The 57,671-nt window shown below is 68.2% G+C and carries 48 protein-coding genes (2 of these 48 cut by a window edge); 22 read left to right on the forward strand and 26 right to left on the reverse strand.

Annotated features, from left to right (window positions below; all coding sequences use genetic code 11):
- The 7 genes from C5E05_RS15420 to C5E05_RS15450 form a co-directional block, all read left to right on the forward strand.
- Positions 1-1,217 carry the 3' portion of an ABC transporter substrate-binding protein gene (locus C5E05_RS15420; protein WP_104240331.1) on the forward strand. 433 nt of this gene lie to the left of the window's left edge, so 1,217 of the gene's 1,650 nt are visible here — the last part of the coding sequence; its start codon lies beyond the left edge, outside the window; the stop codon is at positions 1,215-1,217.
- Between the two features lie 127 nt (positions 1,218-1,344).
- A complete protein-coding gene (locus C5E05_RS15425) occupies positions 1,345-2,322 on the forward strand; it encodes an ABC transporter permease (RefSeq protein ID WP_104240330.1) in 978 nt (325 codons plus the stop codon).
- A 9-nt stretch (positions 2,323-2,331) separates the two neighbouring features.
- Positions 2,332-3,351, forward strand: coding sequence for an ABC transporter permease (locus tag C5E05_RS15430; protein ID WP_104240329.1), 1,020 nt, complete (start codon positions 2,332-2,334; stop codon positions 3,349-3,351).
- On the forward strand, positions 3,348-4,253 hold the full coding sequence (locus tag C5E05_RS15435; RefSeq protein ID WP_104342432.1) for an ABC transporter ATP-binding protein: 906 nt from the start codon (positions 3,348-3,350) through the stop codon (positions 4,251-4,253). Before C5E05_RS15430 ends, C5E05_RS15435 begins: the two co-directional genes overlap by 4 nt.
- Entirely contained in the window at positions 4,250-5,188 is a 939-nt protein-coding gene (locus tag C5E05_RS15440) for an ABC transporter ATP-binding protein (RefSeq protein ID WP_104298237.1), read from the forward strand. The genes C5E05_RS15435 and C5E05_RS15440 overlap by 4 nt, the downstream gene beginning before the upstream one ends.
- Positions 5,185-6,687, forward strand: coding sequence for a glycoside hydrolase family 32 protein (locus tag C5E05_RS15445; protein ID WP_104305880.1), 1,503 nt, complete (start codon positions 5,185-5,187; stop codon positions 6,685-6,687). The genes C5E05_RS15440 and C5E05_RS15445 overlap by 4 nt, the downstream gene beginning before the upstream one ends.
- A 32-nt stretch (positions 6,688-6,719) precedes the next feature.
- Positions 6,720-8,165, forward strand: coding sequence for a glycoside hydrolase family 32 protein (locus C5E05_RS15450; protein ID WP_104305879.1), 1,446 nt, complete (start codon positions 6,720-6,722; stop codon positions 8,163-8,165).
- 19 nt (positions 8,166-8,184) lie between these two features.
- On the opposite strand, the gene C5E05_RS15455 is transcribed toward C5E05_RS15450, so the two are convergent.
- From C5E05_RS15455 to C5E05_RS15475, 5 genes are all read right to left on the reverse strand, one after another.
- On the reverse strand, positions 8,185-9,171 hold the full coding sequence (locus C5E05_RS15455; protein ID WP_258064896.1) for a PfkB family carbohydrate kinase: 987 nt from the start codon (positions 9,169-9,171) through the stop codon (positions 8,185-8,187).
- Positions 9,172-9,176: 5 nt separating this feature from the next.
- Positions 9,177-9,506, reverse strand: coding sequence for a putative quinol monooxygenase (locus C5E05_RS15460; RefSeq protein ID WP_104298233.1), 330 nt, complete (start codon positions 9,504-9,506; stop codon positions 9,177-9,179).
- The gene (locus C5E05_RS15465; RefSeq protein ID WP_258064897.1) at positions 9,499-10,299 is read right to left on the reverse strand and encodes an ATP-binding cassette domain-containing protein; all 801 of its coding nucleotides are present in this window, start codon (positions 10,297-10,299) and stop codon (positions 9,499-9,501) included. The genes C5E05_RS15460 and C5E05_RS15465 overlap by 8 nt, the downstream gene beginning before the upstream one ends.
- Entirely contained in the window at positions 10,296-11,330 is a 1,035-nt protein-coding gene (locus C5E05_RS15470) for an ABC transporter permease (protein WP_104240321.1), read from the reverse strand. The genes C5E05_RS15465 and C5E05_RS15470 overlap by 4 nt, the downstream gene beginning before the upstream one ends.
- Before the next feature lie 66 nt (positions 11,331-11,396).
- Positions 11,397-12,506 (reverse strand): substrate-binding domain-containing protein, encoded by a 1,110-nt coding sequence (locus C5E05_RS15475; protein ID WP_104298231.1) that lies wholly within the window; start codon positions 12,504-12,506, stop codon positions 11,397-11,399.
- 101 nt (positions 12,507-12,607) lie between these two features.
- Here C5E05_RS15475 and C5E05_RS15480 point away from each other — a divergent pair, with 101 nt between their 5' ends.
- Together C5E05_RS15480 and C5E05_RS15485 are read left to right on the forward strand one after the other, a co-directional pair.
- Positions 12,608-13,660, forward strand: coding sequence for a LacI family DNA-binding transcriptional regulator (locus C5E05_RS15480; protein ID WP_308471904.1), 1,053 nt, complete (start codon positions 12,608-12,610; stop codon positions 13,658-13,660).
- A 149-nt stretch (positions 13,661-13,809) separates the two neighbouring features.
- Entirely contained in the window at positions 13,810-16,725 is a 2,916-nt protein-coding gene (locus C5E05_RS15485) for a glycoside hydrolase family 32 protein (protein WP_104342434.1), read from the forward strand.
- A gap of 159 nt (positions 16,726-16,884) precedes the next feature.
- Here the strand turns inward: C5E05_RS15485 and C5E05_RS15490 are convergent, their stop codons facing one another.
- The 4 genes from C5E05_RS15490 to C5E05_RS15505 form a co-directional block, all read right to left on the reverse strand.
- Positions 16,885-18,687 carry a beta-galactosidase family protein gene (locus tag C5E05_RS15490; protein ID WP_104342435.1) on the reverse strand — a complete coding sequence of 601 codons (1,803 nt, stop codon included), beginning with the start codon at positions 18,685-18,687 and terminating at the stop codon, positions 16,885-16,887.
- Between the two features lie 67 nt (positions 18,688-18,754).
- On the reverse strand, positions 18,755-19,702 hold the full coding sequence (locus C5E05_RS15495) for a sugar kinase (RefSeq protein WP_104342436.1): 948 nt from the start codon (positions 19,700-19,702) through the stop codon (positions 18,755-18,757).
- A complete protein-coding gene (locus C5E05_RS15500; RefSeq protein ID WP_219819556.1) occupies positions 19,699-20,340 on the reverse strand; it encodes a bifunctional 4-hydroxy-2-oxoglutarate aldolase/2-dehydro-3-deoxy-phosphogluconate aldolase in 642 nt (213 codons plus the stop codon). Before C5E05_RS15500 ends, C5E05_RS15495 begins: the two co-directional genes overlap by 4 nt.
- Positions 20,337-21,086, reverse strand: a complete 750-nt coding sequence (locus C5E05_RS15505; RefSeq protein WP_104298226.1) for an SDR family oxidoreductase — start codon at positions 21,084-21,086, stop codon at positions 20,337-20,339. Before C5E05_RS15505 ends, C5E05_RS15500 begins: the two co-directional genes overlap by 4 nt.
- 96 nt (positions 21,087-21,182) lie before the next feature.
- Here C5E05_RS15505 and kduI point away from each other — a divergent pair, with 96 nt between their 5' ends.
- Together kduI and C5E05_RS15515 are read left to right on the forward strand one after the other, a co-directional pair.
- The gene (gene kduI, locus C5E05_RS15510) at positions 21,183-22,016 is read left to right on the forward strand and encodes a 5-dehydro-4-deoxy-D-glucuronate isomerase (protein ID WP_104342438.1); all 834 of its coding nucleotides are present in this window, start codon (positions 21,183-21,185) and stop codon (positions 22,014-22,016) included.
- 26 nt (positions 22,017-22,042) lie between these two features.
- On the forward strand, positions 22,043-22,816 hold the full coding sequence (locus C5E05_RS15515) for an IclR family transcriptional regulator (protein WP_104240312.1): 774 nt from the start codon (positions 22,043-22,045) through the stop codon (positions 22,814-22,816).
- A 363-nt stretch (positions 22,817-23,179) separates the two neighbouring features.
- Here the strand turns inward: C5E05_RS15515 and dctA are convergent, their stop codons facing one another.
- Positions 23,180-24,739 (reverse strand): C4-dicarboxylate transporter DctA, encoded by a 1,560-nt coding sequence (gene dctA, locus C5E05_RS15520; protein WP_104342439.1) that lies wholly within the window; start codon positions 24,737-24,739, stop codon positions 23,180-23,182.
- Positions 24,740-24,890: 151 nt separating this feature from the next.
- Here dctA and C5E05_RS15525 point away from each other — a divergent pair, with 151 nt between their 5' ends.
- The gene (locus tag C5E05_RS15525; RefSeq protein ID WP_146081144.1) at positions 24,891-25,853 is read left to right on the forward strand and encodes a TAXI family TRAP transporter solute-binding subunit; all 963 of its coding nucleotides are present in this window, start codon (positions 24,891-24,893) and stop codon (positions 25,851-25,853) included.
- Between the two features lie 26 nt (positions 25,854-25,879).
- Here the strand turns inward: C5E05_RS15525 and C5E05_RS15530 are convergent, their stop codons facing one another.
- From C5E05_RS15530 to C5E05_RS15565, 8 genes are all read right to left on the reverse strand, one after another.
- Entirely contained in the window at positions 25,880-27,259 is a 1,380-nt protein-coding gene (locus C5E05_RS15530) for a HAMP domain-containing sensor histidine kinase (protein WP_104342441.1), read from the reverse strand.
- A complete protein-coding gene (locus C5E05_RS15535; protein WP_104240302.1) occupies positions 27,259-27,978 on the reverse strand; it encodes a response regulator transcription factor in 720 nt (239 codons plus the stop codon). The genes C5E05_RS15530 and C5E05_RS15535 overlap by 1 nt, the downstream gene beginning before the upstream one ends.
- Before the next feature lie 10 nt (positions 27,979-27,988).
- Positions 27,989-28,522, reverse strand: coding sequence for a DUF3995 domain-containing protein (locus C5E05_RS15540; RefSeq protein WP_104342442.1), 534 nt, complete (start codon positions 28,520-28,522; stop codon positions 27,989-27,991).
- 8 nt (positions 28,523-28,530) lie between these two features.
- Positions 28,531-28,917: a VOC family protein gene (locus tag C5E05_RS15545; protein WP_104305867.1), complete on the reverse strand. Its 387-nt coding sequence runs from the start codon at positions 28,915-28,917 to the stop codon at positions 28,531-28,533.
- A 187-nt stretch (positions 28,918-29,104) separates the two neighbouring features.
- The gene (locus C5E05_RS15550) at positions 29,105-30,589 is read right to left on the reverse strand and encodes a phosphatase PAP2 family protein (protein WP_104342443.1); all 1,485 of its coding nucleotides are present in this window, start codon (positions 30,587-30,589) and stop codon (positions 29,105-29,107) included.
- A 173-nt stretch (positions 30,590-30,762) separates the two neighbouring features.
- The gene (locus tag C5E05_RS15555; RefSeq protein ID WP_104330367.1) at positions 30,763-31,680 is read right to left on the reverse strand and encodes a UTP--glucose-1-phosphate uridylyltransferase; all 918 of its coding nucleotides are present in this window, start codon (positions 31,678-31,680) and stop codon (positions 30,763-30,765) included.
- Positions 31,681-31,761: 81 nt separating this feature from the next.
- Positions 31,762-33,675 (reverse strand): hypothetical protein, encoded by a 1,914-nt coding sequence (locus C5E05_RS15560; RefSeq protein ID WP_104342444.1) that lies wholly within the window; start codon positions 33,673-33,675, stop codon positions 31,762-31,764.
- A gap of 74 nt (positions 33,676-33,749) precedes the next feature.
- Entirely contained in the window at positions 33,750-35,801 is a 2,052-nt protein-coding gene (locus C5E05_RS15565; protein ID WP_104342445.1) for an acyltransferase family protein, read from the reverse strand.
- A 330-nt stretch (positions 35,802-36,131) separates the two neighbouring features.
- Between C5E05_RS15565 and C5E05_RS15570 the strand changes: the two genes are divergently transcribed.
- The 7 genes from C5E05_RS15570 (at position 36,132) to C5E05_RS15595 (ending at position 44,758) form a co-directional block, all read left to right on the forward strand.
- Positions 36,132-38,153, forward strand: coding sequence for an acyltransferase family protein (locus C5E05_RS15570; protein ID WP_104342473.1), 2,022 nt, complete (start codon positions 36,132-36,134; stop codon positions 38,151-38,153).
- A gap of 2 nt (positions 38,154-38,155) precedes the next feature.
- Complete coding sequence (locus tag C5E05_RS15575; protein ID WP_146081145.1) at positions 38,156-39,637, forward strand: lipopolysaccharide biosynthesis protein; 1,482 nt, start codon at positions 38,156-38,158, stop codon at positions 39,635-39,637.
- Between the two features lie 35 nt (positions 39,638-39,672).
- A complete protein-coding gene (locus tag C5E05_RS15580) occupies positions 39,673-40,605 on the forward strand; it encodes a hypothetical protein (protein ID WP_104342447.1) in 933 nt (310 codons plus the stop codon).
- On the forward strand, positions 40,596-41,417 hold the full coding sequence (locus C5E05_RS15585; RefSeq protein ID WP_104342448.1) for a polysaccharide pyruvyl transferase family protein: 822 nt from the start codon (positions 40,596-40,598) through the stop codon (positions 41,415-41,417). The genes C5E05_RS15580 and C5E05_RS15585 overlap by 10 nt, the downstream gene beginning before the upstream one ends.
- A gap of 79 nt (positions 41,418-41,496) precedes the next feature.
- Entirely contained in the window at positions 41,497-42,795 is a 1,299-nt protein-coding gene (locus C5E05_RS20250) for an O-antigen ligase (RefSeq protein ID WP_181059675.1), read from the forward strand.
- Positions 42,796-42,830: 35 nt separating this feature from the next.
- Positions 42,831-43,661, forward strand: a complete 831-nt coding sequence (locus tag C5E05_RS20255; RefSeq protein ID WP_181059677.1) for a polysaccharide pyruvyl transferase family protein — start codon at positions 42,831-42,833, stop codon at positions 43,659-43,661.
- An 11-nt stretch (positions 43,662-43,672) separates the two neighbouring features.
- Complete coding sequence (locus tag C5E05_RS15595) at positions 43,673-44,758, forward strand: hypothetical protein (protein ID WP_146081146.1); 1,086 nt, start codon at positions 43,673-43,675, stop codon at positions 44,756-44,758.
- Between the two features lie 10 nt (positions 44,759-44,768).
- On the opposite strand, the gene C5E05_RS15600 is transcribed toward C5E05_RS15595, so the two are convergent.
- Positions 44,769-45,830 carry a glycosyltransferase family 4 protein gene (locus C5E05_RS15600; protein WP_104342450.1) on the reverse strand — a complete coding sequence of 354 codons (1,062 nt, stop codon included), beginning with the start codon at positions 45,828-45,830 and terminating at the stop codon, positions 44,769-44,771.
- 5 nt (positions 45,831-45,835) lie between these two features.
- Entirely contained in the window at positions 45,836-46,918 is a 1,083-nt protein-coding gene (locus C5E05_RS15605) for a glycosyltransferase family 4 protein (RefSeq protein WP_104342451.1), read from the reverse strand.
- Positions 46,919-47,234: 316 nt separating this feature from the next.
- Between C5E05_RS15605 and C5E05_RS15610 the strand changes: the two genes are divergently transcribed.
- Positions 47,235-48,368: a glycosyltransferase gene (locus C5E05_RS15610; protein ID WP_104240289.1), complete on the forward strand. Its 1,134-nt coding sequence runs from the start codon at positions 47,235-47,237 to the stop codon at positions 48,366-48,368.
- Here C5E05_RS15610 and C5E05_RS15615 read toward each other — a convergent pair.
- The 6 genes from C5E05_RS15615 to C5E05_RS20260 form a co-directional block, all read right to left on the reverse strand.
- Positions 48,348-49,025: a PASTA domain-containing protein gene (locus C5E05_RS15615; protein WP_104342452.1), complete on the reverse strand. Its 678-nt coding sequence runs from the start codon at positions 49,023-49,025 to the stop codon at positions 48,348-48,350. The two genes, C5E05_RS15610 and C5E05_RS15615, sit on opposite strands and share 21 nt — an antisense overlap.
- Positions 49,026-49,055: 30 nt before the next feature.
- Positions 49,056-49,604: a YdcF family protein gene (locus tag C5E05_RS15620; protein WP_104342453.1), complete on the reverse strand. Its 549-nt coding sequence runs from the start codon at positions 49,602-49,604 to the stop codon at positions 49,056-49,058.
- A gap of 102 nt (positions 49,605-49,706) precedes the next feature.
- Positions 49,707-51,401 (reverse strand): hypothetical protein, encoded by a 1,695-nt coding sequence (locus C5E05_RS15625; protein WP_146081149.1) that lies wholly within the window; start codon positions 51,399-51,401, stop codon positions 49,707-49,709.
- Between the two features lie 930 nt (positions 51,402-52,331).
- Positions 52,332-53,633, reverse strand: coding sequence for a UDP-glucose/GDP-mannose dehydrogenase family protein (locus tag C5E05_RS15630; RefSeq protein ID WP_104298280.1), 1,302 nt, complete (start codon positions 53,631-53,633; stop codon positions 52,332-52,334).
- Positions 53,634-53,756: 123 nt separating this feature from the next.
- Complete coding sequence (locus tag C5E05_RS15635) at positions 53,757-55,220, reverse strand: polysaccharide biosynthesis tyrosine autokinase (protein WP_104240285.1); 1,464 nt, start codon at positions 55,218-55,220, stop codon at positions 53,757-53,759.
- Positions 55,221-55,432: 212 nt separating this feature from the next.
- Positions 55,433-56,038 (reverse strand): SGNH/GDSL hydrolase family protein, encoded by a 606-nt coding sequence (locus tag C5E05_RS20260; RefSeq protein ID WP_181057711.1) that lies wholly within the window; start codon positions 56,036-56,038, stop codon positions 55,433-55,435.
- Between the two features lie 355 nt (positions 56,039-56,393).
- Here C5E05_RS20260 and C5E05_RS15645 point away from each other — a divergent pair, with 355 nt between their 5' ends.
- Positions 56,394-57,479 (forward strand): acyltransferase, encoded by a 1,086-nt coding sequence (locus C5E05_RS15645; RefSeq protein ID WP_104342455.1) that lies wholly within the window; start codon positions 56,394-56,396, stop codon positions 57,477-57,479.
- A 29-nt stretch (positions 57,480-57,508) separates the two neighbouring features.
- Positions 57,509-57,671: the start of an acyltransferase gene (locus C5E05_RS15650; protein ID WP_104342456.1), read on the forward strand. The gene runs 1,013 nt beyond the window's last position; 163 of the gene's 1,176 nt are visible here — the first part of the coding sequence; the start codon lies at positions 57,509-57,511; the stop codon falls past the right edge of the window.

The following is a 57,671-nucleotide window of genomic DNA, read 5'->3' on the forward strand; positions in this document are numbered from 1 at the left end:
ACACAGTCGAGTTCACGCTCTCGAAGCCGTACAGCCCGGCGCTCTACGAGCTGGGCCAGCTGACGCTCGTCCCCGAGCACATCTGGGCGGCCGAGGAAGATCCCGGCAACTTCGAGAACCCTCTGCCCGTCGGCACCGGCCCCTACACGGAGGTCACGAACTTCCAGGCGCAGTCGTTCGACCTCCTGCCGAACCCGAACTACTGGCAGGAGGGCGCCCAGAACATCCCCGGCATCCGGATGCTGGCGTTCGCCGGAAACGACGGGGCCAACCTGGCGGCCATCAACGGCGATGTCGATTGGGCCCCGCAGTACATTCCGAACATCCAGACCGCGTTCGTCGACCGCGACCCCGAGAAGCGGCACTACTGGTTCCCGCCGACGGGATCGATGATCAACTGGCAGCTCAACACGACGCTCCCGATGTTCTCCGACGTCCGCGTCAGGCAGGCGCTGTCCATGGCACTCGACCGCGAGCAGATCGTCGACGTCGGCATGTCCGGCTACACGAAGGCGGCGGACTGCACCGGGCTCTCTGGCGCGTATGACACCTGGCGCGACGAGGCGGTCGCGAGCTCCTGCGGCTGGGCCTCGCTCGACCTCGCAGCGGCGGCAGACCTCCTCGACGCGGCTGGATACCCGGAGGGCGCAGACGGGACGCGGACCACCCCGGACGGCCAGCCGTTCTCCTTCACCATCTCGGTCGGCTCGACGTCGAGCGACTGGCTCTCGGTCGCGAACATCATCGCGCAGAACCTGGGCGAGCTCGGCATCCAGGCGACCGTCGATTCGCCAGACTGGGCCTCGGTCGTCGCCGGATACGAGACCGGCGACTTCGAGACCGGCATCGTCTGGAGCGCCGCCGCGCCGACTCCGTACCAGTACTACCGCAACACGATGTCGACGGAGACCGTCGTTCCCGTCGGCGAGCAGACCTTCGACAACTACCACCGCTTCGGCAGTGCGGACGCCGATGCGCTGCTCGCCGAGCTGGCCAGCGCGTCCGAGCCGGAGCAGCAGGCAGCCGCGACCTCGGGCCTGCAGCAGCTCTTCGCGGAGCAGACCCCGGTCGTCCCCCTATTCTCGGGCCCTGAATGGGGTGCGTACACGACCGAGCGCTTCGTCGGCTGGCCGACGGAGGAGGACCCGTACGCGACCCTCGCGACCCGTTCCTCCACCACCGTGCTCGTGCTCACGAAGCTGACACCCGCCGAGTAGCAGCCGCCTCCTCCCGCCGCCGCCGGCCGGGCCATACCCCGGTCGGCGGCCCAGCCGCCGCCTGCCCTGAAGGGGCCGCGCCGCCATCCCATCAACTCCACCCGCTCCATCCATCGAGGAGGATGTCGTGAGCTTCATTCTGCGCAGGCTCGGGTTCTACCTGCTGGCCTTCTGGGTCTCCATAACCCTCAATTTTCTCCTCCCGCGTCTCATGCCGGGAGACCCCGTGACGCGCATGCTCTCGCGTTCTCAGCAGCGGCTCGACCCTGAGCAGGTCGATTCCCTTCGCGAGATGCTCGGCGTCAACGGCGGCCCATGGTGGCAGGAGTACCCCGAGTACCTGGTGCGCATCCTCACCGGCGACTTCGGCGTCTCCATCTCGAGGTTCCCGACCCCCGTGACGGAGGTCATCGCCCAGCAGCTGCCGTGGACGCTGCTCCTCGGCGCCGTGTCCCTGTTCATCGCCGTGATCATCGGCAACCTCCTCGGCATCCTGGCCGCGTGGCGTCGGGGCGGCGTGCTCGACTCGATCGTCCCGCCCCTACTGGTCTTCATCGGCTCGTTCCCCTACTTCTGGCTCGCGATGGGCGCGCTCTACGTCTTCGGAGTCATGCTCGGGTGGGCCCCGCTGCGGCACGCGTTCAGCGTCGGCCTCACGCCTTCGTGGGATCCGGTGTTCATCAGCGACGTCGCGGCGCACCTCGTCCTGCCTGCGCTCTCGATCGTGCTCGTGTCGATCGGCGGGTGGATGCTCGGCATGCGCAACACGATGATCGCCACGAACTCGGAGGACTACATCCTCATGGCGGAGGCGAAGGGGCTCAGCTCCTCACGTGTCATGCTCCGGTACGGGGCCAGGAACGCGCTGCTCCCGAGCGTCACCTCCATCGGGATGAGCCTCGGCTTCATCGTCGGCGGCGCCCTGCTCACCGAGGTCGTCTTCGCCTACCCGGGCGTCGGCTACCAGCTGCTCGCTGCCGTCCAGGGCCTCGACTACCCGCTCATGCAGGGCCTGTTCCTCACGATCACCGCCGCGGTGCTCCTCGCGAACTTCCTCGTCGACCTCATCTACGTCCGACTCGACCCGCGCGTTCGCGTGCGCTGAGAGGTACCCATGTCGATCCAAAGCCCCGAGTCGCTCGCGCACGCCTCAGCCGTCCGCGACGCGAGCCAACCGCCGAGCACCAGCTCGATCGCCACCCGTGAGCCGGATGCGCAGAACCGCTCGCGCGGACGTCAGCTGACGCGCCTGCTCCGCGCCCTGCTGCGTAACAAGAAGGCGCTGTCCGGGCTCATCATCCTGCTGGTGTTCGTGGTGCTCGCGCTCACCGCACCCGTGATCTTCCCAGGTGACCCGTCCCGGATCGGGTCGGGCGGAGCAACGCCACCCAGCGCGGATCACCTGCTGGGCACGACCGCGAAGGGGCAGGATGTGCTCGCGCTCACCGTCTGGGGAGCTCGCTCGAGCCTGCTCGTCGGGTTCGTCGCGGGTGTGCTCTCGACGCTCGTCGGCATCGTCGTCGGGCTCACGAGCGCCTTCTTCGGCAAGCGCGTGGACGATGCGCTCTCGCTGGTGACGAACGTCTTCCTCCTGATTCCCGGCCTCCCGCTGCTGGTGCTGCTCGCCGCGTTCCTCCCGCCGGGACTCGGCACGGTCATCGCTGTGCTGGTCATCACGGGCTGGGCTGGCAGCGCTCGGGTGCTCCGCGCTCAGGGCCTCTCGATCCGCGGCAAGGACTACATCGGCGCCGCCATCACCTCCGGAGAGCGACCGCTGTCGATCATCCTGCGGGAGATGCTGCCCAACGTGGCATCGATCGTGATGACCACGCTCCTCGCCTGCATCATCGGGGCGATCGGAGCGCAGGCCGGCCTCGAATTCCTCGGGCTCGGCGACCCGAACACCCTCTCGTGGGGCACCAACCTGTTCTGGGCGTCCAGCGACGGCGCGCTCATGATCGGCCAGTGGTGGATCTTCGTCCCCTCCGGTCTCGCGATCGCGCTCGTCGCTTTCGCCCTCGCCCTCTGCAACTACGCGGTCGACGAGGTCACCAACCCACGGCTCCGGAGGCCGCGCACCGCGCGGACCGCAACGGCACCCACGACCGTCGACCGCAAGGAGCAGGCACGATGAGCGTCCTCGAAGTCCGCGACCTCACGGTCGACTACGTCAGCGACGAGCGGTCCGTCCGCGGCGCCGACCGCGTGTCCTTCTCGATCGCGCAGGGTGAGATCCTCGGCCTCGCCGGGGAGTCCGGCTGCGGGAAGTCGACGTGCGCGAACGCCATCATGCGGCTGCTGAAGGAGCCGGCCCGGATCACGGGCGGCAGCATCCTCTTCGACGGCCAGGATGTGCTGAGCATGGACGCCGGGCGCCTTCGCGATTGGCGCTGGCGGGAGGTGGCCATGGTCTTCCAATCGGCGATGAGCTCGCTCAACCCGGTGATGCGCATCGGCGACCAGCTCGTCGACACGCTGCGGGCTCACGAGCGCATCTCGAAGCGCGACGCATGGCGCCGCGCAGGGGAGCTCCTCGAGATGGTCAGGGTGGGCGCGGACCGTCTCCGCTCGTACCCGCACCAGCTCTCCGGTGGCCAGCGACAGCGGGTGGTCATCGCGATGGCCTGCTCGCTCCGCCCCCGCCTGCTGATCCTCGATGAGCCCACGACGGCCCTCGATGTCGTGGTGCAGCAGGACATCCTGCAGCAGATCCGGGACCTCCAGCAGGAGCTCGACTTCGCCGTGCTGTTCATCACCCACGACATGTCGCTCATGCTCGAGCTGTCCGATCGCATCGGCATCATGGTCGCCGGCCGCATCGTGGAGGTCGCGCCCGCCGCGGTCATCCGGGACGGCGCGCGTCATCCGTACACCCGGGCGCTGCTCGGGGCGTTCCCACCGATCAGCGGCCCGAGGACGAAGCTCTCCGGCCTGGCTGAGGGTGTGCGCTTCACCGATGTCCCCGACCTCGTCGAGGTCGCCCCTAGCCACCTCGTCGCTCCGAGCGGCGCACTGATCGAGGAGGAGACGCGATGAGCGTCGTCACCGAGCACGAACCCGTCCTGCGCGTGCGGGGCCTCTCCAAGCGGTTCCCCGGTGCCGGCCTCTTCGGCCGCCGCGGCGCGGTGGATGCCCTGTCCGACGTCGACCTGTCGATCGGCCGCGGTGAGATCGTCGCGCTCGTCGGCGAGTCCGGGTCGGGCAAGTCGACGCTGGCGCGGTGCGTCGCGCGCCTCGAGCAGCCGACGTCGGGAACCGTCGAGCTCGACGGAGTGGATGTCCTGCGCTCCGAGCGCCGCTCAGCCTCCCGCGCCTACCGGAACCGCGTGCAGATGGTGTTCCAGGACCCCTTCGGATCGCTCAACCCGGCCCACCGCGTCGGGGCGGTCCTCGAGCGGACCTTCCAGCTGCACGGCATGGGCCAGGGCGACGTGCACGAACGCTGCGCCCAGCTCGTCGAGTCGGTGGGCCTGGATCGCCAGGTCCTGAGCGCATTCCCGCACGAGCTCTCGGGCGGCCAACGGCAGCGCATCGCCATCGCACGCGTGCTGGCCGTTGAGCCCGATGTCATCCTCGCCGACGAACCGACGTCGATGCTCGACGTCTCCGTGCGCATCGGCGTGCTGAACCTGCTCGCCGGGCTCAGGGACGAACGCGGCATCGCCATGCTCTACGTCACGCACGACCTCGCCTCGGCGAGGTACCTCGCCGATCGGATCCTGGTCATGCACCGCGGACGGATCGTCGAGGGCGGCGAGTCGACCACGCTGCTCGCCAACCCCAGCCACCCCTACACGCGCCTGCTCGTCGGCGCCGTCCCCGACCCCAATCGGAGCTCCGCGCCGGATGTCGGCGTTCGCGCCCGCCTGCGGGAGGAGATCGCCGCGTGGACCTCCGCGCCAGCGCTCTCGCGCCGCATCGTCGACGCCGACAACGACCACTGGGTGCTCGCACCCGAGGAGAACGAATGACCGACACCACCGTCCGCGCCGACGAGCAGCTCGTAAGGGCTCAATCGGACCGGCTTCGCCCCGCCTTCCACTTCACCTCGCCGGCCGGCTGGCTCAACGACCCGAACGGGGTCGCGCAGATCGACGGCCTCCACCACCTCTTCTACCAGCACAACCCGGAAGCTCCGGTGCACAACCGCATCCACTGGGGTCACGCCGTCAGCGACGATCTCGTGCACTGGCGCGATCGTCCGATCGCGCTCCGCCCCGGAGAGGGCGCCGACGGCGACGGCTGCTGGTCCGGCGTGCTCGTCGACGACGCTGGCACGCCGACACTCGTCTACTCTGGCCGCCAGGGGCTCCGCGAGCTGCCGTGCCTCGCCGTCGGCTCGGCCGATCTCGAGGAGTGGTCGCCGCTGCCTGAGCCGGTCATCTCGACCCCTCCCGAAGGTGACCTCACGGCGTACCGCGACCACTGCGTGTGGCGCGAGGGCGACGTGTGGCGCCAGCTCATCGGCTCGGGGGTGCGCGGGGACGGTGGGTGCGCATTCCTCTACGAGTCCACTGACCTCCGCGAGTGGCGGCTCATCGGCCCGCTCGCGTCGCTCCCCGCTGGCCAGATCGCCCTCGACGACCCGGACTGGACGGGAACGATGTGGGAGTGCGTCGACTTCTTCCGGCTGCTCCCCGGCGACTCAGCTGGAACCGCGGCGACGGCAGCGCCGGACGCCGCGAGCGGCGACCCGCACGCGCTCATCTTCTCCGCATGGCACGAGGGCGCGACCCTGCATCCGCTGATCGCCCTCGGGAGCTATCGGGGTGACCGGTTCCAGATCGACCGTGTCCAGCGGCTCGATCTCGGGAGGCGCCACGCCTACGCCCCGCAGACGTACCGCGACGAGGCGGGCCGACGCATCCTCTGGTCGTGGATGCAGGAGGGGCGCACCGACGAGGCCATGATCGCCTCGGGCTGGTCGGGGGCCATGGCCCTCCCCCGGACCCTGTGGCTCGACCGTGACGGCGTCGTCCGACAGGAGCCGGTTCCGGAGTTCGCCGCCCTGCGAACGCACGAGCTCGCCGGCGACTGGTCTGGCGACACCCTCGACATCGAGGTGGATGCGCTCGTCGGGGACGGTCAGCGGCTCGCCGTGACCGTTCTCGCCACCCCGGACGGCGAGGAGGCGTGTGTCGTCGAGCTCGCTCGCCGGGACGGAGCGCTGCACCTGAGCCTCGACCGATCCCGGTCCTCCGCCGACACGACCGCGGACCGTTCGCGCCTCGCCGGCACGGTGCCGGAGCCGGGCACCGCCGACGACCGCGAGCGCCCCTCGCGTCTCCGCATCGTCGTCGATCGGTCCTCGATCGAGGTGTTCTGCGATGGCATCGCCTTGACGGCTCGTGTCTACCCCACCCGCACCGATGCGCTCGGCGCGAGAGTCGAGGGGAACGCGGCGGTCACGCGCGCGACCGCGTGGCACATGGCAGGCGCCGAGGAGCACAACCGGATCCAGCTGCACTGAACACGGCACCGACCCACCCCCGAGGGAACCTGATGACGAGCACCGCACCGACCACCTTCCGTCCCGCGTTCCACATGAGCGTGCCCCGCGGGTGGAAGAACGATCCGCAGCGCCCCATCCGCGTGGGCGACGAGTACCTCTCCTACTACCTGGCGAACGACGACTACGTCGAGGGCGGGATCGGAACTTCGTGGCGGCTCGCGACCACGCGGGACCACGTTCGCTTCAGCGATCAGGGAACGGCGATCCCCAAGTTCGCGAACGGGAACGGGGACTGCTGGTCGGGCTCCGTCGTCGTCGATGCGCACAACACGGCCGGGTACGGACGTGACGCGGTTGTCGGGCTGGTCACGCAGGCGCCGGCTGGCGTGCAGGCGGTGTACCTCTGGGTCTCGACGGATGGCGGGCGCACCTTCACTCCTGGCCCGCCCGACCCCGTCCTCGCGAACCCCGGGGTCGTCGACTTCCGCGACCCGAAGGTCGTGTGGGATGACGACCGTGCGCGCTGGTGCATGCTCCACGCGGAGGGCGACACGATCGGCTTCTACGTGTCGGCTGACCTGCACGGTTGGCGGCGGGTCGGCGAGCATCGCATCGAGGGCATCGGCCTCCTCGAATGCCCCGACCTGTTCCGGATGCGCGCGAGCGACGGCACGCGGCACTGGGTCCTCGGCACGAGTGCGAACGGCAAGGCTAGGGGCCTGCCCGCGACGTACGCCTACTGGGTCGGCGAGTTCGATGGCTCGGCCTTCACCTGCGACGAGCGGGAGGCCCTGTGGCTCGACCACGGGTTCGACTTCTACGGCGCCGTCACCTACGACGCGCATGACGCGGGCGGAGACGTCGACGAGTCGCTGCGCCGCGCCATCGGCTGGGCGAACTTCTGGGACTACCCGCACAATGCGCCATCGATGGTGACCGACGGGTACAACGGCGACGACATGATCGTGCGGGAGCTTCGCCTGCACCGACGCGGCAGCGGTTACGCGCTGAGCGCTCAGCCACCGGCCGCGCTCCTGGAGCACGCCACTCGCCGCCATTCGCTGGGGACCGTCGCCGTCGCCGGGTTCTCGGACCTCGAGGTGCGGGCGGTGGCGTACGAGCTGCGCTGCGAACTGCGCTGGGACCCGAGCTCGCCACCCACCGGTGCCGGGCTGGAGCTCCGTCGCGCGAGCGGGGGTGCTCGGCGCATCGGGGTAGGGCTGTCGTTCGCGGATGCCTCGATCTCCGTGGACCGCGGTGAGACGTGGAGCCCGAGCGGCGGCGCGACGACGACGAGCATCGACGCGTCGACGGGATCGCTCCACCTTCGGATCCTCGTCGACCGGTCCAGCATCGAGGTCTTCGTCGGCGAGGGGTTCGAGGTGCACTCGCATCGTGTGTTCCCGCTGCCAGCCGACGACGGCATCCGGCTGCTCGCCGCGGGCGGCCAGATGACCTTCGCGGACCTCGAGATCATCGAGCTCGAGGTCCGCTGAGGCGCATTCGCCCGTGTGCTCAGTCCAGCGCGGCCGAGACGGGCACGCGTGGCCGGGGCTCTTCAGCCAGCTCGGCGGATGAGGGCGGGTCCGCGCCGGGACGGGAGACGGTGATCGCCGCCGCCCTGGCCGCTCGTTCCAGCAGGCTGCTCAGGTCTGCGCGATCGATGCGGCGGAGGGCCCCGCGGGCCGCGCCGTCCCTGAAGCCGAGCCGGAGCATGCCCTCGATGATCGCCGACATAAACGTGTCACCGGCGCCCACCGTGTCGGCCACCGCCACCGAGGCCGCGGCGACGTCCGTCGTTCCGGCCTCGGTCACTGCGGTTGCACCGTTGCCCCCTGCGGTCACGACGACGACCGAGGGGCCCATCGCGCGCCAGGCGCTGGCGACGTCGACGAGGCGTTCCCCGGGGTAGAGCCAGGCGAGGTCCTCGTCGCTGGCCTTCACGACATCCGCGAGCGCCACGATCTCCTCGACGCGCCCACGGACCTCGCGGTGATCGCCGAGGAGTGCAGGCCTGATGTTCGGGTCGTAGGTGACGAGCGCGCCTCCGCGCAGTCGCCGGATCGCCTGGAGCACCTCGCGTGCGCCCGGCTCGAGCAGCGCCGCGATGGACCCGGTGTGCACGATGCCGGCAGTCACGGCGTCATCGACTCGGACGTCCCAGTCGAGCTGGAAGTCGTAGCTCGCCGACCCCGACTCGTCGAGGAATGCGGTCGCCGTCGACGTGGTGCCTGTGCTCGATCCCCCTCCGGTCAGGATCTCGACGCCGGACGCCTGCAGCCACGCGCGGACGCTCTCGCCGCGCCGGTCGTCGCCGATCCGCGTCAGCAGGCGGGGGCGACAGCCGAGTCGTCCGAGCGCGAGCGCCACGTTCGCGGGGCTTCCCCCTGGGCTCTCGTCGATGCTCCCGTCCACCCGGTGGACGACATCGACGAGCGCCTCGCCGATGACGAGGACGCTGGCGGTTGACAGGCCGGGCGCCATGCCTGCGGTGCCTCGCATCCCGATCAACGCCCCGTCGAGCGCAGGAAGCTCAGCTCGCTCTGCGCCTCTTCGATGAGCGGGGTGAGCCGGTCGTTGAAGGCCTGCCCAGCAGGATGCGCCAGGTGGGCCTGGAACGCGGCGTCGTCCGCGTAGATCTCGAAGACCAGGAATCGGGCAGGCGCCTCCTGCCTGCGGTAGACCTGGAACTCCAGATTGCCTGGCTCGGCTCGCACGACCTCGGCGTAGGCGAGGATCAGCTCCAGGACTGCGGCCTCGGTGCCGGGCCTGGCCGTGAACTCCGCGTAGAGCGTCGTCTGCTCAGCGCCCGATGCGCCGTCCTCGCCCTCACGCATCAGCGGCCCCCGTCATGATCGCGACGGCGTCGGTCATGCTGTGCGACTGCGGCGTTATGGTCGCCGCTCGCTTCCCGAGGCGCTGGATGTGGATCCGGTCGGCGACCTGGAAGACGTGCGGCATGTTGTGCGAGATCAGGATGACGGGAACGCCCTGCTCGCGGAGCCGCTCGATGAGCTCGAGCACCTGCTTCGACTCCCGGACGCCAAGCGCCGCCGTCGGCTCGTCGAGCACGACGACCTTCGATCCGAACGCCGCCGCCCGGGCGACCGCGACCGCCTGCCGCTGACCGCCCGACAGGTTCTCGACGGCGACCGTGACGTCCTGCAGCGTCGAGATGCCGAGGCGCTGGACCTGCTCGCGGGCCTCCTTGCGCATCCCCGAGGTGTCGAGGGCACGGAACACCGTGCCCGCGATGCCAGGCTTGCGCCGTTCACGCCCGAGGAAGAGGTTGGATGCCACGTCGAGCGCAGGCGACACCGCGAGGTTCTGGTACACGGTCTCGATGCCAGCGTCGCGTGCATCCTGCGGTCGCTTGAAGTGAACCGGCTCGCCGTCCAGCAGCAGCTCCCCCTGGTCCGGCACGTAGGCGCCGGTGAGGCACTTGATGAGCGTCGACTTCCCGGCGCCGTTGTCGCCGATGATCGCGAGCACCTCTCCGGCGTGCAGCTGAAGGCTCACCCCATCCAGCCCCACGACCTTGCCGAAGGTCTTGACCAGCCGCTTCGCCTCGAGGACCGGGACCCCCTTCGGTGCTGTCATGGGCTCGACCGCGTCTGCTACGAGGCTCATTTGCGTACCTTCCTGATCCACTGGTCGACGGAGACCGCGACGATGACGAGAATTCCGATGGCGAGGGTCTGATAGAGACCGTCGACGCCTGCAAGGAAGAGGCCGTTTCGGAAGACGCCCACGATGATCGCCCCGAGCAGCGTTCCCCAGATGATTCCCCGCCCGCCGAAGAGCGAGGTTCCGCCGATGACGACGGCGGTGATCGAGTCCAGGTTGAGGTCGGCGCCGGCGTTGGGGCTGGCGGCACCCGATCGGCCGATCTGGATCCACGCGGCGACCGCGAGGACGGCACCGGCGACGACGTAGACGCTCATGAGCACCTTCGTCGTGGAGATGCCAGCCAGTCGCGCAGCCTCGGCATCGTCGCCGACCGCGTAGACGTGCCTCCCCCACGCGGTCCGCCCGAGCACGTACGCGACGAGCACGTAGAGCGCGAACATGATGATGACGCCGACGGTGAGCATGACGTCGCCGACCGGGAAGGCCGTGGCCGTCCACGTGAGAAGCTCTGGCATCTCCGCCTTGCGGATCGTCTGCCCGCCGCTGTACAGCAGCGTCAGCGCGACGAAGACGTTCAGCGTGCCGAGCGTCGCGATGAAGGGCGGCAGCTTGACCCTCGTGACCAGGAACCCGTTGAGGGTGCCGGCGGCCAGCGCGGCGAGTAGGCCAGCGAGCAGCGCCAGCGGGGCGGGGAACCCGTTCTGGACCGCGGTCTGCGCGGTGACCATCGAGGCCAGGATCATGGCAGCCCCGACCGACAGGTCGATGCCTGCGGTCAGGATGATGAGCGTCTGGGCGATCGCGACCGTGCCCACGACCGAGACCTGGTCGAGGATGAGCGACAGGTTTCCCGGGGCGAAGAACCTGGGGTTGATCGTGCCGAAGACGATGATGGCGATCACGAGCACGACGGCCGGGCTGATGGCCGGATAGCGGTGGAGGACGCCGCGGACCCGATCGAGCGGGGTCCGCCGGTCGAGGAATTCGGCGGCGAGGTCGAGAGATGAGGTGGGAGGAGAGGTCTGAGTCACGAGTTCACTTCCTTGCAGTGGCGAGAGGCGTCGCGGCGCCGTGTGGCTGTCGCGACGGGTGCTGGACTACTTCGTGCCCCAGCAGAGCTCCGCACCCTCGGTCGTGTCGATGGACTCCACACCGTCAGCGGGCTGGTCGGTCACCAGCGAGACACCCGTGTTGAAGAAGTCCAGGCCTTCGCTGGTCTCCGGGGTGCTGCCCGTTCCGACGAGCTCAGCGATCGCCTCGACGCCGAGCTCCGCCATCTTCACCGGGTACTGCTGGCTCGTGGCGTCGATGATGCCGTCGGCGACCTGGCCGACACCGGCGCATCCGCCGTCGATCGAGACGATCGTGACATCGTCCTTGCTCTTCCCCGCTGCCTCGAGAGCCTGGTAGGCGCCGTAGGCGGCGGGTTCGTTGATGGTGTAGACGACGTTGATGTCCGGGTTCTTGGCGAGGAGGTTCTCCATCGCCGTGCGCCCACCGTCCTCGGCACCCTGGGATGCCTCGTTCCCGACGATCGTGTACTTGCCGCCCTGTCCGCCGGAGTAGTTCCCCTGCGGGGCTTCGTCGCCGTTGACCGTGTCACTGCCGAGCTCGATGCCCATGCCCTGGAGGAACCCCTGGTTCCGGTTGTAGTCGACCGAGACCGCCTTGTCGTCGAAGAGGTCGATGAGGCCGATGACGGCATCCTTGCCAGCAAGCGAGTCCGCTGCCCACTCGCCGACGTACTGCCCGGCGAGGAAGTTGTCGGTCGCGAAGGTGATGTCGACGGAGTCCGCCGGGTCCGGCACGGTGTCGAGGGCGATGACGAACAGGCCGGCGTCGCGAGCCTTCTGGACGGCGTCGAGCACGGCAGGCCCGTTCGGGGTGATGAGGATTCCCGCGTCGCCCTTGGAGATGGCCGCCTCGATGGCCTGGATCTGCGTGTCCTCGTCGCCGTCCTCCTTGCCTGCTGCGAGGGTGAGCGTCACCCCGTTCGCATCCGCTGCCGTCTGCGCGCCGTCCTGCATCGCGATGAAGAACGGGTTCGAGTTGGTCTTGACGATGAGCGAGACGCCGATGTCGCCCTCTCCCCCACCCTGCGCGCCCTGGTCGGCTCCGGCGCATCCCGTCAGCGTCAGCGCTGCGATGGCGAGCACCGAGGAGGCGGCGAGAAATGGCTTCCGAGCGATTGGATTGCGGTTCTTCATTGAATTCCCCTGATCGTCTGCGTTGATTGACAACGTTGTCAACGACGTTTGTACTCCATGCGCCGAGTAGAGTCAACAGGCCGTCGAAAGAAAGGTCGATCGTGACAACAGCACCTCGGCGAGACGACCCCGCGAGCGGGCGCTCGCGCACGACCATGAAGCAGGTCGCCTCCCTCGCAGGCGTCGGAGTGAAGACCGTCTCCCGCGTCGTCAACAACGAGCCGAACGTGTCCGCGACCACCACCGAGCGAGTGTGGAACGCCGTCAGGGCCCTGAACTACCACGTGGACCTCGCCGCCGGGAACCTCCGCAGAGCCGACGGACGCAGCCGGACGATCGGCCTCCTGGTCGGCAGCGTCGACAACCCGTTCGCGGCCGCGATCCACCGCGCGGTGGAGGACGCGGCCCTGCACCACAGCGTGGCCGTGTTCGCATCGTCGCTCGACGACGACGCCACCCGCGAGGAGGGTGCCGTCAGCGCATTCATGCGACGGCGCGTGGACGGCCTGATCCTGACGACGACCCAGCAGCCCACCTACCTCACCACCCTCCGCGACCGGGACATCCCGGCCGTGTTCGTCGACCGTGTCCCCCAGGGGCTCGACCTCGACGTCGTCTCGAGCGACAACCAGGCCGCGGCAGCACGGGCGACGGCGCACCTGATCGAGCACGGCCACCAGCGGATCGCGCTCCTCACCGACCGACTCTCGATCCAGACGGCCGAAGAGCGCCGTCGAGGCTTCCTCGAAGCCCTGGGTGAGGCCGGCATCCCCACACGGCTCGCCACGATCGTCACGGAGCTCCACGACGAGGAGACCTCGCGCGCGGCGCTCGGCCGACTGCTCGACTCCGAGACGCCACCGACGGCGGTCTTCAGCGCCCAGAACCTCGTCACCATCGGGGCCCTGCGCGCCCTCCGGGAGCGGGGCCTGCAGAACGAGATCGCGCTGGTCGGCTTCGATGACCTCCCACTTGCAGACCTGCTGGTTCCCGGCGTCACCGTGATCGCCCAGGACCCACAGCAGATCGGGCAGCGCGCAGCCGAGCTGCTCTTCGACCGCCTCGGCGGCGACCGTGGCCCCGCCCAGCGCGTCACCGTCCCAACCCGCCTCATCGAGCGCGGCAGCGGCGAGATCCTCGCCCCCGCCTCCTGACGAGGCCATCACCCCCTCCCGTCGAGGTTGACGCCAATCGACTCTTGCTTTGTCCGGTGGACAGTCTCTAGCATCGCTCGAAATGGATTGACATCGTTGTCAGTCCAGTCCGTTGCATTCGACGCACTGAGAAGAAATCGAGCGAATCCATGACATCGACGTCACCGAGACACCCGAGAAGGACGCGGAAGGCTCTCGCCGCGCTGGCAGCCACCAGCATCGCGTTCGCCGTCCTCGCCGGCACAGCCGCCACAGCCACCGCCGAGGAGTCGGCCGAGGCGGGACAGGAGCAGTTCCGCCCGCAGTTCCACTTCTCCCCCGAGAAGAACTGGATGAACGACCCCAACGGCATGGTGTACGTCGACGGCATCTATCACCTCTACTACCAGCACAACCCAGAGGGCACACGCTGGGGGAACATGAGCTGGGGCCACGCGACCTCCACCGACCTCATGCACTGGGAGGAGCAGCCGCTCGCACTCCCCCAGACCTTCGACGATTCCGGAGTCGCGATCGAGGACATCTTCTCTGGCTCCATCGTCGTCGACGAGACCAACAGCTCCGGTTTCGGGACCGGAGACGAGCCCCCGCTCGTCGCCATCTACACGAGCGCATACACCCAGGATCATCCGACTCACCCCGGGATCCAGGCCCAGTCGCTCGCCTACAGCAATGACGGCGGATACACCTGGACGAAGCACGAGGGCAACCCCGTCTACGACCGCGGCTCCGCCAACTTCCGAGACCCGAAGGTCTTCTGGTACGACGGTCCGGCCGGTGCGTACTGGGTCATGGCGGCCGTCGAGGCGGTCGACCACAAGGTGATCCTCGCGAAGAGCACCGACCTGCGCTCCTGGGAGCACCTCTCGGAGTTCGGGCCCGCGAACTCCACGGAGGGCATCTGGGAGTGCCCGGAGCTCTTCGAGCTGCCCGTCGACGGCAACCCGGATGAGACGAAATGGGTCATGGTCGTCAATCTCAACCCGGGTGCCGTGGCTGGCGGCAGCGGGGGCCAGTACTTCGTCGGCGACTTCGACGGCACCGAGTTCACCAGCGAGACCACCGTCGAGCCAGGCACCACGGCAGAAGGAACCCCGTTCGCGACCTTCGACGGCGGAGACTTCAGCGGGTGGACCGTCACCAACGAGTCCGGGAACGAGGCCGATGGCCCGTGGGGGCTTGCACCGGCGGCCGGGACGCTGCCGGGCCAGGGCCCCGTCAAGGGCACCATCGGAGCCGGCTTCGCGAACGGCTTCCACGGCGGAGACTGGCCGGTGGGCTCGCTCGAGTCCCCGCAGTTCACGATCGAATCCGACGTCATCAACCTGCTCGTCGGCGGAGGCAACCACCCGCACGTGGACGGCTCGCAGCTCGGGAACGAACCGCCGGCGGGCACCACCGTCTTCGACTTCGAGCTCGCCGATGGCGAGACCCTCCTCGGCTCAGGCTGGGAGGCGACGGGCGACTTCGCCCTCGACCCGGCACGCAGTCCCTCGACGACGAGCGGCGAGTACGCGCTCGGCGACAAGCGCGTCAACACGTGGGAGGGCGGGCCGCTCGGAGACGACAACACGGGCACGATCACGTCGCCCTCCTTCACGCTCGACGGCGATTTCGCTTCCTTCCTCGTCGGCGGGGGCAACCGCACCGACGGCACCCTCCAGGTCGAGCTGCTCGTCGATGGCAGCGTCGTGCGCACGCAGACCGGCGCCAACGCCGGGCAGATGACATGGCAGTCGTGGGACATCAGCGAGTTCGCCGGCAAGGATGCGCAGCTCCGCGTTCGAGACGAGGCGACAGGCGGCTGGGGGCACCTCACCTTCGATCACCTCGTGATCGGCGACGAGCCCTCGCAGCTTCGCTCGGAGGAGACCGCGGTCAACCTCATCGTCGACGGCGAAGTCGTGCGCACGGCGACCGGCAGGAACAGCGAGACGCTCGACTGGTCGAGCTGGGACGTCTCCGACCTCCGCGGACAGCAGGCCACGATTCAGGCGGTCGATCAGAACAGGTCGGGCTGGGGCCACCTGATGCTGGACCAGATCATGTTCGCCGACACGAGCGTCCCATCGACGCTCGAGAGCTACGACTGGCTCGACTGGGGCCGCGACTACTACGCGACGGTCTCGTACTTCGGCACCCCGGACGGGAGCCGGATCATGCAGGGCTGGATGAACAACTGGGATTACGCCAACGACATTCCCACCTCGACGTGGCGCAGCTCGATGACGCTCCCGCGCGAGGTCGTCCTGACCTCGACTCCAGCGGGACCGCGCCTCAAGCAGCAGGTCGTCCCCCAGGTCGCTGAGCAGCTCGACGTGGCAGGCGCGGCCACGCGCACGGACGTCGCCCTCAATGGCGCGGTGGATCTCGGGCTCTCGGGAGACGTCGTGAAACTCGAGGTGACCCTGGAACCGGGCGAGGCGCAGCGGGCGGGAATCACGGTCTTCGGGGACGCCGAGTCGGGAACCCGCATCGGCTACGACGCCGCGCAGGGACGCCTGTTCGTCGACCGGACGAACTCCGGCGACGTCGACTTCCACCCCGCCTTCGCATCGGTGGAGGATGCGCCGGTCGCCCTCGACGACGACGGCTCGGTTACCTTCTCCCTCTACCTGGATCGCGCATCCGTCGAGCTCTTCACGGCGGACGGGATGGTGACCATCACCGATCAGGTGTTCCCGAACGAGGGCGCGGACGCCATCACCGCCTGGTCCGAGGGCGGAGCGGCGACGCTACGACGCATCACCGTCACGCCGGTCACGCCGACGATGTGGCAGGAGCCCGGACCCGTCGTTACCCCGCCGACCGCGACGGCCACGGCAGCTCCGACCGGGGGCGCCACGCCCTCGCCGTCAGCCACCTCCGCATCCACATCCGCACCCACGTCCACGTCCGCACCCACATCCACGCCTCAGGGTGGATCGGACACCGGGACGCCGACTCCGGAGGGGCTGGCGTCGACCGGCGCGGACTTCCCCCTGGCGGCGGTCCTCTTCGGCCTGGCGCTTGTCGGCGGCGGAGCGGTGCTGGGTGCTCGACGACTCGGTCGCCGAGGTCAGTAGCAAGAGCCTCCCGGCGATAGGGCCCGGCGGGCCCTATCGCCGATCACTGCCCGGCGTTTCGCCCTCTGAGACCGCTCCCAGAGGGCGAAACGCCGGGCAGCGTCGCAGACGGGCGGGCGCAGGGGCCGGCGGGTGTGCGGGGCGCGGGGCGGACCCCGGTTACTCCTCGAGGGGGCCGAGCGTGGCCTGCGCGACGAAGCGAGCGACGGGAGACGCCGTCACCTCGAGCTCGACGATCGCGACCGTGTTGACGCCGGCGCGGAGCACCGAGCCCGGCACGTAGAGCGTCTGCTGCGGTCCGCTGCGCCAATAGCGCCCGAGCAGGAACCCGTTCACCAGGGCGTACCCCTTGCCCCACTCGGCGGTGTCGAGGTAGAGGTCGCTCGGCGCTTCGAGCTCGAACTCGCCGCGAAGCCCGGTGAGCCCGAGCGGCGTCTCGGGATGAGCCAGTGGCGCGGATGCATCGGCCGCAGCAAGAGCAGCACCACCGGCGCCGGGTGCGCTGGTGAGCGCCGAGCCGATCGCGATTCCGGCCTCTGCGACGTCGATGGGCGTCGCCGTCCACCCTTCGAGGGGAGCCCCGTCGAGGAGCGGCGTGCCGATGATGCCCTTTTCCTCGCCGATGCGCTCGGCGTAGTTGACGCGACCCTGCTCCTCCACGAGCACGCGCAGCCGCGTCCCGGCGGGCACGACGATCGACGTCTCGTGGAGGGTGCGCGATAGCGTGCCGAAGGGGACGCCGTCGATGGAGAGCCACGCGAAGTCGCGCACGTCCTCGAACTCCAGCAGGCGGGGTGCGGATGCGCGCGGCAGCTCGGTCTCGTAGGCGACCAGGGCGCTCAGATGCTGCAGGGCATCGAAGGTCGGGGGCGTCGTGTGGCGTTCGGGACTGACGGGCGGGAGCCACGCATCCGGAGCCACGACGGAGAGCGGCACCTCGAACTCGGAAGCTGGGACCGCGAGCGCGGGGGTCTCCGCCGGCACATCGGCGTACTTCGCGATGACGTCCCTGAACGCGAAGAACTTCGGGGTGGGGTTCCCTGCCTCGTCGAGCGGCGCGTCGTAGTCGTAGGAGGTCGTGATGGGCAGGTACCTGCCCTTGTGGTTCGCCCCGTTGGTGAGGCCGAAGTTGGTGCCACCGTGGACCATGTAGAAGTTCACGGAGGCGCCTGCGGCGAGCAGCGCGTCGAGCTCGCGAGCCGCATCCTCGACGCTCGTCGTGTGATGGAAGGCGCCCCACCAGTCGAACCAGCCGTCCCAGAACTCGGCGCACATGAGCGGGCCGGTCGGCTGGTGGCGCCGCAGGGTGGCGAGGCGCTCCTCGGCGCGCGACCCGAACGAGCCGGTGAGGTGCACGCCGTCGACGCTGCCGTCGCTCAGCATCTGGTCGGTGGGCTGATCGATCGTCGTGAGCGGCACCGTGATGCCAGCCTCGCGGGTGACCTCGACGAGCCGCTCGAGGTAGGCAGTGTCGTTGCCGTAGGCGCCGTACTCGTTCTCGATCTGCACGAGCACCACGGGGCCGCCGACGTCGATCTGCCGCGGCGCGACGATGTCGTAGACGCGCTGCAGGTAGGTCTCGACCTCGTGCAGGTAGCTAGGTTCCGAGCGTCGCAGCCCCACCCCGGGCATCGCGGTGAGCCACGTCGGGAGCCCGCCGTTGTGCCATTCCGCGCAGATGTAGGGGCCTGGGCGCACGATGGCGTGCATCCCCTCGGCCGCGATCAGGTCGAGGAACCGGCCGAGGTCGTTCCAGCCGGTCGCATCCCACTCCCCCTTGCGGGGCTCGTGGGCGTTCCAGGCGACGTAGGTCTCGATCGTGTTGAGGCCCATGAGCTTGGCCTTGTGGATGCGGTCGGCCCACTGCTCGGGATGCACGCGGAAGTAGTGCAGCGCCCCGGAGAGCACGCGGTGGGGTTCGCCGTCGAGGAGGAAGTGCTCTTCGCCGATCTCGAAGGTCATGTGAGCAGACTCCTGTCTTCTGTCTTCGCTGACATCGGGGGGGGGTGTTGAGAGGAACCGGGGTGGATCAGCGTTGGACGGCGTCGCCGACGCCGTCCACGAGCTCGCGCAGGTCACCCCAGCTCGGCAGCGACTCCCAGTCGCCGTCGCTGCGGCAGGCGCTGGCTCCGCACGCGGCGGCCGTCAGCATGCGCTGCTCGAGGGGCGCCCCACGCGTGAGCTCGACGAGGTAGCCGGCCGCGAAGGCATCGCCGGCGCCGACCGTGTCGACGACGTCGACCGCGAAGGCGGGCACCTCGGCCTCGAGGTCGCCGTCGACGCCGGACGCGCCGTGCTCGCCGCGCTTGATGACGGCCTGCCGGGGACCGAGGGCCTGCAGGGCGCGGGCCTGCTCGATCGGGGATGCCTCGCCGACGAGCATGGCGGCCTCGTCGTCTCCGGCGAAGACGATGTCGCTGAGCGCGGCGAGCTCGCGGTAGCGGGGAGCCGCGGCCTCGGCCGACCACAGCTTGCTGCGGTGGTTGACGTCGAACGACACGATCACGCCGTGTTCGCGAGCGAGGCGGACGGCGCTGAGCACCGTCTCGGCGGCGCTGTCGCTGAGGGCGAGGCTGATGCCCGTGACGTGCAGGACCTGGGCGCCCACAATGGCCTCGCTTGGGACGTCGGCCGGCGTGATGCGGCTGCCGGCGAGTCCGCCGCGGTAGTAGGTGACGCGGCTGCGGCCCGGACGGGGCCGGTCCTTGAGCATGATTGCGGTCGGTGCATCCGCGTCGACCGTCTCGTGCAGCTGCACCTGTTCGGCCCTGAGGGCGCGGAGGATGCGCCTGCCGACGGCGTCATCGCCGACCCGGCCGATCCACGCGGCCTCGACGCCGAGTCTGGCGGCGGCGATCGCGACGTTGCTCTCTGCACCGCCGAAGCTCATCTCGGCGTCGGACTGCAGGTCGAAGCCGCCGGCCCGGCGCGCGATCACCAGCCCGAGCGCCTCCCCGATCGTGACGATGGCGCTCACGTGCGGCCGACCTTGGCGGCGCTCACGCGGGTCGCGATGTCGGCCGCCGCGCGGGCTGCCTCGGCGACCGCGTCTGCACCCTGGTCGAGCAGCTTCGAGCTGCCGAGCCAGCTTCCGCTCGCGGCGAAGACCGCCGGGTGCTCGAGGTGCTCGGCGAGGTTGGCGATGCTGATGCCGCCGCTCGGCATGAACGTGATGCCGCGGAACACGGAGGCATACGTGGTGAGCAAGGACAGCCCGCCGAAGTTGCCCGCCGGGAAGAGCTTGAGCTGCGACAGCCCGAGGTCGCGGGCCGCCGTGATGTCGCTCGGCGTGAGCGTTCCCGGGAGGATCGGAACGTCTGCGTGCTGCGCGACTCGGACGACCTCCGCCGACAGTCCGGGCGAGACGAGGAACTGCGCCCCCGCATCCAGCGCCTGCTTGGCCTGCTCGGTGTCGAGCACGGTGCCAGCACCCACGATGAGGTCGGGGCGCCCCGCGATGTGGCGCAGTGCATCCAGTGCCCCGTCGCCGCGCAGTGCGATCTCGACGATGCCGATGCCGCCCGCGACGAGACCGTCGGCGAGCGCCTCGGCCTGCGCCTGCGTGCTCGGCGTTGAGAGGGGAACGACGGAGTGGCCCTCGAACAGGGCGCTCATCGTGCGAGCCATCCGCCGTCGACGGGGAGGACGACGCCCGTGACATAGGCAGCGGCCGGGCTCGCGAGGAACACGGCGGCACCGCCGAGGTCTTCTGCCTCGCCCCAGCGACCCGCGGGGATGCGCTCGAGGATGGACCGCGAGCGGTCGCTGTCTTCGCGCAGCGCCTCGGTGTTGTCGGTCGCGATGTAGCCGGGGGCGATCGCGTTGACGGTCACGCCGCGGGATGCCCACTCGTTGCTGAGGGCGTGGACGAGGCCCGCGATGGCCGACTTCGACGCCGTGTACCCGGGCACGTTGATGCCGCCCTGGAAGCTGAGCAGGCTGGCGGTGAAGATGATGCGCCCGTTGCCGCGTTCGACCATTGCCGCGCCAACGATCTGGCTGAGCACGAACTGGCTCGAGAGGTTCACCTGGATGACCTCGTCCCACCAGTCGAGGGAGTGCTCGGCGGCGGGCGCGCGGCGGATGGTGCCTGCGTTGTTGACGAGGATGTCGGCGTGCTTCACGGATGCGCCGAACTGCTCGACGGCGGCACGGTCGGTGAAGTCGACGCCGTGGCCCTCGAAGCTGCGGCCGAGCGAGCGGACACGCGCCCCGACTTCGCCGCCGTCGGCTTCCTGCTGGGAGGACGCGGCGATGATGTCCGCCCCCGCCTCAGCGAGTGCCGTGGCGATGCCGAGGCCGATGCCGCGGCGGGCGCCGGTGACGACCGCGGTCTTTCCAGTGAGGTCGAAGCTGGTCATAGCGACCCTTTCGCGTGAGGCCAGGTCCACCTGGCGGAACTCGGTTTCATTCACCTACTATAGACGTGCCACGAACGAATCACGAGAGGAACTCCCTTGTCCCAGCAGTACCGCCCGGGTCGCCCGGAAGACATCCCCACCCTCGACCAGCAGGCACTCCGTGACCGCTACCTCGTCGAGCAGCTCCTCACGCCAGGTGAGATCCGCGTCGTCGCGACGCACTTCGACCGCGTCGTCACCGTCGGCGCCGTCCCCACCGACAGCCCCCTCACGCTTCAGACCGTCGACGAGCTTCGCAGCGAGAACTTCCTCGACCGCCGCGAGCTCGGCATCGTCAACACGGGCGGCGCCGGCGCCGTCGTCGCCGACGGCGAGCGCTACGAGCTCGCGAAGACCGCCGTGCTCTACCTCGGCCGCGGCACCGTCGACGTCACCTTCGAGAGCAACGACGCCGCCGACCCCGCCAAGTTCTACGGCTTCAGCGCCCCCGCGCACACGCCCTACCCGAACACCCTCGTCACCCCCGAAGAGGGCACGATCCGCGAGCTCGGCGACCAGGTCACGTCGAACCGCCGCACGCTGCGCCAGTGCATCCACGAGAACGGCGTCAAGAGCTGCCAGATCGTCATGGGCGTCACGAGCCTCCACGCCGGCAGCATGTGGAACACCATGCCGGCGCACACCCACGACCGTCGCACCGAGGTGTACCACTACTTCGACCTCGAAGAGGACCAGCGGGTCGTGCACCTCATGGGCGACCCCAAGGAGACGCGCCACCTCATGGTCGCGAACGGCGACGTCGTGCTCTCCCCGAGCTGGTCGCTGCACTCGGGAGTAGGATCTTCCAGCTACTCGTTCGTGTGGGCGATGGCCGGCGAGAACCAGTCGTTCGACGACATGGACTCTGTCCCGATCACCGCGATGCGGTGACGACTCCAACAACGAGGGTGGTCAGGATGGACGACGCAGGCCAGTCGCCGACCCCGCCCGCGGGCGCAAGCGAGAAGACGCTGCTTGTGCTCGCGGCGGCCCTCGCGCATCCGCGCTTCACGGACATCGTCGCCGAAGCCGGACTCGCGAAGGCCACCGTCCACCGCATCCTGGGCACCCTCGTCGCGCAGCACTACCTCGGAGGCAACTCCGAGCAGGGCTACCGGGCCGGGCCCAACCTGCTCGCCCTCGCGGGCCGGGCGCTCGCGAGCGTCGACATCTCGCAGGTCGCGGGCCCCATCGTCGACGAGCTCGCCGCCTCCGTCGACTGCACCATCCACGTGGGCGTCGCGACGGAGAGCGAGATGGTCTACCTCATCCGCCGCGACTCGGCGAAGCCGTACCGCATGCGCTCGCGCGTCGGCCTCGGCGTGCCCCTGCACAGCTCCGGCATGGGCAAGGTCGTGCTCGCCGACTGGGCGCCCGAGCGAGTGGATGCGCTTGCGGAGCGCGTCGGCCTGCCCCGGCGCACCGACCTCACGATCACCGACCTCGGCCTGCTGCACGAGGAGCTCGCCCGCGTCCGCGAGCGCGGCTACTCGACGGACCTGGGCGAGAACGAGACGGGCACCGTGTGCGTCTCGGCACCCATCCGCGACCACACCGGCGCCGTGACGCACGGCCTCTCGGTGTCCTCGATCGAGCTCGAGTACCCGGGCCTCAGCATCGAAGCCCTCGCGCCTGCCGCGATCGCGGCCGCCGACCGCATCTCCCGCGAGCTCGGCGCCCCCGCGGCGTAGGGCGAGCTGCCGACTCTCGGAGACACCCGCCGCTGCTGCCTGACCAACTTCAGTGCTCAGACGGCCGTTTCCCGCCGCTCGAAGCCGAAACCGGCCGGATCAGCACTGAAGTTGGTCCGAGGTGGGGGCGGTAATGGCGGCCGAGGCGGTGGCCGAGGCGGCGAAGTGGCGGAGCGTCACACCATCGCCCCCATCCGGCACCCCTGACCAACTTCAGTGCTCAGACGGCCATTTCCCGCCGCTCCAGGCCAAAACCGGCCGAATCGTCACTGAAGTTGGTCAGCGGCGGCGGAGCTACCGAGCGGCGCCGATGAAAGGGGCCCGAGGCGTCACAACGACACCCCGGGCCCCGCCGTTTTCCGGTCAGCCGCGGGCGTTCGACTCGCTGGAGGAGCCTCTGCGGTCCGAGGTCCCCTCAGCTGAGTCCGCAGCCGGCCCGCCAACCGCGAACTCCGTCTTGCGGTCGATGCTGTCGGAAGCCAGCTCCAGGTTGCTCTCCCCCTCGGCGCGAGCTTCGGCGTCCTCCTCGCCGTCGAGGCTCATGAGGTGCTCGACGTCGACGTCGTTGGGGTTGTCGAGCACTTCCTGCAGTCGATCGCGGTCGAGCGCCTTCGTCCAGCGGGCGATGACGAGTGTGCCGATGCCGTTGCCGGTGAGGTTCGTGAGGGCACGGCCCTCCGACATGAACCGGTCGATGCCGACAATGAGCGCGAGCCCCACCATGGGGATGATGTGGTCGAACGCGGCGATGGATGCGGCGAGGGTCACGAGTCCAGCGCCGGAGACGCCCGCTGCTCCGTTCGAGGAGATGAGCATGAACGCGAGGAGTGCGATCTGGGTGCCGATGGGCACGTCCACTCCGAACGCCTGCGCGATGAAGATGGCGCCCATGGACATGTAGATGGCGGTGCCGTCGAGGTTGAACGAGTAGCCGGTGGGGATGGTGAGGCCGACGACGTGCTTGGGCACGCCGGCCGCCTCGAGCTTCGTCATCATGCGGGGCAGCACCGTCTCGGAGGAGGAGGTGCCGAGCACGATGAGCAGCTCGTCCTTGATGTAGCGGAGGTACTTGAAGATGCTGAAGCCAGCCCAGTGGCAGATGGGGCCGAGCACCAGGAAGACGAAGATGAGGCAGGTGAGCCAGAAGGAGCCCATGAAGAAGGCGAGGTTGCCGAGGATCTCGGCGCCGTGCTTGCCGATCGTGAAGGCGATGCCGCCGAAGGCGCCGATGGGGGCGACCCACATGACGATCTTGATGATGCCGAACATGACCTTCGCGAGCGAGTCCATGGCGCGCACGACCTTCTCGCCACGCTTGCCGAGCATGGCGATCGCGATGGCGGTCAGGATGGCGAGCAGCAGCACCTGGAGGAGCTGGCCATCGACGAACGCCGACATGAACGAGGTGGGGATGAGGCCGAGGATGAAGCCGGGCAGGCCCTCTCCCCCGGCGTCGCCCGCGTCGGCGATGGTTGCGTCGGCGGCGGATCCGTCGAAGCTCGCGACGTCGTAGTTCAGGCCGGCGCCCGGCTGGAACACGTTGATGGCGATGAGGCCGAGGCCCAGGGCGACGACGGTGGTGATGTTGAAGTAGACGGCGGTGCGCAGGGCGAGGCCGCCCGCTTTCGCGAGGTTGCCGAGGCCCGCGATGCCGACGACGACGGTCGCGAAGATGGTCGGCGCGATGACGACCTTGACCAGGTTGATGAAGAGCGTCGCGAGCCAGCGCAGCTCGGAGGCGAAGGCCGGGAAGATCAGGCCGACGGCGACGCCGAGCGCGATGCCGACCAGCACCCACACGTAGAGGTGGTGCCAGAACGGCTTCTTCTTCTTGGCGGGAGGGGTGCTGCCTGCTGCCCGGCTTGGTGAGCTCGGGGTGGTCTTGACCGCTTTGCCCTTGTCGGGGCTCGAGTCGTGTGTCACGGTGTTCTCCTTTGAACTCCAGCGTGTGCGTCATCGGTGACGGCTCGTCTTCCAAGGGTGGGCGCCCACAAGCCAGGAGCCCAGGGGCTCGGCGCATCCTTAAGGTGTTCTTGACATTCGGTCGCGGATGCCCGCTTGTTAGGCTCGAACCGTGGCGTTTGCACCGTGGATGTCGTCGGTTGAGCTGCCAGCAGGCGGCGTCACGCGGCGAGCGCTCCTGGGAGGCGCGGCGGCCACGCTGTCTTCGCTTGCGCTCGCGGCGTGCGCCTCGCCGAAGCCTTCCGGGCAGGTGCTGACGCTCGCGACCGGCCCAGAGGGGGCGGTGTTCCGGGAGATCGGGGCGGCCTACGCCGACGCGGTGAACGCCTCGTGGCCGGCCGGCGAGATGCTGGTGCGCGACACCGCATCATCGCTCGAGAACGCGCAGCTGCTGAGCTCGGGCGAGGTGGATGCGGCGCTCATCAACGTCGATGTCGCTGCGGAGTTCGAGGGCGAGATCGTAGCGCTTGCGCGTGTCTTCGATTCGGTGCTGCACCTCGTGGTTCCGGAGGACTCGGACATCACCGACCTGCGGGGCCTGCATGGCAAGACCATCGCGGGGGGACTCGAGCTGTCTGGCACCCGCTTCACGACGTCGGCGATCCTGGACGAGTTGGGCGTCGAGGCGGACTACGTGAGCCTTTCGCAGGCCGATTCCGTGGCGGCGCTCGCGGGCGGCGCGGTCGAGGCGGCGGCGAGCCTCACGGGCATGCCCACCCCTGCGATCAGCGAGATCGGCGCCGGGCAGCGGGTGCGCTTCATCGACCTCGGCGCGAACGCGGAGCATCTCATCGACCGCTTCTCGCTCGTGTACTTCCCGGTCACGATCCCGTCGACGATGTACGAGGGCCTGCAGGCGGCGACGACGCTCGCGGTGCCGACGGTGCTCGCGGTGAGGCCTGGCATGGCGGATTCGGTGGCCGAGTTCCTCACCGCCTGCCTGTTCGAGAACTCGGATGCGTTGTCGCACGTGCGCCCTGAGGCGGGACAGATCAACCCTCGGACGGGCGCGGGGACGACTCCCATCGCGCTGCATCCCGGGGCCGCCGGCTGGTTCACGGCGAACAAGCCATAGGGGCCACTCGAAGGGCGACAGGCCGGCTACTCCTCGCCGGCCAGGGGCACCGCAGCTTCGACGCGGAGGCCGCCGCCGGGCGCATCCGCGAGCGTCAGCCCGCCCCCGATATCTCGCAGGGCTTGCGCGACGATGCTCAGGCCGAGGCCGGTTCCCGGCAGGTTGCTGGTGCGGGGTGAGCGCCAGAAGCGCTGCGTGGCATGCTCGCGGTCGTCAGATGCGAGCCCGATGCCGTTGTCGTCGACCGTGACCACGTAGCTGCGCGAGCCGATGTCCGGCCTGCCAGCGACGCGCACCTCGGTGCCGCCGGAGAGCTTGATGGCGTTGGTGACGAGCTCGCTCACGACGGCGTCGAGGCCGCCGGCCGGCTCCTGCACTTCCAGCGTCTCCCCCTGGAGGTGCACGGTCTGCACGGCGATGCCGGCTCGCGCTCCGGCTTCTGCCCACCGGAACGCCGCCCCGGCGAGCGCGTCGCCGATCGCCGAGATGCGCGGCGGCCGGCTCTGGAACTGGGTCGCGTCGAGCAGTCCCGCGACGGTGCCGGTCATGCGGTCGATGGTCTCGATGGCTTCGGCGTGCACCTCTCGGGCTTCGACGTCGTCGCGGAGGTACGGCTCGAGGTTCTCGACCGAGATGCGCGTGGAGGCGAGGGGCGTGCGCAGCTGATGCGACGCATCCGACACGAACTCCTGCTGCCTCGTGACGGTCGCGGAGACGGTGCCGACCATGGAGTTGAAGGTGGAGGCGAGGAGCCGCAGTTCGCTCGGGCCCGCGTCGGTGCCGGCCTTCGCGTCGAGGTCGCCGCGCGCGACGGCGTCGACGGAGCGTTCGAGCTCCTGCACGGGGCGGAGGATCCACCGAGACATGGGCCAGAGCAGCCAGAAGGCGACGGCGCCGGGAACGAGCAGCCCTGCGGCGAGGATGAGCCATTCGGTCAGGATCGTGGTGCGGGCCGTTTCGGTGGGCACGTCGAAGACGAGGGCGCCGACGACCTGCGAGTCGCGGCCGACAGGGGCGACGATCGTGAGCCGCTCGGGCCCCCACGGCCAGACGGTGGTGGTGATGTCTGGCGATTGCCCGGAGAGGGCGGCGTCGACGAGCGCGAGGTCTGCGTCGTCGACCGCGTAGGGCAGGCCTGCCGAGTGGATGATCTGCCCGTCGCGGTTGAGGAGCCAGGTGGGGGTGTCGAAGAGCTCGGCGTAGTCGTCGAGCTCGGCCTGGAGGCGAACGGGGTCGGTGCCGATGGCCGTGTAGGCGGCGGTCGAGAAGCGGGCGGCGTCGTTGAGGCGGTCGTTGGTGAGCTCCGCCGAGTGACGGTCGGCGATCGCGACGGCGGTGGGCACGGCGATCATGATGAGCAGCAGCACGAGCAGCGGGACGGCGCACAGCACGAGTCGCCGGTGCATCAGGTGGGCCCGTCCGGGTTGGCGGGTGCCGTCAGGCTGTAGCCGACGCCCCGGAGGGTGGTGATGGTGACGGTGTCGCCGAGCTTGCTGCGCAGTGTGGCCATGTGGGTGTCGAGCGAGCGGGTGCCGGTCTCGACGCTGCTCTCCCAGACGCGGTCGAGGAGGTCCTCGCGCGTCACCGGCTGTCCTGCCCGCGCCGCGAGGAGCCGGAGGATCTCGAACTCCTTCTGCGTGAGCGCCTGAGCGGTGGGGGTGGCGCCGTCGTCTGGGGTGATGGTCGCGGTGCGCGTCTCGGTGTCGAGGCGCAGCATCCCGACTTCGATGACGGAAGACTCGGGGATGCTCGTGGAGCGGCGCATCTCGCGGGTGCGCCGGGCGAGGCCTTCGATGCGGACGAGCAGCTCGGCGACGCTGAAGGGCTTGGTGACGTAGTCGTCGGCGCCGGCGCGGAGCCCCGCGATGCGGTCCTGCTCGCGGCCGTGCGCGCTGACGACGATGATGCCGACGGCCGGATGTTGGCGCAGCTTCGCGATGATCTGCGTGCCGAGCCCGTCGGGGAGGGACATGTCGACGAGTGCCAGCTCGGGCACTTCGTCGCGGATGCAGGCGAGGGCTTCTGCGACGTCGGCGGCCCGCGTGACGCGATGTCCGGCGTGCTTGAGAGCGCGGCTCAGCCCCCTTGCCAACTGGTCGTCGTCTTCGCAGAGCAGCACGCGCATGGGGTCGAGTTTATTTGACGCGTCTCTCGGGGGTCGGTGGCACTCTCCGGGCCACTGGCCTCGTGAGCCAGAGCCAGCCGGTGAGGGCGAGCCCCCAGAGGAGGAAGAGCGGGTCCCAGAGGAGGGCGTGCCCGATCATGGCATCCCGGTCGTAGCCGCCTTCGGGCACGAGTACCCCGAGCAGCACGGCGCCGCTCGCGACGATGTTGACGAGCCCGTAGAGCACGATGCCGGGGCCGCCCACCCAGCAGATGGCGCGCCACACTCTCGGCCACGGCATCCGCTGCGCGTCGAGAGCGACGGGAATGAGGGCGGCGAGCAGCTTGACCAGCGCGACGGTGCCCAGCAGGAGGCCGGACTCCAGTGGTTCTCGCCTCGAGAACTCGACGGCGATCGCCCCGATGGTCGACAGCAGCCAGGTTCCACCGAGCGCCCAGGAGGCGCTGAAGGCGGCGTGCACGACGCCGATGACGGCAGCGGCCAGCACGAGGATGCGTGCGGCGTTGCGCGAGCGGCGGGTGCGGGCGCGGGTGTCTTCGCGCATCCGCGCCCCTACTCCCCCAGTGTCTGGCCGGGCTGGTCCTCCAGGTAGACGAGCCCGTTGCCGTCTGGGTCTTCGAACGAGAACATGGGTGCAACGCTCTCCCAGCGCAGCACTTCGGCGTTGTGGAGCTCGACGCCGCTGGCCTTGATCCGGTCGTGCGCCTCTTGCGCGTCGGTGGTGCCGAGGCGCACGGCGATGGGGATCTCGCTGTCGTGCGGGAGCAGGACGATGCCGACGCTCGAGCCAGGCGGGAGCACCTCGACGTAGCGGGCGCCTGGCCATGCTTCGACGTCCATGACGAGCTCGCAGCCGAGCACGTCCGTATAGAAGGCGAGCGCCGCGTCCACATCGGAGACGGGAACCGAGACGCTGAGCACGCGTGTTGTCTTTGCCATGGGTCAAGTCCACCTCGGGGTGAACGACGACGCCAGTGGTTGCCATGGATGCGCAGGAAGTTCGGTGGGGCGGACCGGCCGCCCTCGAGTCGATCAGCGGTAGACGAAACCCGCAGGTCGCCGCCCCCGACATCTGGTGGATGCTCCGGGCGCGGCGGGCCTGCGGGCCTCGTGTTCTCGCCGTCTGCTAGCTGTTCGTCTTCGCGGAGCGCTTCCGCACGACGAGTGCGGTCAGACCGGTCCCGAGCAGCGCGAATGCGGCGAGGATGCCAGCGCCGACGTTCTCGGCGCCGGTTGTCGCGAGCGCGTCCGAGCCGTTATCGGCGTTGCCGCCGCCAGCGACCGGTGCGGTCGTCGACGTGGCGGAGACGGAGGGCGTGGTCGTCGCCGAAGCGGTAGGCGCCGCAGTCGCGGACGCGGTGGGCTCCGTGGTGGCGGTGGGCGCCACCGTCGGGGCTGGGGTCACGGTGGGCTCGGCGGTGCCCGGCGTACTGGGCTCGGGTTGCTCGGCTCCTGCGTCGACGAGGCTGATGTTCCCGTCGGCGTCGACCTCGACCTGAGCTGCCATGGCGGCGGCCAGGTTGAGGCGCTGCCAGCTGCCTTCTGCGCCCTCATCGAGCGGGTAGCCGGAGTCGAGCGCGGTGAGCTCGAGCACCTGGCGGCGCTGCTCGGGCGTGAGGTCGGGGTGGCTCGTGATGAGCAGCGACTCGGCGTTCGCGGGGATCGTCACGGCTTCCCCGGCGGGCGCGATCTGCGGGAAGTCGTACGACATGCGCTGCTCGTAGAGCGCGAGGGCGTCGTCCTCGGAGAGGTACGGGGTGTCGGCTTCGATGCAGTCGGCGAGGGCGGCGCCGCATCCGGCCTCGAGCACGCCGCGCAGCTCGGCCTCGGCCTCGGCGAAGAGCTCGCGGAACGCGGGGTCGCTCATGCGGCGCTCGACGATGTGCTGTCCCATCATGCGTCCGCTCATCACGTCGAGCGGGTAGTGCGCTGCCATGACGATGCGGTTGTTCCCGGCTTCGGAGGTGCGCGCGAGGATCTGCGGGGCGAGCTCTGGCAGCATCATCGAGAGCGACGTGCCCTGCCAGTACGCCTGCGAGGTGTGACCGCTGGGGTAGGCGCCGCTCGTGGAGTCCCAGGCGTCGCCGCCCTCCTTGTCGCGGTATTGGAGCAGCTCGGGGAAGCGGATGTAGGGGCGGTCGTAGTCGAAGTAGTTCTTCGACGGGTTCGACGAGGAGTAGTACCCGACGAGGCCGCCGCTCTTCGCGAGGAGTGCGTCGATCTTCGGGAGCTCGCCCGCGAGGCGCGCCTCGGTGTAGATCGCGCCGAGGTTCTCGCCGAGTCCGTCGGCCATGGAGACCGACATGTCGTCGTACTGGTCGACGATCGCGCGCTCGACCTGCTCGGGGGTGGCCGAGGTGTTGATGTCGACGGTCTGGCTGTCGTTGAGCGCGATGATGTCGGCGCGGTCGGTGACGAGCCAGGAGAACTGGTCCATGATCGGCACGTAGTCGTACTCGGCGTTCGACGGGTAGTCGTAGGCGAGCTGGTCGTCGGTGAACGGCTCGGCGGCGGATGCGGCCCCCGCGCCGAAGCCGGAGAGGAGCACCCCCAGCCCGGTCGTCACAGCGATGGTGGAAGCGAGGCGTCGTCGAGACGTCGTGATGCGCATGCGGGGTTCGGCCTAACGGTCGGGGGATGAACCCGGCGAGCGTAGAGGCCCGGGGAGATCACCCGATGTCCACTAGGTGACCGGCTAGTGAACGAGGTCGCGGAGATCGGCGAGAAGCAGAACGGGGACCCGGCGCGTCCTGCGCAGGGCCCCCGTCTGGTGGTCGTCTCGGTTCAGTCGGCGATCTGCGCCGCGAAGGACTGCAGCCAAGGGCGGAGCTCGGGGCCGAGCTTCGGGTCCTGGCTCGCGAGCTCGACGGTCGCCTTGATGTACTCGAGCTTGTTGCCGGTGTCGTAGCGGCGTCCGCTGTAGACGACGCCCACGACTCCGCCGAACGCCTCGGGGTCGCCGGCGAGCACCTCGAGGGCGTCGGTGAGCTGGATCTCCCCGCCGCGGCCGGGGGCTGTGCGCTCGAGGACCTCGAACACCTCGGGACGCAGCAGGTAGCGACCGATGACGGCGAGGTTCGAGGGTGCGTCTTCACGGGCTGGCTTCTCGACGAGCCCGGTCAGCTGGATCGTGTCGGGGCCGACGACGCCCTGTTCGCGCGGAATGCTCGTGTCGTAGGCGGCGACTCCATACGCGGAGATCTGGTCGAGGTCGATCTCCTGGAGCGCGACCACACTGGCGCCGGTCTGCTCGTGCACCTCGATCATGCGCTTGAGCAGGGACCCGCCGGAGGACATGATGTCGTCGCCGAGCAGCACGGCGAACGGCTCGTGGCCGATGTGCTGCTTGGCGCGCAGCACGGCGTGGCCGAGGCCGAGCGGGTCGCCCTGACGGAGGTAGTGCACATCGGCGAGGTTGGTCGCCGCGTTCACGCGGGCGAGCTTCTCGTGCTCACCGCGAGCCGCGAGGAGCGTCTCGAGTTCGGCCACGCGGTCGAAGTGGTTCTCGAGCGACGCCTTGTGTCTGCCGGTGATCATGAGCACGTCGGAGAGGCCGGCCTCGACAGCCTCCTCCACGACGTACTGGATCGCGGGGCGGTCGACGACGGGGAGCATCTCTTTCGGGATGGCCTTCGTGGCAGGCAGGAAGCGAGTCCCGAGGCCTGCCGCGGGGATGACAGCCTTGGTTATTGGTGCGCGCATGGAGCTAGCGTATTGGAATTCGGTATCCGGGAGGTTTCGCGACCCGGTCCGCGAGGTCTTGCGCGTTTCGCGGCAGGTCCACTACTTCTGCGACTTCGTGGGCATCCGCCGCCCCAGGAACAAGGCGGCCCCGAGGAGCAGGGCGCTCCCGGCGAGGAAGATCGGCCAAGGGCCGCCTCCGTCGGTTCCGGTCGTCGCGAGGCCTGTTCCGCTGTCCGTCGCTGCTGCAGTCGCCGCCGGCACGCCAGCGATCGATGATGCAGACGGAGATCCGGGGGCCGCTGGTTGGGTCGCGGATTCGGACGGCAGCGGATGCACGGTCGGCGTTGCCCACCAGGTGGGCTCGGGCACGGTTTCGCCGGGCACCGGTTCCGCGGACTGGGTGGGAGGAGCCGTCTCCGGCGGAGCCGAGGCGGTCGGCGCCTCGGTTGAAGTGGGCGTGGCGGTCGCTGTCGTCGTCTCCGTCGGGGCGGTCGTCTCCGTGGGGGCAGCCGTCTCGCCCGGAGGCGCCGTCTCCGTCGGAAGCGCCGTCTCCGTCGGAAGCGCCGTCTCCGTCGGAACAGCAGTCTCCGTCGGAAGCGTCGTCTCCGTCGGAAGCGTCGTCTCCGTTGGAACAGCAGTCCCCGTCGGAACCGCCGTCTCGGTCGGAACAGCAGTCCCCGTCGGAACCGGCGACTCGGTGGGGGCGGCCGTCTGGCACACCGCCGGCACCTCTGTCTCGCTGGGCGTCGGGGCAGCCGTGGGCGCCGGGGGCTCGGTGACCTCGTAGCCGAGGAAGGTGAAGGTGGGCAGGGACGCGAGGATGCAGTTGTCTTCCGCGTTCACGACGCTGATGTTGTAGTAGATGTCCCTGAAAGCGATGCCGGTGACCGTGTAGGTCCCGTCCGGGCCCGCGGGAGGCTCGAAGTGGGTGAAGGCGATGCTGGTGAACAGGCCGTCTGCGTCCTTCGTCCGGGGAATCGGACCACGGTTGGGCATCACGTACTCCTCGCCATCCGGACCTTCAAGGATGACAACCATGTCCTGGATCGCGCTGTCGTCTCGAGCCCGCCATTCGACGAGCACTTCCTGCTGGCCCCAGACGATCTGAGGCGAGAGGAACCTCGCGGTCACGAACTCGGGAGGCGAGTTGTCAGGCTCCCCGATGTAGGTCACGTTGAAGGACGGCAGCGAGGCGAGCATCGCATTATTCGCAGCGTCGATCACCCGCAAATTCCAGAACCCGTCGGTGAGCGCGGACCGCACAACCGCGTACTCGCTGATCCTCCAGGAGGGACGATCGACCGTGAAGGTGACGGTTCCAGCTACCGTGTCCCCGTCGACACTGTCTGGCGCAGAGGTCTCCGTCTGCTCGGACCCGTCGGGAGTGGAGACGGTGAAAGCGACACTCTTGACCCCGGCGGGGTCGCGCGCGGTGTAATCGATGGTGAACTGGTCACCGAGCACCAGGTCACCGGGTGGGTCCATTGACACGGACAGGAGCTCGGGGGCGTCCTTGTCACCACCGGTTCTGCCATCGACGTGCAGCCTCGGGACATTCGCGATGATGTCCCTGAAGTTGTCGTCATAGGCGAGCGAGTTGCCTTCGACATCCCTGAACCGGAAGAAGTCGACGTACCACGTGCGTGCGCCCCAAGTCGGCCCACCCACGACGAACGAGTCCGTTCCGGAGATGATGTCGCCAACCCGAGTCGTCGGCTCGGTGTCTTCACGGCCGACGATCTGCCAGTCCGGCTGGCCTCGCTTGGGGGTCACGGCTTTCAGGCTCACGTGAGAGGAGTCGATGTCGGCTTTGCTGCGGACGGTCCAGTTGAATCGGATCTCTTCGCCTCCCTTGACCTTGAGGGAGGACACGATCTCGAGGGAGAGCAGCTCGGGCTCCTCGCTGGCAGCCTGCGCCACGATGGCAGGCTCTGCCGCTGCGGGGGCTGCGGCGACGCCTCCGATGAGGAATCCGGCGAGCATCGCGCAGACAAGGGCGTGGAACTTCTTCATGAGTTCTCCGACGTCGACGGGGGTGTCAGGTCGATACTAGGTGACCGACCACTCCCCGAGACACCCCCGGAGCGTCACTGCAGCGATTCCGCGAGCACCCTCCCGAAGCTGGCCGAAGCGTCGTTCGTCAGGTGGGCCCCGTCGTAACGGAGCACGGTGTCGTCGATCAGCATCGGGCAGGAGCCATGCGAGCAGAACCAGTCGATGACGTCCACGTACCGCCCGCCGGCGGCGTCGACGGCCGACGCCTCGGCCTGGGCCTTCGCCAGGGTGCTTTCCTGGAGGCTGCTTGTGCAGGCGAGGGGTCCCGTCGCACGGGTCACGCATTCCTGCGGGTTCAGGCCAGCAGGTGGATTGCCTATGACGACGACCTGGGCTCCGGATGCAGCTGCTTCGGTCGTGAACGCCTCAACACCGAGCTGCCATTCGTCGAGCGCGGCATCCGCTCTCGCCCCCGAGGACAAGCCGGCGAGACTTGACTGCGCCGACGAGGTGAGCACGAGATCGGGGGCTTCCGCAGCGACGAAGTCGAGCATCCGCTGCTGTGCGGCGGCGCACTGCTCACCGCGTTCCCCACTGCCGACCGGGGCGAGTACCGCCGGGCATGCTGCGTAGCCGAAGCCGAGCACGCGCCATCCAGGAAGGGCCTGCTCCACAGCGGGGATCCAGGAGATCGCGACCGAATCGACCACCACCACCGCGGTGCGAGTCTCTCCCCCGGAAGCTGCTCGCTCACAGACGAGCGCCTCGGAGCTCGAGACGCTGTTGCGGCAGCCGACCTCCGTGTCCATCCCCGGAGTGGCAAGGGACTCGTCGAGTGACCCGAGGTCGATCTCCGGCCAGGTGTTCGTGCGCAACGACTCGTCGACACGGGCCGAGAGGGCCGCCGCGCTGTCCCAGCCCGGCGCGATCGTCGCCTCGGCCACCGACGCACCCGTGCTGCTGTCGCCTCCTGCGGCGACGAGCGAGTACGGGCCGCGCAGCTGGACTGCCGACATGCCGAGGACGAAGACCCCGACCGCAATCGCGCCGATGAGCTGCCTGCTGCGGCGCGCCGAGGTGTGCGACTTCAGCCAGGAGGAGTTGATGATCGGGAGCTCGATGAAGTGGTACGACAGGATCGAGAGCCCGAACATCATGAAGACCGCCGCGATGCCCATGACGACGCTGTTCGCCGAGTCGACGGAGTGCAGGAAGACGATCACGGGGAAATGCCAGAGGTACAGCGAGTACGAGATGCGTCCGATGTACCGGGCAACGGCGTTGTCGAGCAGCACGATTCCCCTCCCTTGAGCACCTCCAGCGAGGATCAGCAGGGAGCCCGCAACCGGGACCACGGCCCAGGGCCCGGGGAACGGCCATTCTGGCGTGATGACGAACGCGCCGACCACGATGAGGGTGACCCCCGCATAGGCCAGCAGACGGCCGACCCCGTGCGAGATCTTGGCGAAGGGAAGCAGGAGCGCCGCTATCGCCCCGAGACCCAGCTCCCAGACGCGTGAGATGGTGTCGAAGTAGGCGAACTCCGGCATGGCCCTGGACGAGTAGAGCGCCCAGGCGAAGGAGAGCGCCGTCGCCGCCACCATGAACCAGAGCAGTGGCCGCACGATCTTCCTGCCACGTTTCGTGGCGAGACTCGCGACCATCAGCAGCGCGATCGGCCAGACCACGTAGAACTGCTCCTCGACAGCCAGCGACCAGTAATGCTGCAGTGGAGACACTGGCCCGGTCGCCTGCAGGTAGTCGGTGCCGAGTCGCACGAAATGCCAGTTCGAGACGAAGAACAGCGCGGCGAGCGCATCCAGCACCGTCTGGTTCGCTCGCGTCGGGAACCAGACGAGGAAGGCGACCGCGACCGTGACCAGCAGCACGAGCGTCGCGACCGGCAGGATGCGCTTCACACGACGGATATAGAAGTGCTGGAAGGAGATGGACCCCGTCCGCTGGTATTCGCGGATGAGGATTCCGCTGATCAGGAAGCCGGAGAGCACGTAGAACACGTCAACGCCGATGAACCCGCCAACGGGACTGACCGTCAGATGATTCGCGACCACGAGGAGGACCGCGACAGCGCGGAGGCCATTGAGGTCACCGCGTCGAGTATGAGCGGTGGGAGGTGCGGTCATGAGGTCCTCGACCTGTCGACCACCACCTCGTGGGCGCGTGGCGCTCGACGAAGGCGACCGATCGGCGGCGCGTCCATGCAGGGGGTAGGTGGGGCGAAGTCGCGTCGGCTGGCGTCACACGAAGACGGGTCCGGAGTGCACAGCCGAGCGACCGTGGCTCGATACTGTCGGGGCGCTCGCGCCCATCGGGTCACATGCGCGGGCCGAGACTCTCGTAAACTCGCGATGCGAGCCGCGCAGCCTCGCTCATGACAGACTTCCGCACCGCCCCTGCACTCCCCCGACGCGAGCCGAAAGCAGACTGTGACGCCGAACGCATCCACCTCCCCCGTGACGAGCGCGACCCCCCCGCGCGGTGGGTTCCGGAACGATATCCAGGGCCTCCGTGCGATCGCCGTCGGCGCCGTCGTCCTCTATCACGCCGGTGTTCCCTTCCTCACGGGCGGCTACGTGGGCGTCGATGTCTTCTTCGTCATCTCCGGATTCCTGATCACCTCACACCTCCTCGCGACGCTCAATCGTGACGGCAGGATCTCGTTCGCGAGCTTCTACGCGAAGCGAGTTCGACGCATCCTGCCCGCTTCGTTCGTCGTCCTCGCCCTCTCTGTGCTCGCCGCACTCATCTGGTACCCGCCGCTCCTCCTGCGCGAGGTCTGGACCGGGGCCGTCGCCACGGCGCTCTACGTTCCGAACTACCTGTTCGCCGCCCAGGGCACGAACTACCTCGCAGAGACGACGCCGTCCCTCTTCCAGCACTACTGGTCGCTCGGGATCGAGGAGCAGTTCTACCTCATCTGGCCGGTGCTGATCGCCCTCGGCTTCGCGCTCTTCAAGCGCCCGCGGGCGCTGCTCATCGCGCTCGTCGCGCTCGTGGCGCTGTCCTTCGCCGCCGGTGTGCTCCTGACGTACCAGTCGCAGCCATGGGCGTTCTTCGGGCTCCCGACACGAGCCTGGGAGCTGGGTGTCGGCGGCATCATCGCGTTCGTCCTGGTCTACCGTCCGTCCGTCGTGGATCGGAGCTGGGGAGCTCCGCTCGCGTGGCTCGGCCTCGCTGGAATCCTCGCGCCCGTGTTCCTCTTCACGAGCGCGACTCCGTTCCCGAGCTTCTGGGCGGCGATCCCCGTCCTCGGTACCGCCGCGGTCATCCTCGGCGGTTCCGCGTCCGGTGGGTGGGGCCCAGCACGCGCGCTCTCTGTCCGTCCCATGCTCTTCGTCGGGACGATCTCCTATTCGCTGTACCTGGTGCACTGGCCATTGCTCGTCGTGCCGCAGACCGCGGTCGGCTACGAGAGCCCGCTGCCGCTCTGGCAGACCTTGGCCCTCGGGGCGGTCGCCTTCCCGCTGGCATGGCTCATGTACCGGTTCGTCGAGGATCCAGCCAGGAAGGCGAGATGGCTGACCTCGGCTCGGCCTCGCCGATCGCTGCTCGCCGCCGCGGCCGCCTCGGCAACCGCGATCGCACTGGTCGGCGGTAGCTTCGTCTACTCCAACTCGCAGCCGCTCTACGTCGACAGGGCGGCGACGGCTGGAGCTCTCACGGCCCCACCGACCGCAACCGACTTCGTGCCGAGCAACCTGCAACCGTCACTGCGCAGCGTCTCCGGCGACCAGCCTGACATCTATGCCGACGGCTGCCACCTGGACTTCGAGGCCACGGCGCCTGCGTCCTGCATCTACGGGGAGAGCTCGGATCCTCGGATCGTGCTCTTCGGCGACTCCCACGCGGCGCAGTGGTTCCCTGCCGTCAGCACGTGGGCGCTCGCGAACGGCTACTCGGTGGAGTCGCACACCAAGAGCTCGTGTCCTTCGATCTCAGCGCCACTCACCAGGAACGCCGTTCCCTACGCGGCGTGCGACGAATGGCGGACACAGGTGCTCGATCACATCTCGGCCATCGACCCCGCCCTCGTCCTCATCGCCAACTACGGCCAGGTGACCTTCCTCGATGACGGGGGAAGCTACCAAACCGCCTGGGCGAGCGCACTCGGCGCGACCTTCGATGCCGTGGATGCCCCCGTTGCACTCATCGCAGACACCCCTGACATGGGCAGCACTCCTGCGATCTGCCTCTCGAACCACCTCTCCGACGCAGACGCCTGCGACGTCGAGCGCTCACGAGCCTTGGAGACGCCGGTCCGCGGCGTCGAAGTGGACATCGCCGCGGCCTCGGGAGTTCCGCTGCTGGATCTGACGCCATACATCTGCGGCGAATCGATGTGCCCGACCATCATCGGCGACACGCTCGTGTACCGAGATGCCCATCACCTCACGGCGACCTTCAGCTCGGAGCTCTCCGGAGCGTTCGGCGAGGCTCTGACCGCGAGCGGCTTGATCCCCGCGAAGGTGAGCTGACGGTGGCCGTCGCATCCGACGATGATGGAATCGGCGCGAAGGCTGTCCGCGGCATCGGATGGATCGTCCTCGAGCGATGGGCCTCGCGGTTCATCGCGCTCGGCGTCTTCGCGCTCCTCGCTCGGTTCATCGCACCTGGAGACTTCGGGCTCCTCGCCCTCTCCACGGTCTTCACCGCGATCCTGCAGGTGTTCGTCGACTCGAGCTTCAACAAGGTGCTCGTCCAGCGGCTCACCCTGGAGCCCAAAGACGCGTCGACGACCTTCTGGACCAGCCTCGGCATCTCCGTCGTCATCTACGTCGCCCTCTTCTTCAGCGCGCCGCTCATCGCCCTCCTGCTCGGCGAACCGGAGCTTGGCGACATCCTGCGCGTGCAGTCGATCGCGATCGTGCTCGCCGCACTGAGCAGCACCCCGGCGGCACTCCTCGAACGCGACTTCCACTTCAAGCAGCTCTCCATCCGCAAGCTCGCGGGCACGGTGGCCGGCGCCGGCGTCGCGGTCCCCATGGCGATCATGGGCTACGGCGTCTGGGCGCTCGTCGGGCAGGCCCTGGTGCAGAGCTTCGTCGGATTCGTGACGCTCTGGGCAGCCTCGCGCTGGCGTCCCAAGTTCGAATTCTCCTGGACCTCGCTGCGCTCCATGGCCTCGATCGGCTTCAGTGTCCTCGGCGTGGAGCTGCTCAGCGCGACGCAGGCGAACATCGACAAGCTCGTGATCGGCGCTGCCATCAATCCGACCGCGCTCGGCTATTACTTCTTCGCGCAGCGGATCCTCACGATCACCTCGGAGCTCGTGACCTCGGTGGTCGGCCGCGTCTCGCTCACCACCTTCTCCCGAACACAGGGAGACGTCGCGAAGACCAACGTGGTCATGCGCAGCCTCACCTTCGCCTCGTCCGCAGTCGCGATCCCGGTCTTCCTCATCCTGGGACTGCTTGCGCCGGACTTCATCCCCTACCTCTTCGGCGAGGAATGGGTTGCATCGATTCCGGTGTTCCAGCTCCTGATCCCGTCGATCATCCTGGTTTCCGTGACCTACTTCGATGGAAGCGTGCTCATCGCAGCAGGTCGAGCGAAATCCGCCTTCGGACTCGCGCTCGCCCAGAACATCGTGGGCGTCATTCTGCTGTTCGTCGCCTTGCCGTTCGGCATCCAGGGGGTGGCGCTCTCCCGCAGCGTCCGCGTGATCCTGCTCTGGCCGCTGCGCCTCGTGCTGCTTGCGAAACAGGCCTCAATCGCCATCGGCCCCTACATGGGGCAGCTCATCCGATGTACAATTGCCGCCGTCCCGATGGTCGCGTTGCTGCTGATCCTCGACCTGACACCGTGGGCTGCGGTTGAGCCCCGCGTCGTCGGGTACACCGTGCCAGCGGCCATCACCGCGTTCGCACTGTATCTCGGCGTCCTGTGGTTCGTCGCCGGTCGTGAGCAGCGGACGACGATCATCGGACTGGTACGAAAACTGCGTCGCCGGTCCGCGTGACATCCCCCCGCAGTGCTACGAGGAGTCACGTTCGAATGGTCTTTCGCACGCTGGTCAGACGCCAGAACCTGGCGCTGTCGACAAGTCTGCGTTCGGCAGCACACGACGCTGGCCTGAGCGACGTCTTCAACGTGTGCGTCCTCGAGCGCGACAACGCACTGCATGTCTCCTTCCGAGCGCTCGACGAGAGCGGCCAGAAGCCATTCCGGGCATATCTCGCCTCGGCCCCGGTCGGGAGCGACGACTGGACGGTCGTCGATCTCACCTCCCACGCTGGCTCGCACGGGGTCGCCCCGGTCGCCGACCCGAAGCTCTTCGCGACGAAGGACGGGGTGTTCGCGACCTTCAACACGGGATGGCCGAGCGGAGCTCAGAACGACATCTTCATCATGAGGGTCGCCCCCCTGCTGTCCGCACCGAGCCGGGTGCAGCTCGCCAACGCCGAACGGCAGCGCATCGAGAAGAACTGGGCGTTCCACCAGCTCTCCGACGGGGAGCTTGGCGGCATCTACAGCCTGCAACCGCTCATGACGCTCCTCCGCGTCGACGGGCAGGTCGGCGAGACGCCGGACATCACCTTCGAGCTCACGCGGCACGACGCCCAGTACCCGGTGAGGGTTCCTCGAGCGACCACCATCGGCTCTCAGCCCTGCCTGACCGCAGATGGCTCGCTCGTGCTCATGGCGCACGAGCGCTTCTCCATCCGGTCCAAGCGCGCCTACGTCGGACGTCCCGTACGCATCTCTCGGCTCGACACGACGACACCGACGGTGGAGTTCTCCAAGCACCGCCTGGTGCACTCGGTCGCAAGCGCTCTCCCACGGCGAGGCGTCCACAATCGCAATCTGCTGAGCGCAAGCTACTTCGCCGGGGCCGATGTCCTCGGGTCGACGGTTCGGCTCAGCTACGGAGTCAATGACGTGAAATTCGGCATCGCGGAAATCGAGGAGCAGGCACTGTGGCAGTAAAGACGTTCTACTGGGACCCGGTCGACCGGACCCGTCGCTTCTCGATCCCCCGACGAGGCAAGCTTCGGGTCGGCAACGCCGGCGACCTCTTCAATCGAGACCTCGTGCGCTTCCTCTACGACGACGAGCCGGACAACCTGACCGACATCGGCGGGCGCCTGCTGCTCGTCGGTTCCGTCATCCATCGCGCGCTGCCTGGTGACATCGTGTGCGGGGTCGGGACGAAGGGGCGTGAGCTGCCTGCTGTGGCTGAGGGGCCTTCCGACATCCGCGCCGTGCGTGGCCCGCTGACGATGCGAGCCCTCGACGAAGCCGGGTACGACACCTCGAACGTCACGTCTCAGCTCGACCCGGGTCTCGCAGTCGAATCGATCTACGCCAAGACCTGCGCCGAGACTCAGGCCGAAGCGGGTCGGGTCATCTTCATCCCCCACTACCGCGACCTGCCGCTCTTCCGCCGCCGCCGCGAGTTCTCCCTCGTCAGCATCGACTGCGAGCCGGAGGACCTGGTTCGCGAGATCCTCCGCGCGGAGTTCGTCTACACCTCGTCGCTCCACGGGCTGATCTTCGCGCATGCGCTCGGACGCCCCGTCAAGCTCGTGGCACCGGTCAACGGCGAGCCTGAACTCAAGTACCAGGACTACTTCGCATCCGTCGACCTCCCCTGGTCGACCCCCGTCTCCATCGACGAGGCCCTGCGCGGGCCTCGCCTCGGCTCCCCGGTCCACATTCAGAAGACCCTCGACGACTTCGCGTTCCCTACTCGAGCCGAACTCGTCGAACGCGGCATCGCATCCGCATCCTCCGCGTGACGGCGCGGCGCTGACCTGTGAGTATGAAGGAACCCGAAAGTCAGCAGAGCGCTGACGCACCGAGAAAGGAATTGGTTCGATGACCGAAGTCCTCCTGCCGATCCTCATCGTCGTCGCGACGCTGATTGGCCTCCGCGTCGCGGGAGCCACAACCACGGTCGCGCTCGTCGCGCTCGTCGGTCTGGCGCTGTTCCCACGCAGCCAGGTGTACCTATTCGGTTTCGACCCGGTGCCGCTGTCCACGGTCAGCATCTTCATCTGCGTCATCATCGCCTGCTTCGCCAAGCCGCGGCTGCCGATTCCCGTCGTCTTCATCCCGCTGGTCGCCTACCTCCTCCTCATGGTGACCACCGGATGGACGAATCCGCACGTCTCGGCGGACGCTCTGACGCTCATCCTCGTCGCGATCCTCGCCTGGTTTGTCGGCACGTTCATCGGACGCGCCGAGAAAGCCCCGCACCTCGAGCGCTGGCTTGCCCTCGCGATCCTCGCCATCCTCGGCTTCCAAGCGCTCATCGCGCTGGGCCAGAGCTTCGGGCTCTCCTGGTTCGCCGCCGTCTCCGAAGCGTCCATCCTCGAATCCGGGCGCTCGGCAGGCACGGCTGGACACCCCGGAAACCTGGGGAAGATCGTCATCTGCCTGACGGCGATCGCGCTGCCGCTGAGCACGTCCAGCGACAAGGTCGTCGCTCGCGCAGCGACATTCGCGATGCTCGCCGGCCTGCTGGGCGTGGGTCTCTCCGCGAGCCGCACGAACTTCATCGCGCTGATCGGCATGCTCGGACTCTGGATCATTCTCCAGCGCGGCAAGGGCGTCATGAAGCGACGTATCTGGTTCGGTGGCGCGATAGCGCTCGTGGGCGCGCTCTCTCTCGATGCCATCCTCGCGCGCTTCCAACAGGACCCGCTCGGCGGAGAGCGCGAGCACCTCCTCGCAGTGGCGCAGGAGTATATCGGCAGGAACCTCATGCTCGGAATCGGGCCGGGCAACTACATCACCTACTTCGGCCAGTTCGATGCGCTCACCGCGCGCGGGTGGCCGGTGCACAACGTGTTCTACTACGTCACGGCAGAACAAGGTGTCGTAGGGGCACTCCTCTTCTTTGGACCGATGGTCGCTCTGGTAATCAAGGGACTGCGCGACTACAACAGGAAGAACCAGCACTCAGATTCCGGTCTCGCGCTTTTCACCCTGACCATGGCAATGATCGTCGTGGGCTTGACCGGATGGGGATTCGCGGGAGGCTTCCTGCTCCACATCTGGTTCTTCACGTTCGGCTACTTCAGCGGGAAGCTCGCGAAGAAGCCCGTCGAACTCCCGCCGGCGGTCGCCGCCCTGCCGATCCGTCCGGCCACCAGGGGTCTGCGCTTGCGCTGACGACTCCCTCCCAACGAACATTCCAGGAGAAGCCTGTGCTCAAGCACGTCCACGGTGTGCCCGCATTCATGTGGAACCCCCACCGGTACCGTCGTCTGCGACTCGCAGGTCGCACGTTCGGGCCCCGGAAGAACAACTTCGGTGACCTGATCGGCCCGCAGGTCGTCGCGCAGGTCGCCGAGTCCCGACTCGGCTCGGCCCCCCACCAGGCGGTGGACTCGACGCGGACGCTCTTCTCCGTCGGATCCGTCATGCACTTCGCCGTCGACAACGACGTGATCTGGGGAACCGGCGTCAACGGCAAGACGGACGAGCAAGCCCACCGCTTCACTCGACTCGATGTGCGCGCTGTGCGGGGGCCGCTCACCCGGGAATGGCTTCGCCGCGAGCGCGGAATCGACGCGCCCGAGGTCTACGGCGACCCGGCTCTGCTGCTGGGCGAGGGATTGCGCGCGCGGCACCCGCTCCTCCCGTCCCGGCGCTTGAGCGTCATCCCGAACCTCAACGACGCGCGGGAGTACCGCAGCCACCCGGACTTCTTCAGCCCCAGGCGCTCCGTGGACGAGATCGCAGCCCGCATCGCCGGCAGCGAGGCACTCGTCACAAGCTCACTCCACGCACTCGTCTTCGCCGAGATGCTCGGCGTGCCGGTCGTGCTCATCGCCTCTCCCGTCGAGCCTGTCTTCAAGTACGAGGACTACTTCCGCGGCACGGGGAGGAGCAGTTGGACGATCGCCTCGAACCTCGACGAGGCTCTGCAGCTGCTTCCTGCCCGGACGGCCTCGACGGAGGACCCGCTTGCCGCCTGGGACCCCGCGCCCCTCGAGGCGGCCTTCCCCACCGATCTGTGGACCACGGCGAGCTGAGGGCACTGAACATGTCGAGCGTTCCCCCGAAGCCCAGAGTGCTGATGTCCTACAACCGGCCGCCCGGAGGTGGGAACCCGTACACGGCATTTCTCGCACAAGCGCTCGCCGACGACGTCGACCTGCAGTTCTTCTCGTGGAAGACGGCGCTCATCGGCCGCTGGGACATCTTCCACCTGCACTGGCCCGATGCTCTTGTCGTCGCCCCCTCCGCCGTGCGTGAGCTCCTGAAGTCCTTCCTCCTGGTCGCCCTGGTCCTGCGCATCCGGCTCACCCGCAAGACGCTGGTGTGGACGGTGCACAATCTCAAGCCCCACGAAGCAGGGCGGCGGACCACAGCGTTCGCGATCGACCTCCTGATCCGGGCCGTCGACGTGCGCATCTACCTGAACAGCTCAGAAGACAACGACCTCTCGCTGGGGGTCACCGTGCCCCACGGGGACTACGTCCCACTTCTGCGTCAGCACAAGGAGGGGGGCTGGGCGTCTCAGGAACGCGTGGTGCACCAGATCCTCCACTTCGGCCTCGTTCGCCCTTACAAGGGCATCGAGTCCCTCATCGAGAGCTACGACCAGCAGCGGCTGCCTGGGTCGAGCTTGGTCATCCTCGGTGCCGCGAAGAACGCGCAGTACCGTCACACGATCCAGCAGCTCGCGGATGCGCATCCCGGCACGGCGTTCGATGCGCGCTTCGTCGAAGACCCCGAGCTTCTCGATCAGCTCGCCGAGAGCAGACTCGTGGTGCTCCCGTACCTCCAGATGTACAACTCGGGCGCCCTCATCTACGCGCTCAGCTTCGGGTGCCCCGTGCTCGCGCCGGTCAGCTCCTCCAACCTCGCGCTCCAGCGAGAGGTCGGGTCGAAGCTCCTCACGCTCTACCAGGGACCTCTCACGGGCGAGGTGCTGGAAGCCGCCTACCGGGATGCCCCGGCACGGCGCACGTCAGCCTCCGCCTTCTCCGAGCGTCGCTCGTGGGCGACCACCGGCCTCGCACACGTGCGCCTGTACCGGGCGCTGCGCGGAGCCCGAGCCGCCCGAGCCGCGGACATGCGTGCGCGGGTTGCCGCAGCAGTCGCCGCTCCGGATCAAGCCGCCTGAGGGCAGGCTCTCAGCCGGCCGCCAACTCCCGGAGGCGAGCGTCGACGCGTGCAACCGACCGCTCGATGGTGATCTCGCGTGCGTTCTCCACGAGGTGGTCCGAGAGCCGTCGCCGCAGCGCCTCGTCGTCGAGGAGTCGTTCAACCGCGTCAACCCACAGCTCGACGGGCTCGCTCGGCAGCACGAAGGCATCCACGAGCTCGGGGTCCGTGATGAGGAACGGTGCGGCACCGTAGTCCCGGGAGAGAATCACGGGGACGCCGTGCTGCGCGGCCTCGACCGCGCTCCTGCCGAACGCCTCACGGCTCGACGTGCCGAGGAAGGCCGTCGCTCCCTGCCAGAGGGCGGCCGGGTCCACCCAGCCGGAGATGTCGAGCGTCTCGGGCCGTGACTGCTCGAGCTCGCCCTGCAATGGGCCGGCGCCGAACGCCTTGGCCAGCGCCCCCGTCCGGCGCACGATCTCAGCGAAGAAGAGTGGGCGCTTGTCGCGGTCGAGGCGACCGGCAAACACGAGGTGCCCGTCCCGTCCCAGTGACCCGTCAGCGATGCGCTCGACAGAGGGGACCCCAGCCGGCACGATCACCGGATCGACCGCAGAGCGGACTCCGTCGGCGAGCACCGTCGTCGTCGCCCAGACCTCGTCGGCTTTCCGCATGGCACGGGTCACGAGAACTCGCTGGAGCACTCGGCGCAGCGCCTTCGCCTCACCGTGCGCCGGCCACGGCAGTCCGCGGACGAACGAGACCCACGTGCTCGGCCGGTTGCTTCCCAGGCCGCTCACCGCGATGTCGCTCTGGCCGATCATCGTGATGACGACATCGGCCTCGCGGAACTCGGCACGGCTCAGCAGAAGCCGCCTGATCGCCGGGATCAGCTTCATGCCGTGCACGTCGATCGTGGTCTCGTGCACTCCGAGATCGCCCTGCGGCGGGGAGCCGAGTGCGCTCGGCCTCATGGCGATGATCCCGGACCAGTCGAGGCCGGCTTCCCGCGCGGCGGTCACGAGGTCGTAGGTGGAGCGGTAGACGCCGCTCCTCGTGGTGAGTGGGACGGAGACGATGCAGACCTTCATGTCGCTCAGACGCTCTTCTCGAGTTCGGCGACGATGGAACGCGTCCCTGCCGCGTACTGCTCAGTCGAGAACCGCTCGAGGACTCGGGCGCGTCCCGCGGCAGCCATGGCCACAGCCCGATCCGGGTCGGCGATGAGCTGCGCGCAGGCCTCGGCCAGCTCCCCAGCGTTCTCGGCCTCGAAGGTCAGCCCGACCTCTGCCGAGTCGACGATCTCCACCAGACCCTGCGTGCGAGCGACGATCGTGCACCGACCCGCGGCCATGCCCTCGGCCGCCACGGTTCCGAACGGCTCGAGCCGCGATGGGACGAGCACCAGGTCAGCTTCTCCGAAGCGCTCCGCTGGCTCCGGGTCGAAGCCGGCGAAGACGACGGCATCCTCGAGACCGTGCTTCGCGATCTGCGCGCCGAGCTCGTCCCGGTACCACTCGTACCCGTCGAACACGTCACCGATGAGCGTCAGCTTCGTGTCGATGCCTCGCTGCCTGAGGAGGTGGACAGCCTCGATCGCGGTGTCGGTGCCCTTGCGAGGGCTGATGCGCCCCACCAGGAGCAGGCGAACGGGCTCCGCGAACCCTTCGAATGCCGGAGCCTCGTACGGGGCCCAGTCCTTGCCGTTGTACAGGACCGAGGTCTTGCCCGTGACGCCGGACGCGTCGTCGAGCACGTACCGCTCGGTGGCCTTGCTGTTGCAGACCACTCGGGTCGCGAGTGCCAGCGGAGCGAGCAGAACCCTGCGGACGATCGCCGGCTGCTCTGATTCCGCTTCGCGCACGTGCACGAGCCTCGGCTTCTTCGCCAAGGCAGCTGCGAGGAGCCACCACGGCTGCGTGATCGTGTTGACGTAGACCACATCGGTCTCGAGGCGACGCAGGACCCTCATCGAGCGAACGATCGTGCGCGGCATCGTGGCTGCGAGCTGCAGCAGCTTGAGGGGGCGCAGCATCGCCTTGCGCAGCACGGGAAGAGGGAGAACGAGCACCCTGGCGCCCGCCTCCGTGAGGAGCGGCACGAGCGGTCCGTCAGACGGCAGCACCACATCCACCTGGTCGCCGGCTTCGACGAGCGCACGCACCGAGGCTACGGCCATGCGATCACTTCCGTACAGCTCCGCACCAGGATGGGTAAGGAGGACGCGAGTCACGATCGGCTGGGCCTTTCGGTAGGTTCAGGCACGTGCAAACAGCTCGGTCCTGACTCGCAGAAGCATGAGTCTTCGCACGAAACAGGACCGTCATCGGGGATGCCATAGAGTGTAGCGTGATCGAGCTATCGCATCGCGTCGCGCTCGTTTCCCCCGTTAGCGCATCCCCCACCTGCGCTGGAGGTCGGTCGACCTCAGCCCTGCGAGTCGCAGGACTGACGTTCACCCCCTTCCCACCTCAACGCGAAAGAGGCCTGACCTGATGAATCGATCAGTCGCGATCATCGGTACTCGCGGTTACCCGAGCTACTACGGCGGCTTCGAGACAGCCGTTCGGCGCCTTGCTCCGTACCTCGTCGACCAGGGCTGGGACGTGACTGTCTACGGCAGGGATGGCTCCACGAAAGAGGGCGACCCGACGCGCGACCCACGTGTGCACACTCCCGTGACTCGAGGCATCGAGTCGAAGTCCCTCAGCACGCTGTCGTACGGCGCGACGGCCATGTTCGACGCGTCCAGGCGCCGCCCTGACGTCGCGCTCGTGATGAACGTCGCCAATGGATTCTGGCTCCCCTTCCTCCGCGCACGCGGAGTCCCGACGCTGCTCAACGTCGACGGCATCGAGTGGGATCGCGCCAAGTGGGGGCGCCTGGCGAAGGCCATGTTCCGAGGAGGAGCCAAGGCGACCGCGTGGTGGGCGGACGAGCTCGTCTTCGACGCGCACGCCATCGGCGATCGTTGGCGCAGGGACTTCCGTCGCGACGGTGTCTTCATTCCCTACGGTGGCGATGTGCCGGAGGACCTCCCCATCGAGCCCGGCCTGACGCACCGCGGATACGCCCTGGCGGTCGCGAGGTTCGTGCCGGAGAACACGGTGGGCGAGTTCCTCGAAGCGGCGGAGACCGTCGCGAAGACGCACCACGTGGTCATCGTCGGCTCAACCGGCTACGGTGGCGAGCTCGACGACAAGGCACAGAAGCTCGCAGATGCGAACGCCAGGGTGCACTGGCTCGGCCACGTCAGCGATGACGACCGGTTGCACTCGCTCTGGCAGCACGCTGGAGCCTATTTCCATGGACACAGCGTTGGCGGCACGAACCCGGCGCTCGTTCAGGCGATGTCGTGCGCCGCACCGACCGTGGCGCGGAACACCGTCTACAACCGAGAGGTGCTCGACGATGCGGCGGTCTTCGTCGAGCCCACACCGTCAGCCATCGCGGACGGTGTCCTCCGCCTCCTGGGCGACCCAGCTCTGCAGGAGGACCTGAGCGCTCGTGCGTTCGCTCGCGGCCGAGCGGAGTACTCGTGGGAAGGCGTGTGCGCGCGCTACGAGGAGAGCCTCGACAAGCTGGCGCGAGGGCGGTCTGGGAAGAAGTCAGCCGCCGGACGCCGCTGACCACTCGACCGGCACTCCGTCCGAGGTGGTCAGCACGACCTTCTCGAGATCGGGGTACGTGCCCTTGACCAGGGCGCCGATCTCAGCGACCAGGCGACGCCGGTCGGTGTCGCTCACCGAGCCCGAGTCTGCGCGGAGCTCGACCTGGAGCCCGTCACTGACTGAGCCGCTGACCTCGCCCACGTACCAGCTCGCGGCGCCGCCATCGTGCGGTCGATCGAACCCGTCTGCGAAGTCCTGCACCTGCCAGAGCCGTTCGAGAAGCGCCTGGGCATCGCTCCCCGAGCCGCTGCCCTGCGGTGATCGCACCGGTGCCGACACGCGGAGTGCGACCGTCCCATCCTCCGTGATCTCACCGGACTGGGGCCAGGCAGTCACGACGATCCGGTCCTCCGGATCCCAGTCGATGTCACGCTCCGAGATGTAGATCGGTGCAAGGCCTGCCTCAGCGAGCCGCGCGGCCGCCTCGTCCACGCTGAGGCCCACGACGACCGGCACCTGGGTCGCCACTGCGCTCGTCGGCGGAAGGGCCTCGCTGGATGGCGGGGGCGGCTTCGGCTGGGTGAAGTCGCTGACCGAGAAGACGAGCACCCCGGAGAGAGCGACAAGCAGCACCCCGCACAGAAGGAGCAGGGCGGCCTTGAGCGGCGGTTTCAACCCATCAGTTTCTGGTGCCGTCACGAGCTTCTACGCCGCGTCGGGTTGTGCGCAGCCGTCGAGGGCGAATTTCGCGTAGCCGCCCGTCTGGTAGGCGAACTCGTAGAGCCACGTCCCCGGGTCGAGCACAGTCGGAGATGCCACGACGTTCACGGCGATCCCGCTGCAGGACTCGAAGATGGTCCGCGCGCGCGCGACGTGCGGCGTCGCCGTGATGACGGTCACCGAGGTCCAGCTATCGCGTTCTGCGATCTCCTGGATCTTCAGCGCCTCGCCCGAAGTGGTGGCGGGCACCGGCATGAAGCAGTCAGCTGTGCGATCACGGCACTCGGGAATGGAGGCCTTGTCGTAGGCCCAGCCCGGCCTCCCCGCCGAGATGATCATGCGATCGGCGCGGCCTTCATCGACGAGTTGCTGGCCGAGCGCGACACGGTCGGGCGTCGCTGGCCCGAGGACGATGACGGCGTTGGCATGCTCGACATCGTCCGAAGCCGGGAAGACGTAGACGATCGTCGCCGCGACCAGCGCCGCGACGACGACGAACGCGCCAACAGAAAGCCAGAGAACGAGCCGACGCACAAGAACCTCCAGAGCTAGAAGGAAGCACGTCGTCGTGACCACCGAATGAAGATGAAACGATACCCGCTCTCCTGGCGATTCGCGTGTGAGCCGCTGGGGCGCTCAGTCGCCGAACACGATCGTCTCCGTGAAGTCGGCCCCGTGGGGGACCTTGACGACCACGCGCCGCTTCGCGGTCGACAAGTACGTCTTCTCGTACACGAGGAACGAGAGCTCGGACGCCGACGCCCTGGTGCCCTCGGAGAACATGAAGGTGAGCCGATTCGCTCGGTTCGCGCCCGTGACGATGGTGAACCGGTCGGTCGATACTCTGAGCGTGGACTTGAGCTGCGAGTTCACGACGAGCGGGCGTCCACTCACCGAGCTGTCGACCACCGCACCGACGACCGCAGACGGCTGCACGGAGAACTCGATATGGTCCTCCGGGCCCAGGAGCAGGGGGATGCAGTGGTACCCGGTTCTGCCGGGTGTCTGAACGCGTCGCACAAACCGGTCCTGCTCGCCCTGCATGCTGCCGAAGACCCGGCCGGCGTTGAACCGCAGCGTCGTCGTCATGACTGGCGACTTCGCCGAGCTCACGGCGGTCACCGTGAACGCCCCAGTGGATTCCCCGGCGCCCATCACCGCACCTGAGGCACTTCTCGAGGTCGCGATCATCGGGGTGAGGGCTTCGGCGTACCCGGTCGCCGTCTTGCCAGCGTAGGTGCCCCAGCTCCGGTCGATGGCCTCGTTGTCCCTGACCACCTTGGAGCCCGAGAGCTTCGCGACGGGCTCGTTCGAGGACAGGACGACCGTGCCTCGGGTCGGAGTCCAGAGGATCCCCGGGCCGTAGCGCGGGCGAGCTTTCGTGTCACCCTCGTACGCGAGGTTCTCGAGTCTGTTCGATCCGTACTGGAAGCCCAGATGGAAGTTCTTCCTCTGCACGAACCCGTACCAGCGCGGCAGGATCTCGGGCGCCGTCGGGGCGGTGTCCGCCAGCAGGGTATTGCTCGACGCGGCGGTGAAATACGGGTAGTCGGCGGCGGACGCGCGACGCTCAGCATCACTGGGGGCGGGTGCGACGGTCTGCACCGTCCCGAGAAGGCGACGTGGGCTGAGCAGCTCGCGGCTCCCGGAGAGCACCCTCGCCGCCCAGTCCGTGATCGGGTACATGGCGGGGTCGCTCACCCAGTTGTCGAACCAGGCCTGCACCGCTTCCTGAGAGGGGTGCAGCGCGGCGAACTCGGGAGTCACCGCGAGCAGGTCGCGGCTCGGGGTCAGCGAGCTCTGTGTCTGGTTCGACTTCCCGAGGGGTGCCTTCCAGGCTCCGGGGATCGCATCGTAGGGCTGGAAGGTGAAGACGGTGTTGCGGGCGGAAAGGCCAGCGTAGTGGAAGCCTTCCACATAGTTCGGGGAGCCATCCGGTCCTGGAGTCGGCTCGAAGAAAACTGTGTGTGTCACGAACCTAGTCACCTGCTGGGCGATGTCCTCGGTCGTGGTGGCGACGTCTGCTCGTCCCATCTCGCGAGCTAGGCGAGCGATGACTGCAAGGTCCGGAACTGCAACGTTCGCCGTGTACCCGTAGTCGTAGGCCTTGCGCTCCACGGTGTGGCCGCTTGTCGAGATCCCACGCTCAGCAATGATGGCCAACGTAGCGGGCACGTTTGCCAAAAGTGCTGTTCGATCGTCTGGTATCTCGAAGGCCGCGAGCACTGCCGCAGCGATCATGCCGATTGGCTGATTGGCGACGTCAATCTCAGCGCGGCCCCAGAGCTGCGAGTTGGGGTCGAGACCAGTCGCCACGGCTTTGCCGATCATGCTTCGCAGCGAGGAGAGCGCGGCGTCAATTGCGCCTTGGTCTGCTGCGGGGGCAGTCGCACGATCTTTCGTGAGAAGACCGAAGGTGGAGGCCATGGCCTGCACCCCGAATGCAGTGGCAGCAAGACCAGACACAACCGTCGGGTTTGGAACGGCAGCATCGCTCTGTGCGCCTGAATCCTCAGGGAAGAAGCCATCCGCGAGCTGTGTTGCTGCGTAGGTTTCTATCGCAGCGAGGAGTCGAAGCCTCAGCTCGCGGTTACCCCGGTACTCCACATTCCACGGTTCGTCGTTCGCAAGGAAGTAGGCGAGCGTAGAGATGTGCTCCTGAGTGCGCGCGTTCCACCATGTTGACGCGGCTGCTCTCCAGTACTTGCCCGTAAACCACCCTCTTGGTGCCACGTGTCGACCGGCTCCCGCCGCTACCGGTCCATCGCCGACCATCGCGTTGGTCACCGCTGCCAGGGAGCGTTCGTAGTAGGCAGCGATCGCTGACGTTTCCGTGTACAAAGCGCGGTCTGCCGGCGTCCAGGTCGAACTCAGAGTGCGTATCTTCGCCAACGACGCGGTCGCGGCATGTGCGGGGTTCTGCGCCGCGAACAATCCGACCGTAGAAACAGCGCCGCCGATAATGGCCGCTCGAAGGAGGCCTCGCCTACTCAACGCATGCTTGGACGGTTCTGTCATGCTCGGCACTCCTTGCTGATCAAGGCGAAGTCGGACGTGACGCGCACACCTGCGAGACTCGCTTTCGACTGGCGGGTCAGTGTTCCCCGAAAGTCGCCGGGACTTGCCGAGTCAAGCTGGGATGCCCCATTCGCGCCGCTCCAAGCCTAACCGGGCTATGTTTCGAGTCAACGAACGGAGTCTGACGATCCCGTTCGACGCCCGAGCCTTTCCCCGCGCACCTGCATCTCCGAGCTCGCGCAGCTAGCGTCGTCCCATGCCGACGAAGTTCCAACCTGCCTCACGCCACGCAGCCGGGTCGAGCACGTTCCTGCCGTCGATGATCGCGCGGTTCGCGACGAGCTGAGCTGCCGCGGCCGGGTCGAGCGCACGGTACTCGGCCCACTCGGTCACCAGCACGATCACCTCGGCGTCGCGGAGGGCTTCCTCGGTCGACTCGACGTACTGAAGCTGCGGGTGGCGCCGACGGGCGTTCTCGATGCCCTGCGGGTCCGTCGCGACGACGTTCGCGCCGAGCCCCTTGAGCTGCACGGCGACGTCGAGGGCAGGCGAATCACGCACGTCATCGGACTCCGGCTTGAAGGTCACGCCGAGCACGGCGATCTTCTTGCCGTTCACGGATCCGTCCAGCGCGTCCACAGCCAGATCGATGACCCGCTGGCGACGCCGCAGGTTGATCGCATCCACCTGCTTCAAGAAGGCGACCGACTCGCCACGTCCGAGCTCTTCGGCGCGAGCCGTGAACGCACGGATGTCCTTCGGGAGGCAACCGCCGCCGAACCCGACACCCGCGTTCAAGAACTTGCGACCGATGCGCACATCGTGTCCGATCGCATCCGCGAGCTCCTTGACATCGGCACCGACGACCTCGGAGATCTCCGCCATGGCGTTGATGAAGCTGATCTTCGTGGCGAGGAACGCGTTCGCCGCGACCTTGACGAGCTCTGCCGTCGCGTAGTCGGTGATGATGCGAGGTGTGCCGGTGGACAGGGCCTGTGCGTAGACCTCGTCGAGGACGTCGGCCGCGGTCTGGTCAGCGACGCCATAGACGAGGCGGTCGGGCTCGAGCGTGTCCTTGACGGCGAAGCCCTCACGGAGGAACTCCGGGTTCCAGGCGAGCGTGGCGCCGCTTCCGTGCTCTGCGACGATGGCGGCGAGACGCTCCGCGGTTCCAACGGGGACCGTGGACTTGCCGACGATGAGGTCCCCGGCCTTGAGGTGCGGGAGGAGCCCGTAGAGCGCCGCATCAACATAGGTGAGGTCAGCTGAGGCGCTGTCCTTGGCCTGCGGGGTGCCCACCGCGATGAAGTGCACCGTGGCTGAGGCCGCCGCTGCGATATCGGTGCTGAACTCAAGGTTCCCGCTCGCCGTGGCCGACGTCAGGATCTCGGGGAGACCGGGCTCGAAGAAGGGTGGCTGACCGGCGGCCAGGGCCTCGATCTTCCGCTCGTCGACGTCGATGCCGATGACCTCGTGACCGAGCTCGGCCATCGCCGAGGCGTGGACGGCTCCCAGGTACCCGCATCCGATAACGGAAACTCGCATCTGCTTCTTCTCCATGAATCTCACCCGACTGACTGAAGACCGGGCTGGGGGATGATTTCTTGAGGAACGTGCGCGTTGCCCAGTGCTCGGAGGTGTCCGCGCACTGGGCAACGCATTCGAGGACTAGTTGTTGCGCCTGGACTTCGCGCTGATGATCGGCATCTGCCCCGTGCCGATCTTGCGGTACTCGGTCGTCGGGTTGCCGGCCTCATCCGTCCCGTAGTACGCACCGTAGGCGCCGTACGAGCCGTAGGCGTAGGAGTCAGGGCCCTTGGTCGGAACCTTCGTGACGACGATTCCCGAGACCTCGGAGCCGATGCCCTCGAGCTGGGCGACCGCACCGGCGAGCGCCGAACGCGGGGTCTGCCCGCTCGCGACGACGAGAAGCGTGCCGTGGGCGAGCTCGCTCAGCACCGCACCATCGGTGACGAGGAGCAGCGGGGGCGCATCGATGATGACGTAGTCGTGCTCGGCGAGCAGCTGGTCGTGGACCTGCTGCATCGTGTGCGAGCCGAGCAGCTCGCTCGGGTTCGGGGGGATGCGTCCGGCGGGGAGCACGTAGAGGCGACCACGGCCCCAGCGCTGCAGGACGTCCTTGGGCTCTGCGCGGCCGCTCAGGAGGTCGGTCAGACCAACCGAGCCGTCGACGCCCATGGTGGTCGCGACCTTCGGCTTGCGGAGGTCGCCATCGACCAGGACGACCTTGGCGCCCTGCTCGGCGAGCGCGATCGCGATGTTCGCGGACGTGGTGCTCTTGCCCTCCGAGGGGAGCGAGCTCGTCACGACGAAGCTGTGGCGAGTGTTCTCGATGTCCATGAAGCGCAGGTTCGTGCGCAGAGCACGGTAGGACTCGGCCTTCGGGCTCTTCGGCTCCTCGTGCACGATGAGCGGCCGCTTGCCGGCATCCGGGTCGAACGTGATCGTGCCGATGATCGGACGGTCAGTGATCTGCGCGATGTCGTGAGTGCTCCGGACCTTCGTGTCGACGAACTGGCGGAGGAAGGCGATTCCCAGACCGACCAGGAGCCCGATCAGGGCGCCGAATCCGACGTTCATGGGCACTCGAGGGCTGACGGCGGTTCCCGAGGGCTGAGCCGACTGCACAGGTTCGATCTTCACGAGGCTGGGCGACGCGCCATCCGGCTTCTCCAGCTCGTTGACGATCACATCGATGAAGTTCGTGGCCACGGAGTTCGCGATGGACGCGGCCTGGACCGGGTCCTCGTCAGTGACCGCGATCTCGATAACAACCGTGTTGAGCTCGTTGGTCGCCGTGATCTTGGAGGCGAGTTCCGCCGGCGTCATGTTGAGGCCGAGCTCCGCGATGACCCGTGAGGTCACGATCTCCTTGTTGACGACTGTCGTGTACGACTGCACTGCCTGCCGGGCGAACGAGGTTCCCTGGTTCAGCTCCTGGACAACAGCACCGTCAGAGGAGCGCACCGAGACGTAGAGTTCCGCCGTCGAGGAGTACTTCGGTGTCTGCAGCAGCGAGACGCCGGCACCGCCAGCGACCCCCGCAAGCGTGCAGATCAAGATGATGATCCAGTTTTTGTGCAGGATTCGCAGGTAGTCGCGCAGTTCCATAAAGGTCCGTCCGTGTGTCTCTTGCGCTCGTGCCGCTGCCGCTTTCGCGGCTGGCACGAAACGGGTGGCTCGCGGTTCGGAGCGCAGGGGGTATCTCAGGCAAGCTGGGGCGAGCCCGGCCTCATACTACTGGTGTGATGTTATTGGGCTGTAAATTCGTGAAATGTGATCAATCAGTCGCAGAGTGACCACACTTCGGTGCCGAGCGACGATCAGCCGCCGATCTCCACCGGAAGGCCGGCGTCGACCGCGTTCGCGATGAGCTGGTGGCCGGCGTCGTCCGGGTGCAGGCCGTCGAGCTCGAAGTACTGGAACTCGTCCTCGAAGAGGTGACCGACATCCAGGTACTGGCCGCCGACGGAAGTGACGTCAGCCTCGATGAGCTCGCTCGTGAGCGCCAGCTGGGCGGGGTACGCCGTGCTGACCCAGAACGGCGAGACCGCGAGGATGCGGGCATCCGGCAGACCGGCACGGAGATCGGTGAAGACCGACTCGACGCCGAGCTCCTGGTCGAGCTCCGACATGTTCAGACCGCCGGAGACGATGACCACGTCCGGCTCGGCCGCGATCGCCTCTTCGACCTGGAGCGCGTAGGAGTTCCACTCCTCGAGGCCCTGGCCGTAGCTCGCGCCGCTCACGCCGAGGTTCAGCTCTTCCCAGCCGTTGGCTGAAGCCAGCAGGGTCGTCCAGCGCAGCGACGGGTCGCTCGCGCCGACACCCTCGGTGTAGGAATCGCCGATGAACGCGACGGTCAGGCCGGTGCCCGCAGGGGTCGCGGATGGCGCCGAAGCGGATGGACCACCAGCGGAGCTCGTCACCGAACCGGCGTCTTCTGAGCTGGAGATCGTAAGAATAGGTTCTGCGCCAGCCCCCGCGGGGGCCTCACGTGGCATGAACGCCAAAGCCACCAACGCGACCGCAGCGAGAGCCACGACCACGAGCAGTGTCAGCTGGGGCCAACGACGCGCACTCTGGTTGCGTGTTTTCATTTCCATGTGATCGTACCGGCCCAGCGGCCAAGCTGATACTCCCCTGGGAACTTTCGATTGCCCCGACACGCTCAAATCCCCGGGATTTAGCCCCGGAATTGGTCCGAACTTTGTCTCGATTCGCCATGTTCCGGCCCAGAAAACCGGGAAGTGTAGCGTCGAGACACGGCGAGACGGGGAATTCATGGCAGCACACGACGCGGCGAGACAGCCCGCGGCGACCCTCCCCCGCCACCGCGAACGGTGGATCGACATCATCCGCGGCGCTGCCATCCTGCTCGTCATCGCCAACCACGCCATCGACGTGCCCATGCACATCGCAGACGTCACCCCGGGCACGGTCATCGACGACCTCACCCTGTACTTCGCGCCCTTCCGCATGACCTCGCTCATGCTGCTGTCTGGACTCCTCCTCCCCCTCGCCCTCGCCAAACCGCGTGGTCGCTACTACGCCGGCAAGCTCCGCACCCTCGCCTGGCCCTACGTGGTGTGGCTCGTCATCTTCTGGATCGCCACCGAGAACGCGACCGAGTGGATGCGCCCGGACGGCTGGATCACCCGCAGCTGGCTCTGGTTCATCCTCTGCCTGTTCCTCGCCTACCTCGCCGCGCCGCTGCTCACCCGGATCCCGAGCCCCTGGTTCGCCTCCGTGCCGGTGACCCTCTGGCTGCTGAGCATCGCCGCGCCGGACGGCACCCTCTTCGACCTCGCCTACTACGGCGGCTTCTTCTTCGCGGGCTACCTCGTCGCCGAGAACCGGCACCGGCTGCGCCGTTTCGACACGACGCCGACGATGCTCGCGCTCCTCGCCGGCAGCTCGATTTTCGCGGTCCTCCTCGTGCTCCAGGAGCACGGCCTGGCCCTCGGCGGCGCGGAGACACCGGCAACCGACGACAACGGCGCCATCGAGCGCTTCGACCTGATCTGGGTTCCCGTCGTGCTCGCCGGGATCGCGGGCACCATGCTGCTCGCGAGACGCGTCCGCGGAGCGCTCGACGGCGCGCGCCAGTCCGCGCTGTCCCGCGCGCTGCAGTATGTCGGCCGCAACTCGATCGTCTTCTACCTCGTCCACTACCCGCTGCAGATCGTGGTCGTGAAGCTACTCGATTCCTGGGGCGTCACCGCCCAGCCCATGATGATGACCGCGTGCATCCTGGCCGCACTTGCCGTAGCGTTCGCCGCTGTCGCACTCCGCCGCCGCAGCCGCGTCGTGGATGCGCTCTTCGTCTTCCCGAGACGAGAGCAGCTGAGCCCGGCACGTGCACGGTGACCCCCGCCTGCGCCCCGTCTGAAAGCCCGATGACCACACCAGCCCACGCACTCGCACCCACCGAGCGGCCGTCGCCTCGAGGCCCATCGCGCCAGGCGACCCCGCCCGCCTCGGGCCGCGAGCACTGGATGGACCTCGTGCGCGGTGCCGCGATCCTGCTGGTCGTCACCTTCCACGCCAGCGCGATCCCCA

This window comes from Pseudoclavibacter sp. AY1H1 (genome assembly GCF_002931055.1).
Lineage (GTDB): Bacteria > Actinomycetota > Actinomycetes > Actinomycetales > Microbacteriaceae > Pseudoclavibacter.

Coding starts and splice junctions, on each gene's coding strand:
- C5E05_RS15430 (WP_104240329.1), top strand. CDS start 2,332: ATGTCGATCCAAAGCCCCGAGTCGCTCGCGCACGCCTCAGCCGTCCGC.
- C5E05_RS15435 (WP_104342432.1), top strand. CDS start 3,348: ATGAGCGTCCTCGAAGTCCGCGACCTCACGGTCGACTACGTCAGCGAC.
- C5E05_RS15440 (WP_104298237.1), top strand. CDS start 4,250: ATGAGCGTCGTCACCGAGCACGAACCCGTCCTGCGCGTGCGGGGCCTC.
- C5E05_RS15445 (WP_104305880.1), top strand. CDS start 5,185: ATGACCGACACCACCGTCCGCGCCGACGAGCAGCTCGTAAGGGCTCAA.
- C5E05_RS15450 (WP_104305879.1), top strand. CDS start 6,720: ATGACGAGCACCGCACCGACCACCTTCCGTCCCGCGTTCCACATGAGC.
- C5E05_RS15455 (WP_258064896.1), bottom strand. CDS start 9,171: ATGCGAGGCACCGCAGGCATGGCGCCCGGCCTGTCAACCGCCAGCGTC.
- C5E05_RS15460 (WP_104298233.1), bottom strand. CDS start 9,506: ATGCGTGAGGGCGAGGACGGCGCATCGGGCGCTGAGCAGACGACGCTC.
- C5E05_RS15465 (WP_258064897.1), bottom strand. CDS start 10,299: ATGAGCCTCGTAGCAGACGCGGTCGAGCCCATGACAGCACCGAAGGGG.
- C5E05_RS15475 (WP_104298231.1), bottom strand. CDS start 12,506: ATGAAGAACCGCAATCCAATCGCTCGGAAGCCATTTCTCGCCGCCTCC.
- C5E05_RS15485 (WP_104342434.1), top strand. CDS start 13,810: ATGACATCGACGTCACCGAGACACCCGAGAAGGACGCGGAAGGCTCTC.
- C5E05_RS15490 (WP_104342435.1), bottom strand. CDS start 18,687: ATGACCTTCGAGATCGGCGAAGAGCACTTCCTCCTCGACGGCGAACCC.
- C5E05_RS15500 (WP_219819556.1), bottom strand. CDS start 20,340: ATGAGCGCCCTGTTCGAGGGCCACTCCGTCGTTCCCCTCTCAACGCCG.
- C5E05_RS15505 (WP_104298226.1), bottom strand. CDS start 21,086: ATGACCAGCTTCGACCTCACTGGAAAGACCGCGGTCGTCACCGGCGCC.
- C5E05_RS15515 (WP_104240312.1), top strand. CDS start 22,043: ATGGACGACGCAGGCCAGTCGCCGACCCCGCCCGCGGGCGCAAGCGAG.
- C5E05_RS15530 (WP_104342441.1), bottom strand. CDS start 27,259: ATGCACCGGCGACTCGTGCTGTGCGCCGTCCCGCTGCTCGTGCTGCTG.
- C5E05_RS15535 (WP_104240302.1), bottom strand. CDS start 27,978: ATGCGCGTGCTGCTCTGCGAAGACGACGACCAGTTGGCAAGGGGGCTG.
- C5E05_RS15540 (WP_104342442.1), bottom strand. CDS start 28,522: ATGCGCGAAGACACCCGCGCCCGCACCCGCCGCTCGCGCAACGCCGCA.
- C5E05_RS15545 (WP_104305867.1), bottom strand. CDS start 28,917: ATGGCAAAGACAACACGCGTGCTCAGCGTCTCGGTTCCCGTCTCCGAT.
- C5E05_RS15550 (WP_104342443.1), bottom strand. CDS start 30,589: ATGCGCATCACGACGTCTCGACGACGCCTCGCTTCCACCATCGCTGTG.
- C5E05_RS15555 (WP_104330367.1), bottom strand. CDS start 31,680: ATGCGCGCACCAATAACCAAGGCTGTCATCCCCGCGGCAGGCCTCGGG.
- C5E05_RS15560 (WP_104342444.1), bottom strand. CDS start 33,675: ATGAAGAAGTTCCACGCCCTTGTCTGCGCGATGCTCGCCGGATTCCTC.
- C5E05_RS15565 (WP_104342445.1), bottom strand. CDS start 35,801: ATGACCGCACCTCCCACCGCTCATACTCGACGCGGTGACCTCAATGGC.
- C5E05_RS15580 (WP_104342447.1), top strand. CDS start 39,673: ATGGTCTTTCGCACGCTGGTCAGACGCCAGAACCTGGCGCTGTCGACA.
- C5E05_RS20250 (WP_181059675.1), top strand. CDS start 41,497: ATGACCGAAGTCCTCCTGCCGATCCTCATCGTCGTCGCGACGCTGATT.
- C5E05_RS15595 (WP_146081146.1), top strand. CDS start 43,673: ATGTCGAGCGTTCCCCCGAAGCCCAGAGTGCTGATGTCCTACAACCGG.
- C5E05_RS15600 (WP_104342450.1), bottom strand. CDS start 45,830: ATGAAGGTCTGCATCGTCTCCGTCCCACTCACCACGAGGAGCGGCGTC.
- C5E05_RS15605 (WP_104342451.1), bottom strand. CDS start 46,918: ATGGCCGTAGCCTCGGTGCGTGCGCTCGTCGAAGCCGGCGACCAGGTG.
- C5E05_RS15610 (WP_104240289.1), top strand. CDS start 47,235: ATGAATCGATCAGTCGCGATCATCGGTACTCGCGGTTACCCGAGCTAC.
- C5E05_RS15625 (WP_146081149.1), bottom strand. CDS start 51,401: ATGATCGGCAAAGCCGTGGCGACTGGTCTCGACCCCAACTCGCAGCTC.
- C5E05_RS15630 (WP_104298280.1), bottom strand. CDS start 53,633: ATGCGAGTTTCCGTTATCGGATGCGGGTACCTGGGAGCCGTCCACGCC.
- C5E05_RS15635 (WP_104240285.1), bottom strand. CDS start 55,220: ATGGAACTGCGCGACTACCTGCGAATCCTGCACAAAAACTGGATCATC.
- C5E05_RS15645 (WP_104342455.1), top strand. CDS start 56,394: ATGGCAGCACACGACGCGGCGAGACAGCCCGCGGCGACCCTCCCCCGC.